Origin of the sequence: Aquimarina gracilis (assembly GCF_035285365.1) — a bacterium.
Taxonomy (GTDB): Bacteria; Bacteroidota; Bacteroidia; order Flavobacteriales; family Flavobacteriaceae; genus Aquimarina; species Aquimarina gracilis.
In genome coordinates, this window is record NZ_JAYKLX010000005.1 from 55,671 (window position 1) to 113,341 (window position 57,671).

50 protein-coding genes (2 of these 50 cut by a window edge) are annotated in these 57,671 nt (G+C 33.4%); 10 read left to right on the top strand and 40 right to left on the bottom strand.

From position 1 onward, the window contains the following. From U6A24_RS10900 to U6A24_RS10935, 8 genes are all read right to left on the bottom strand, one after another. Positions 1 to 244, bottom strand: the 5' portion of a protein-coding gene (locus tag U6A24_RS10900) for a lipocalin family protein (RefSeq protein WP_324180002.1). The gene continues 170 nt to the left of window position 1, outside the view; only the first 244 of its 414 coding nucleotides appear in the window; the start codon lies at positions 242 to 244; the stop codon falls past the left edge of the window. Positions 245 to 794: 550 nt separating this feature from the next. After that, complete coding sequence (locus tag U6A24_RS10905) at positions 795 to 929, bottom strand: hypothetical protein (protein ID WP_324180003.1); 135 nt, start codon at positions 927 to 929, stop codon at positions 795 to 797. A 67-nt stretch (positions 930 to 996) separates the two neighbouring features. Beyond that, positions 997 to 1,152, bottom strand: coding sequence for a hypothetical protein (locus tag U6A24_RS10910; protein WP_324180004.1), 156 nt, complete (start codon positions 1,150 to 1,152; stop codon positions 997 to 999). Between the two features lie 68 nt (positions 1,153 to 1,220). Further along, positions 1,221 to 1,577 (bottom strand): hypothetical protein, encoded by a 357-nt coding sequence (locus U6A24_RS10915; RefSeq protein WP_324180005.1) that lies wholly within the window; start codon positions 1,575 to 1,577, stop codon positions 1,221 to 1,223. Between the two features lie 973 nt (positions 1,578 to 2,550). Then, complete coding sequence (locus U6A24_RS10920; RefSeq protein WP_324180006.1) at positions 2,551 to 3,342, bottom strand: patatin-like phospholipase family protein; 792 nt, start codon at positions 3,340 to 3,342, stop codon at positions 2,551 to 2,553. Between the two features lie 12 nt (positions 3,343 to 3,354). Beyond that, complete coding sequence (locus U6A24_RS10925; protein WP_324180007.1) at positions 3,355 to 3,852, bottom strand: Dps family protein; 498 nt, start codon at positions 3,850 to 3,852, stop codon at positions 3,355 to 3,357. 19 nt (positions 3,853 to 3,871) lie between these two features. Beyond that, positions 3,872 to 4,186: a LapA family protein gene (locus tag U6A24_RS10930; RefSeq protein WP_324180008.1), complete on the bottom strand. Its 315-nt coding sequence runs from the start codon at positions 4,184 to 4,186 to the stop codon at positions 3,872 to 3,874. Between the two features lie 211 nt (positions 4,187 to 4,397). Next, positions 4,398 to 4,853 (bottom strand): hypothetical protein, encoded by a 456-nt coding sequence (locus tag U6A24_RS10935; protein WP_324180009.1) that lies wholly within the window; start codon positions 4,851 to 4,853, stop codon positions 4,398 to 4,400. A 303-nt stretch (positions 4,854 to 5,156) separates the two neighbouring features. On the opposite strand from U6A24_RS10935, the gene U6A24_RS10940 reads away from it, so the two are divergent. Further along, complete coding sequence (locus tag U6A24_RS10940) at positions 5,157 to 5,588, top strand: DUF3124 domain-containing protein (RefSeq protein WP_324180010.1); 432 nt, start codon at positions 5,157 to 5,159, stop codon at positions 5,586 to 5,588. Then, positions 5,588 to 6,904, top strand: coding sequence for a TrkH family potassium uptake protein (locus U6A24_RS10945; RefSeq protein WP_324180011.1), 1,317 nt, complete (start codon positions 5,588 to 5,590; stop codon positions 6,902 to 6,904). The genes U6A24_RS10940 and U6A24_RS10945 overlap by 1 nt, the downstream gene beginning before the upstream one ends. A 3-nt stretch (positions 6,905 to 6,907) precedes the next feature. On the opposite strand, the gene U6A24_RS10950 is transcribed toward U6A24_RS10945, so the two are convergent. Then, positions 6,908 to 8,212, bottom strand: a complete 1,305-nt coding sequence (locus U6A24_RS10950) for a cryptochrome/photolyase family protein (protein WP_324180012.1) — start codon at positions 8,210 to 8,212, stop codon at positions 6,908 to 6,910. A gap of 178 nt (positions 8,213 to 8,390) precedes the next feature. Here U6A24_RS10950 and U6A24_RS10955 point away from each other — a divergent pair, with 178 nt between their 5' ends. Then, the gene (locus U6A24_RS10955) at positions 8,391 to 8,606 is read left to right on the top strand and encodes a hypothetical protein (protein ID WP_324180013.1); all 216 of its coding nucleotides are present in this window, start codon (positions 8,391 to 8,393) and stop codon (positions 8,604 to 8,606) included. Between the two features lie 33 nt (positions 8,607 to 8,639). On the opposite strand, the gene U6A24_RS10960 is transcribed toward U6A24_RS10955, so the two are convergent. From U6A24_RS10960 to U6A24_RS10980, 5 genes are all read right to left on the bottom strand, one after another. Next, a complete protein-coding gene (locus tag U6A24_RS10960) occupies positions 8,640 to 9,920 on the bottom strand; it encodes an FAD-dependent oxidoreductase (protein WP_324180014.1) in 1,281 nt (426 codons plus the stop codon). Between the two features lie 24 nt (positions 9,921 to 9,944). Continuing rightward, positions 9,945 to 10,196 (bottom strand): hypothetical protein, encoded by a 252-nt coding sequence (locus tag U6A24_RS10965; protein WP_324180015.1) that lies wholly within the window; start codon positions 10,194 to 10,196, stop codon positions 9,945 to 9,947. Positions 10,197 to 10,337: 141 nt separating this feature from the next. Further along, a complete protein-coding gene (locus U6A24_RS10970; protein ID WP_324180016.1) occupies positions 10,338 to 10,823 on the bottom strand; it encodes a BLUF domain-containing protein in 486 nt (161 codons plus the stop codon). A 94-nt stretch (positions 10,824 to 10,917) separates the two neighbouring features. Continuing rightward, positions 10,918 to 11,475 (bottom strand): mechanosensitive ion channel domain-containing protein, encoded by a 558-nt coding sequence (locus tag U6A24_RS10975; RefSeq protein WP_324180017.1) that lies wholly within the window; start codon positions 11,473 to 11,475, stop codon positions 10,918 to 10,920. Between the two features lie 34 nt (positions 11,476 to 11,509). Next, positions 11,510 to 12,349 (bottom strand): universal stress protein, encoded by an 840-nt coding sequence (locus tag U6A24_RS10980; protein WP_324180018.1) that lies wholly within the window; start codon positions 12,347 to 12,349, stop codon positions 11,510 to 11,512. Positions 12,350 to 12,618: 269 nt separating this feature from the next. Between U6A24_RS10980 and U6A24_RS10985 the strand changes: the two genes are divergently transcribed. Further along, positions 12,619 to 13,785 carry a cation:proton antiporter gene (locus U6A24_RS10985; RefSeq protein ID WP_324180019.1) on the top strand — a complete coding sequence of 389 codons (1,167 nt, stop codon included), beginning with the start codon at positions 12,619 to 12,621 and terminating at the stop codon, positions 13,783 to 13,785. A 92-nt stretch (positions 13,786 to 13,877) separates the two neighbouring features. Beyond that, positions 13,878 to 14,612 carry a polyphosphate kinase 2 gene (ppk2, locus tag U6A24_RS10990; RefSeq protein WP_324180020.1) on the top strand — a complete coding sequence of 245 codons (735 nt, stop codon included), beginning with the start codon at positions 13,878 to 13,880 and terminating at the stop codon, positions 14,610 to 14,612. A gap of 49 nt (positions 14,613 to 14,661) precedes the next feature. Here ppk2 and corA read toward each other — a convergent pair whose 3' ends face one another. Next, complete coding sequence (gene corA / locus U6A24_RS10995) at positions 14,662 to 15,729, bottom strand: magnesium/cobalt transporter CorA (protein ID WP_324180021.1); 1,068 nt, start codon at positions 15,727 to 15,729, stop codon at positions 14,662 to 14,664. A gap of 273 nt (positions 15,730 to 16,002) precedes the next feature. Between corA and U6A24_RS11000 the strand changes: the two genes are divergently transcribed. The 3 genes from U6A24_RS11000 to U6A24_RS11010 all read left to right on the top strand — a co-directional run bounded on the left by U6A24_RS11000 (position 16,003) and on the right by U6A24_RS11010 (position 19,011). Then, positions 16,003 to 16,776: a carbonic anhydrase family protein gene (locus U6A24_RS11000; RefSeq protein WP_324180022.1), complete on the top strand. Its 774-nt coding sequence runs from the start codon at positions 16,003 to 16,005 to the stop codon at positions 16,774 to 16,776. A 251-nt stretch (positions 16,777 to 17,027) separates the two neighbouring features. Further along, entirely contained in the window at positions 17,028 to 18,389 is a 1,362-nt protein-coding gene (locus U6A24_RS11005; protein WP_324180023.1) for an acyl-CoA dehydrogenase family protein, read from the top strand. A 235-nt stretch (positions 18,390 to 18,624) separates the two neighbouring features. Next, positions 18,625 to 19,011, top strand: coding sequence for a hypothetical protein (locus tag U6A24_RS11010; protein ID WP_324180024.1), 387 nt, complete (start codon positions 18,625 to 18,627; stop codon positions 19,009 to 19,011). A 65-nt stretch (positions 19,012 to 19,076) separates the two neighbouring features. Here the strand turns inward: U6A24_RS11010 and U6A24_RS11015 are convergent, their stop codons facing one another. Then, a complete protein-coding gene (locus U6A24_RS11015) occupies positions 19,077 to 20,330 on the bottom strand; it encodes a tyrosine-type recombinase/integrase (RefSeq protein WP_324180025.1) in 1,254 nt (417 codons plus the stop codon). An 815-nt stretch (positions 20,331 to 21,145) separates the two neighbouring features. Between U6A24_RS11015 and U6A24_RS11025 the strand changes: the two genes are divergently transcribed. After that, positions 21,146 to 21,544 carry a type II toxin-antitoxin system HicB family antitoxin gene (locus U6A24_RS11025; protein ID WP_324180026.1) on the top strand — a complete coding sequence of 133 codons (399 nt, stop codon included), beginning with the start codon at positions 21,146 to 21,148 and terminating at the stop codon, positions 21,542 to 21,544. 127 nt (positions 21,545 to 21,671) lie between these two features. Here the strand turns inward: U6A24_RS11025 and U6A24_RS11030 are convergent, their stop codons facing one another. From U6A24_RS11030 to U6A24_RS11120, 19 genes are all read right to left on the bottom strand, one after another. Next, complete coding sequence (locus tag U6A24_RS11030) at positions 21,672 to 21,983, bottom strand: hypothetical protein (protein ID WP_324180027.1); 312 nt, start codon at positions 21,981 to 21,983, stop codon at positions 21,672 to 21,674. Positions 21,984 to 22,172: 189 nt separating this feature from the next. Then, positions 22,173 to 22,682, bottom strand: a complete 510-nt coding sequence (locus tag U6A24_RS11035) for a hypothetical protein (RefSeq protein ID WP_324180028.1) — start codon at positions 22,680 to 22,682, stop codon at positions 22,173 to 22,175. Positions 22,683 to 22,830: 148 nt separating this feature from the next. Next, a complete protein-coding gene (locus U6A24_RS11040; RefSeq protein WP_324180029.1) occupies positions 22,831 to 23,268 on the bottom strand; it encodes a recombination protein NinG in 438 nt (145 codons plus the stop codon). Between the two features lie 890 nt (positions 23,269 to 24,158). Then, positions 24,159 to 25,493, bottom strand: a complete 1,335-nt coding sequence (locus tag U6A24_RS11045; RefSeq protein WP_324180030.1) for a cytochrome P450 — start codon at positions 25,491 to 25,493, stop codon at positions 24,159 to 24,161. Positions 25,494 to 25,673: 180 nt separating this feature from the next. Beyond that, entirely contained in the window at positions 25,674 to 26,915 is a 1,242-nt protein-coding gene (locus U6A24_RS11050; protein WP_324180031.1) for a terpene synthase family protein, read from the bottom strand. Between the two features lie 86 nt (positions 26,916 to 27,001). Further along, positions 27,002 to 27,799: a DUF6261 family protein gene (locus tag U6A24_RS11055; RefSeq protein ID WP_324180032.1), complete on the bottom strand. Its 798-nt coding sequence runs from the start codon at positions 27,797 to 27,799 to the stop codon at positions 27,002 to 27,004. Between the two features lie 426 nt (positions 27,800 to 28,225). Continuing rightward, a complete protein-coding gene (locus tag U6A24_RS11060) occupies positions 28,226 to 28,387 on the bottom strand; it encodes a hypothetical protein (protein WP_324180033.1) in 162 nt (53 codons plus the stop codon). Between the two features lie 238 nt (positions 28,388 to 28,625). Then, positions 28,626 to 29,048 carry a response regulator gene (locus tag U6A24_RS11065; RefSeq protein ID WP_324180034.1) on the bottom strand — a complete coding sequence of 141 codons (423 nt, stop codon included), beginning with the start codon at positions 29,046 to 29,048 and terminating at the stop codon, positions 28,626 to 28,628. 752 nt (positions 29,049 to 29,800) lie between these two features. Beyond that, entirely contained in the window at positions 29,801 to 30,685 is an 885-nt protein-coding gene (locus U6A24_RS11070; RefSeq protein WP_324180035.1) for a glycoside hydrolase family 17 protein, read from the bottom strand. Positions 30,686 to 30,849: 164 nt separating this feature from the next. Continuing rightward, positions 30,850 to 31,485: a hypothetical protein gene (locus tag U6A24_RS11075; RefSeq protein WP_324180036.1), complete on the bottom strand. Its 636-nt coding sequence runs from the start codon at positions 31,483 to 31,485 to the stop codon at positions 30,850 to 30,852. Between the two features lie 46 nt (positions 31,486 to 31,531). Continuing rightward, positions 31,532 to 32,962 (bottom strand): MFS transporter, encoded by a 1,431-nt coding sequence (locus U6A24_RS11080; RefSeq protein ID WP_324180037.1) that lies wholly within the window; start codon positions 32,960 to 32,962, stop codon positions 31,532 to 31,534. A 10-nt stretch (positions 32,963 to 32,972) separates the two neighbouring features. After that, positions 32,973 to 34,454: a glycoside hydrolase family 30 protein gene (locus tag U6A24_RS11085; RefSeq protein ID WP_324180038.1), complete on the bottom strand. Its 1,482-nt coding sequence runs from the start codon at positions 34,452 to 34,454 to the stop codon at positions 32,973 to 32,975. Positions 34,455 to 34,458: 4 nt separating this feature from the next. Continuing rightward, positions 34,459 to 35,745 (bottom strand): glycosyl hydrolase family 17 protein, encoded by a 1,287-nt coding sequence (locus U6A24_RS11090; RefSeq protein ID WP_324180039.1) that lies wholly within the window; start codon positions 35,743 to 35,745, stop codon positions 34,459 to 34,461. Between the two features lie 6 nt (positions 35,746 to 35,751). Continuing rightward, complete coding sequence (locus tag U6A24_RS11095) at positions 35,752 to 39,195, bottom strand: hypothetical protein (RefSeq protein WP_324180040.1); 3,444 nt, start codon at positions 39,193 to 39,195, stop codon at positions 35,752 to 35,754. Between the two features lie 136 nt (positions 39,196 to 39,331). After that, entirely contained in the window at positions 39,332 to 41,611 is a 2,280-nt protein-coding gene (locus tag U6A24_RS11100) for a PKD domain-containing protein (RefSeq protein ID WP_324180041.1), read from the bottom strand. A gap of 17 nt (positions 41,612 to 41,628) precedes the next feature. Then, positions 41,629 to 42,486, bottom strand: a complete 858-nt coding sequence (locus tag U6A24_RS11105) for a glycoside hydrolase family 16 protein (RefSeq protein WP_324180042.1) — start codon at positions 42,484 to 42,486, stop codon at positions 41,629 to 41,631. A 12-nt stretch (positions 42,487 to 42,498) separates the two neighbouring features. Next, positions 42,499 to 43,971, bottom strand: coding sequence for a glycosyl hydrolase family 16 (locus U6A24_RS11110; protein ID WP_324180043.1), 1,473 nt, complete (start codon positions 43,969 to 43,971; stop codon positions 42,499 to 42,501). Between the two features lie 10 nt (positions 43,972 to 43,981). Then, positions 43,982 to 47,167 carry a glycoside hydrolase family 2 TIM barrel-domain containing protein gene (locus U6A24_RS11115; protein ID WP_324180044.1) on the bottom strand — a complete coding sequence of 1,062 codons (3,186 nt, stop codon included), beginning with the start codon at positions 47,165 to 47,167 and terminating at the stop codon, positions 43,982 to 43,984. A 354-nt stretch (positions 47,168 to 47,521) separates the two neighbouring features. Beyond that, positions 47,522 to 50,335: a triple tyrosine motif-containing protein gene (locus U6A24_RS11120; protein WP_324180045.1), complete on the bottom strand. Its 2,814-nt coding sequence runs from the start codon at positions 50,333 to 50,335 to the stop codon at positions 47,522 to 47,524. Between the two features lie 258 nt (positions 50,336 to 50,593). Between U6A24_RS11120 and U6A24_RS11125 the strand changes: the two genes are divergently transcribed. Continuing rightward, entirely contained in the window at positions 50,594 to 52,009 is a 1,416-nt protein-coding gene (locus U6A24_RS11125; RefSeq protein ID WP_324180046.1) for a S41 family peptidase, read from the top strand. Between the two features lie 328 nt (positions 52,010 to 52,337). On the opposite strand, the gene U6A24_RS11130 is transcribed toward U6A24_RS11125, so the two are convergent. The 5 genes from U6A24_RS11130 to U6A24_RS11150 form a co-directional block, all read right to left on the bottom strand. Beyond that, positions 52,338 to 53,006, bottom strand: a complete 669-nt coding sequence (locus U6A24_RS11130) for a response regulator (RefSeq protein ID WP_324180047.1) — start codon at positions 53,004 to 53,006, stop codon at positions 52,338 to 52,340. Positions 53,007 to 53,022: 16 nt separating this feature from the next. After that, the gene (locus U6A24_RS11135) at positions 53,023 to 55,005 is read right to left on the bottom strand and encodes a sensor histidine kinase (RefSeq protein WP_324180048.1); all 1,983 of its coding nucleotides are present in this window, start codon (positions 55,003 to 55,005) and stop codon (positions 53,023 to 53,025) included. A 781-nt stretch (positions 55,006 to 55,786) separates the two neighbouring features. Beyond that, positions 55,787 to 56,158, bottom strand: coding sequence for a hypothetical protein (locus U6A24_RS11140; RefSeq protein WP_324180049.1), 372 nt, complete (start codon positions 56,156 to 56,158; stop codon positions 55,787 to 55,789). Between the two features lie 439 nt (positions 56,159 to 56,597). Next, on the bottom strand, positions 56,598 to 57,314 hold the full coding sequence (locus tag U6A24_RS11145; RefSeq protein WP_324180050.1) for a hypothetical protein: 717 nt from the start codon (positions 57,312 to 57,314) through the stop codon (positions 56,598 to 56,600). 2 nt (positions 57,315 to 57,316) lie between these two features. Further along, a protein-coding gene (locus U6A24_RS11150) for a hypothetical protein (protein ID WP_324180051.1) crosses the window boundary here: on the bottom strand, positions 57,317 to 57,671 show its end. The gene runs 380 nt beyond the window's last position; the window shows 355 of its 735 coding nt (coding positions 381–735); the start codon falls outside the window, past its right edge — the gene reads right to left on this strand; its stop codon occupies positions 57,317 to 57,319.

Here is a 57,671-nt window from a genome sequence, read left to right on the forward strand (position 1 = left end):
CGCAAGATCGATTTTTCTTTAATTCCATTTTAAAGCGAAATCTTCTTGTTGGTATTAAAGAATTATCTTTACAAGACTTGTAAATGATAGCTGAAGTCTTTTGTACAGTTTGCTTTTCGAATGATTCAATCCAACAACCAACAAAATCCGAATCAGAAGATTGTACTGTATAGGATGAGTATATAAATGCTAGAATTAATGAAATACCAAGTAGTATAATTTTATCGGCTTGCTCCTTCTTCATCTTTTTTTATTTTAAATTTACATGAAGTTTAGACAGAAAAGGTGCTTTTATAAAAGATATATTAACTCAAATCATTATAAAATCATACAAATACTAGAAAAGTAGTAGAATTAAGAAGGAAACTTTGCGAAAAATTATTTCTTCTCGAATTAGAAATATTTTTATTATTGATTAGGTATAAAAAAAGCCCTTAAACAGGGCTTTTTTTTGAGTTTTAAGTAATAGTAATATTATTGTCTATCTACTCATTGCATACCAACTTGCAGAAGGAAGATTCCTAATTAATTTTAAGAGCTTCTGCATGTCAACTATTAAAATTCCGTAAAATAACTTTTTCATATCCCAAGATTTTAAATTAAACATTCATAATGAATTGATGATCAATTCAAAAAAAGCTTTTTGTTTGTTTATTTTGGTTATGAAATGCTGTCTTTTCAGTTTTAACTTAAAATAATATTTTAAATCTCAATTGTCAATTGATTTAACTGGGTTTAACAAGATTTAAAACTATTTTTAACAAGAATAAACTTTGTGAAGTTTTAATAGTATTTTAGGCTTCAAGGATACAGTTTGCGCAATCCTTTACTTCTCCATAATATGTATTTCTATATTTATGTAGCGTTTCGATTGGTAGTCTAAACATATATTTTTTAATATAAGTTACTTTTGAGATTAGTCTTCCCATTTTTGGGCTGTATCTATTCTCTATTTTGGTCTTTCTTTTAACTTGGATAAAGTACATCGATTGGTTTTTATAATGCGGTATTTGTAGTAATCATTTCCCAGTAGGACATTTGGGAGAACTCTTTACATTTTCGTTGATTAGTCTTAAGTTTCCAATAATTTATTTCTTTTCTTAATTCTTTTGACTTTTTGGAATCTGAACTTATTCCATTTTTATATGACATATATAATATTTTCTGAATTAAATTTTCTGAATTAAATTTTGTTTTCAAAATCGATAAAAATGACTCTTTTATATAGCATGTATTACCGCGTTAATATTGTGCCGTTTTACTAATCTTTCAGTAAACGCTCGATGACCTCTAGGTGCTAAAAGATGAAGTTTTCCTCTTTTCATCCCAGCCATGAAGCTCAAGACTTTCCATTTCACAACTAATCTTCTTGCATTATCTTCTTTTAGAGCTATATCCGAAAAATGTTTGGCACCACCATATGTTGTAAACGAAACGTCAGCTTTGATTTTTTCATCAGTCGATTTGCTAACAAATGCTTTCGGATCTTCATGTCCTTCTGCAATAGATTTTATTGAAATGGTTGGTCGTTTTTCGACCCAGGATAGGGCTTTTTTTAAGTATTTACTTTCTTTCATAAATTGAGTTTATTTTTAATTCAAAGGTCTATTCGCATGTTTAAACAGCGAAAGATCTTTTTGGTTTCATATTATTCTTTACCTTTTTTCGAATACTTCTTAAGTATGCCTTACTTCCAAAGAATTTTTTTCGCAGTCCGGGTCTTTGTATATTATGTTTTAATTTCATTTTCTGTATTTTTTTATAAATTAATAAGCCATTATCACGAACATAGCTAGTCCATAAACAATTATAGATCCTGCTATCATAAGCAATAAAGATTTTATTAACTTCTTCTTAAATTTAATTTTTGGTTTCATCTGATTATTGTTTTGTTTAGATATTTCTCTACCTAAAGATGGCGTATCTACTCGCAGCTGGTAACTCTTTCAAAAACTTGAAAAGAGGATTAAAAAGAATCTTGTAATATCTGTAATAAGTTTCCATAAATAAAAATTTTAAATAGTGATTTTGAATTCTATAGTAAAGCTGTAATCAACGCGATCATAAAAACAAATACAGAAGTAAGGGTTAACACGATCAAGGACTTACCTTTATTATTTTTCAAAACATTTCTTTTAATTAATAATTGATTTTTAAATATCTCACAATAAAATCACAACACCATTACTGTCCTCAGACTTCGAAAATTCAAGATCCTATCTGTAAATAGAGTAAAGACTTTATATAAGAGTTAATATGTGGATCAATAACTAAAACTAAATGCTGGATTGCATTAGAAAAGATTAAACGCTTTTTGAGAAATATTGATCTTAAAAAACATACATCTGTAATATAAATGCTAAGTAAAAATTGTCAAGCTCTTTAACGGGGTTTAACCGTTTTTGAAGGTTTTTAACATAAGAAATGTTAAAGTTTAATATGATAAGTTAATAAAATTAACACTTGATTTTACTGAAATTTAGTACTCTCGCATTCCTTCATAAGATGGTTGGTATTATATTTTTCTTATTATTAATCTTATAGTTTTAGTTATACGTTGATGTCCAAACTTCTGGTATAATTATAACCGATATCAAATAATTTTTGGGCACTTGTTACATCTAATATATCAAAGTCGCACAGCTCAGGAGGTTCTATATAAACATCTAATTTTTTAATACTCAAGTTCATATTTGCGTTCACACTAAGTTGGAAGGTACGCCCCGCAATTTCTATCAAATTATTTAGTTTCTTTATTTCTTCAACAGGGCTTATATTTATTCCTATAATCTGCTTACATAAATTCTTAATTGGAGTAATTGGCATATTATCTAGTAAGCCTCCATCAACATATTGATTTCCATTGATCTCAACAGGAGAAAACATTACAGGTATAGAAGCAGAGGCCTTTATTGCTTGTGACAGTGATCCTGAATTTATATATCCGGGCTCACCTGTGTTAAGATTAGAAACCCCAACAAATAATGGCGTTTTAAGTTCTTCGAATTCACTAAAAGGTAAATGAGATAATAGGTTATTCTCTAATTTATCCAAGCTTAATAATCCCGTTTTAGGAATGTGAATCGATGTGTAATCGAAAAATTTATAATCCAGCATTAATCGCATAATATCGACTGGAGTCATTCCTGAAGCTAAAAATGCCCCAGCAATGGCTCCTGCACTGACTCCTGAGATAATATCAGGATAAATGTCTTTTTCCTGCAAAGCCTGTACCACTCCTAAGTGAGCAAATCCCCTTGCACCTCCTCCACTCAAAACAAGTCCGAACTTGTATTTTTTTCGAGTTATTGATTTTAATAATTTTTCAAAAGCTTGCTTCAATTATGTTTTGTTTTATGACTTAGACCATGCCGTAAACATCCAATGTCTTTTTTCTAATCTTCTCATAAATTGAGTAATAATTTCTTCCGTAACAGTATCCCCTGACTCCAGAGCAGCGTTTAGCACGTCAAGCAGTGAGTCGTGTAAGATCCTGAAATCATTTAGCACCTCGTGAACCATTTCTAATGGAGAAACTTCTTTTTCCTGCTCTTTTATATCTGCCATGTTAAGATGCTTTTGCAAAGTAGACTTTGGTTTTAGCCCAAAAACTCTAATTCGCTCAGCAATGATGTCTGTTTGTTCCTTTACTTCGTTATATTCAAGTTCAAATTGCTCATGTAATTCAAAAAAATCACCGCCCTCTACATTCCAATGGAAAGTTCTTAATTTATGGTAGTGAACAATGTAATTGGCCAATAACTTATTTAGCACAACAACAATTTCTGCTGTCTCCAAATAAGAGAATCCTAATTTTTTATAAGCTTTTTGTTTTTTTAATGTGTTATCCATAATTCTTCTATGTTTTATTTTATTTCTCTATCTGTCCTTCAGATAATATACTTTTAGACTCTGGTTCGGTTAATTTTTCATTCTCCTTTACTAGTGTTTTCACCTTTCTCTGAGATTGATCTCTTAATTTCTTAAGGTGATAAATAGTGGGTACTATTGCAACTACTGTTATTAATATAGCAATAGAAAATGTTGTGAATAGTATCATCGACAGAGAAGCTTGTGCCTCCCAAACGAACAGTTGAATCTCTACTACCTGAGAATTTTGCAGAGTAAAAACGGTTATAGCGATCAAAAATATCGCAGATATAGCAAGTGTGATTAATTTTTTCATAGTACTGTAATTTTAGAACTATTTTAAGGTTATAGAATCATTAAAATGAATCTTAGAAGTTCGTTTCGTTCAAGTAACAATAGATTTTTTGAATAGATTAACTCATAAAAAAGTTTTTGTAACTCCTTTACTAATTGAGATCTTTTTAATGTGGGATACTAAAACTGAAGGTAGTATAGTTCAATTATTCTGTAAACGTATAAATCAGTTTTTAAGCCTTATCTTCTTTAAAAATTAGGTTTTTGTATTCTGTAAGGGACATGTCCCCTTTTAAAAAGACTCTATCATTTTTCTCAAAAAGTTCTATACTTCTATTCAATATAGTTTTAGTATTTATGATATTGAAGCCAATGGCTTGAATATATTTGAGCACTAATTCATATTCTGCTCGATCCAACTTATTATCTGCATAAATCATTTTAAAAAAATCAAAAATAAATTCTAGTCTTTTATTGTAGGATTCTATCTGTTCTATGGTAAATGCATCAGGATTATCAAGTACCATTAAACGCTCATCTTTAGTGATACCAAGTTTATCTCCCAGTTTCTCCAGTAATTCATATTCTTCTTTGTTGAATTCATCATCGATAAATGCTAAATTCACCAGGCTGGCAAATTGAGTAAGATTCTGTTTTCGTTCTTTTGAGTTATTATTCGTTTTTTTCATATGCTGCAGACAATTCTAGAAAAATATTTAAGTCCTTTTATTAAGATTAATTACATTGAACTTCCCTAATGGAAAAACAGTTATTTCAAGTTAGTCATAAAATTCTTAATTTAAAAAAGGCTCCACCTATTTTCCTAAAGTTTTCATATAGTTCTTGTGTTCAAAAAAAATAAATGTAAATTCAATTCACGTAACCAACACGATGTTATGAATTATCTAAATAAAATTTTCGCATTCCTTTTGCTTTTTGGCCTAATTTCCTGCACCAGACAAAACCCAAATAAAGAATTAAAGCAAGGAATTTTGAAGGAAAATAAAATTCCATCAAGTGATGATGGTTTTAATTATCCAACTAAGAAAGAAATTTATGTTCCTATTTATTCAGATATTTACAATAAAACGAAAGACTTTAGATTTCAGCTTACTGCTACCCTAAGTATTCGAAATACTAGCCCAAAAGATTCTCTTTTTATTAAAAATGTAGATTATTATAACACTGATGGAAACTTTGTACGAGGATATATTAAACAACCTATATATTTAAAACCCTTGGAATCTATTGAATATGTAATTGAAGAGGAAGATACAGCTGGTGGTAGTGGAGCCAACTTTTTGATAACTTGGGGTGCTAACAAACCTCTAGTGCCAGTTTTTCAGGGAGTCATGGTTGGTGTGTCAGGTCAACAAGGATTTGCATTCACAACAGATGGAGTTATAATATCGGAAACTGAATAATGAGTTTGTTTTCTACTATTTCTTCCAGATATAATCGTTTCAAACTAAAGAATTCACCTCAAACCAATCTGGTTTATGGTTTTTTGGTTTATGTACTTGTTGGCTGGAGTATATTATTACTTCCTTTTCTTCAAAAAACTTATATACCTGTTGTTGATAATCTTTTTATCGCAACATCTGCTATTTCTACAACAGGCTTAGTTACCGTAAGTATTTATGATAGTTATAACTTCTTTGGGCAGTTCATTATTATGATATTGTTCCAGATAGGTGGTATAGGATACATGACATTTACAACATTCTATCTATTATCAACAACAAAACGAATAACACATTGGCACAAAAAAATTATCCAAACTGAGTTTGATGTTCCAAAAGAACTGAAAATAAAAGACTTTCTTCGTTCAGTTATTATCTACACTATAGTAATGGAGGTTTTAGGAGCTATATGTTTCTTTATAGCATTTAAAAGAGAAGGCATTCAAACTTTCGAAGCACTTTGGAGTAGCATCTTTCACAGTGTCTCTGCATTCTGTACCGCTGGTTTTGGCCTGAATAATAATAGTTTTATGGATTTCACAGGAAACTCATTTATCAACATTATTATTTCGGTGCTAGCTATCTGTGGATCTCTTGGATTCATTGTTGTTACAGATATTTGGTACCGTTTATCAAAAAGAACAAAGGAAATTTCGTTTACAACAAAGATGGTATCCGTGGGATTTTTAATTCTCTTAGCATTTGGTATGATCACTACTTACTTTTTTGAACCACTGGTACAAGAATTACAAGGCCAAGAAAAATTATGGGCTTCTTTTTTTCAGGCAATGACATCAATGACTACTGTTGGATTTAATACTATTGACACGGGTGGCTTATCATTACCTATATTGTTGATGGTAATTTTCTTGATGTATATTGGTGCATCTCCTGCTGGAACTGCAGGTGGAATGAAAATTACTACCCTTACAGCCATGCTCGCCATTATAAAAAGTAGGTTGTATGGTGAAAAAGAAATAACCTTTCTAAAACGAAAAATTCCCTTTGAAAGGTTATATGTAGCTACCTCTACGTTTATATTCTACACGATGATCATCTTTTTTACGTGTTTTTTACTTTCTTTTACTGAAACTGCAGACTTTAAAAATATCTTATTTGAAGTTGCCTCTGCCCTTGGGACAGTAGGATTAAGTGTAGGCTTGACTGGAGAACTTACTACTTTTGGTAAACTAGTTTTTATTGTAATTATGTTTGTAGGCCGATTAGGAGTTATCACTTTTGGTTATGCTTTACTCGCCCGAAAATTGAAGGATTAAAATTCAGCTTACGGCTTCTTTATAAACTTTTAAACAGCGTTCTCGTGCTTCTTTATGATCTACCATTTTCTCAGGGTAATGATCAGTATCATATTCTTCAATCCATTGTTTGATATACTCTTTGTTTTTATCGAATTTTTTTATTTGAGTTGTTGGATTAAAAATTCTAAAATATGGTGCCGCATCAACCCCAGAACCTGCTGCCCATTGCCAATTACCAACATTACTGGCCATTTCATAATCCAGTAATTTTTCAGCAAAATAGGCTTCTCCCCAGCGCCAATCAATCAATAAATGTTTACATAAAAAACTAGCCACCAGCATTCTAACCCGGTTGTGCATATATCCTGTTTTATTCAGTTGCCGCATTCCGGCATCGACTAGGGGAAATCCCGTTTTTCCTCTTTTCCATTTCTCAAACTCTTCTTCATTATTTCGCCATTCAATACGATCATATTTTGATCTAAATGCCTTGTCTTTAGTTTCAGGAAAGTGCCATAAAATTTGCATAAAAAACTCTCTCCAAATTAACTCCGATAAAAAAGTATCATTCTTTTCTGCGATTGCTTTTTTAATCATTTTCCTTACACTTGCAGTACCAAATCGTAAATGAGGGCCTAGTCTAGAGGTTCCTTCTTTAAATGGAAAATTTCGAGTATTTTCATAATTCTGAATTAATGAAGGAGTTACATCATATTCAGGAACTTGTATCGCTGATTTTTTAAAACCTATATCACTTAAAGAAAGGTTGGGTAGGCGAGTATTTTTGATAAGATTATCTAAATATTGACTTGTGTAATGAATTTTAAGTTCTGATGATTCAAAAACTTCTTCCCATTTGTTTTTATAGGGTGTATAAACCACATAAGGATTACCATCGGCCTTTACTACTTCATCTTTTTCAAAAATTACCTGATCTTTAAAATCATAAAAATCGATATTCCTTTCATCTAAGAGCCTTTTTATTTCTTTATCTCGTTGCACCGCATATGGTTCATAATCACGATTGGTGTATACTGATTGTACATTGAAATCTTCAATTAATTCTTTGAAAACGGTCTTAGGACTATCATAATAGATTGCAATTGAACTGTTTCGTTTATCCTGAAGTTCTTTTCGCATTCGTTGAAGTGTATCAAAAATAAAGGTTACGCGGGCATCATCTTCTGGCAATTCGTCAAGAATATCCTTGTCAAATATAAAAATTGGTAATACCGGGTGATCAGATTTTAAAGCTTCTAAAAAACCTATATTATCGTCTAACCTTAAATCTCTTCGAAACCAAAAAACAGTAACTTTTTGACTCATTAGTTTTTAATTAAAATCCCCAAAGGCACAGCTAGAAGCTCCGGAAACCATAAGCTGACTTCCCATAATTAACTCATTTATTTATTGATTATAGTCATTCTCTGGGGATTTTACTAATATCTAATAAAAGAATTGGTTATATTATCTTTTTTGAACTTTTTTTTAACTATATTAAACTATGGTTAAGACAATACATAAAAAGCTTCCAGAAATTGCATTCGCATATTCTGTAGCATGGTTGATCGCTATTATACTAATCTATGTATTGGAAATTACAAATATCTTCGACTACGTTTTTTCTATTGGTTTTGGTATTTATCTAATTCTTCAAGTAATTATTTATAGTCGATATATTAAAATGCAGGAAAAGAGAGTTTTTGGACTGAAGAATTGATACTAACAAAGGTTACTACTTTTAAATTAATCCTTACTTAAATTCAGAAGTAAACTCTTCTACCACCAAACCGTTTTCTAAAGTGTCAATAACACCCAATGCTGCTCTTTCACCAGAAATCATAGCCGCATTTAGTGATCCATTCAATTGTTGGTCTCCTGCAATAAATATCGAGGGAGTTAATTTGGTTTCAGAAGGTAATACTTCATATTGTATGTTGGATAGGTCGGGAAGGGCTCTATTAATTTTGTAACGTTTCATAAAACGATCAACCTCAATATTGCAATATTTTTTTAGTTCGATTTTAACTTTTTTAATCAGAGCAATCTCATCTAAATCATGTTCTTTCACAATAGTAACCGATAACAACTCATTTTTTGGTTTTAGACTGGTTTGAAGAACAGTATGATAACAAATATTATTAATTATAGAATCTTGATCTGCAACTAAACCAATTAAAGGTTTTTTGATAACTCTAGATTTTACTTCAAAATATAGGGTATCGCAACTTTTCCAATCCACTTGCTGATTTTTTAGATTAGGAACAACAGTACTGGGCTCGGTAGCAACTATGGTAAAATGACTTACTAAATCTTTGCCGTTTCCTAAGATAATTTTGCCTTCCTCAACTTTTTTTACCGAAGTGTTAAATAAAAAAGTAGTGTTATCTAACTTTGCTACTAGTTGATTTGTGATTTCGGCGATACCCGATTTGGGAATAGCCGCACTCCCCTCCCCGAACATTTTGTAGACGAATTTAAACATTCGAGAGGAAGTCTGAAGATCAGGTTCCAAGAAAATTCCACTGAAAAAAGGTCTAAAGAATTGTTCTATGATTTCGTTGGAAAAACCAAACTCTTGAAGGAATGAATGTGTAGATTCTTCCTCTTCGTCGAAAATTGCTTTTATTGTTGTCTTTTTTAAAATCTTATTTAGTTTTAAAATCTTCAATTTATCTGATATACTACCTACGTTTGCCACAAGTGTTGGAAAAAGTAAGGACAGATTTCTTAATGGATCTCCGATTATTTTTTGTTCGCCATCACAAAAAATAACAGCTCCAGGCAAAAACCTCTGCAGGAATAGCTTTTCCAAATTCAAATACTTCTGAGCAGCCGGATAAGCAGTAAGCAACACCTGAAATCCATGATCCATTTGATAGTTTTCTATAAAATCGGTTTTTACCCTTCCGCCAGGACTATTAGAAGATTCAATGATTATGGGGTGATAACCCGATTGTTCTAAAACATTTGCAGCAATTAATCCACTTATACCTGCTCCGACAATATAGATTTTGTAATCAGATTTTCTCATCTTTTATATTATGAATTTCGAATATCAATTCATTCTCAGATTAAAAGCTAATATTTGCCTTACTTGTCTTTTATATTTATTTGGGCAATTTTTAAGTATTCGACGTTTAATAGTGTTACTTATTTCACCTGGCTTTATCCATTCCATGAGGCCATAATTGAAAATACTTTCATCATACGTATGCCGTATTGTACTGTTGTTGTAAAAAGTATAATTATCTTCGAGACGGTCTATGCCTAAACTAACAGTACATATTTCTCTTGCATCTCTTTCCATATCAATTTTGTTTAACTTATTTTCTTTTTTGTCAAACAAATTTAAAATAAAATTTATAGAATCTAAAGGCAGAAAACTTAATACATCATATTTAAACAATTGTTTAACAGATTTTTGTACAATACGAATTGCCACAGAAATTCAAGAGAACATATCTCTTACCGAGCCCCAGAAAATTTGTGAAGCATATGTTTTTTTATCGACAAGCAGGACCAGGTTCAAAATGTTACTAGAGAAAAAGTTTTCTTCTAGATGTGATGACGTATTGCTTTTTGGCAGATAATACATCATATTCCATTGTGTGAATTGTCTTTCCCAAACAAAACCTTTTGCTAACACAGACACTTTTGTGTGCATAGAATCCTTCTTGATTTTTTGATATAAGCGTTTAACATTATTTTCCTCTCCTTCCAAAATTCCAACAAATTTTCTTTTGTAAAATACGAGAGATCCGGAAATTCCATGTTTTTCATTATACTTTATTGAATGATTATTTAGTGAAGTCATCCTTTCTCTTTTTGGGCATTTGGGTACTTGTGAAGAATATACGAGCTCAAACATAATGCGCTGTTGAAGATTTGCTCCAATGTCCTCAAAACAAAATAAACAAAAAATGACAAAAATCATAAGATCGGGAAATTCCTATAAAATTAATTTGAGAGATTTGTTAAAAGAAAATTACACAATAACGAGTGCTGATCGAATAAATAGATTATCCACTCTAAGCCGATATTTCCTTGTTATTTGTATCTGGATTTATGAAACCTAAGTCTCCTGGAGCTTCGTCTTCCTTCAAAATTTGAATTCCTTTTTGGAGCACATAAGAATTGGGTAAGGTAATATCTTGGCCATTATCCGTAATCATGAAAAAATAGAATCCTGTAATATCCTTTACCCTTCCTGTTAAGTTAAAATCTTTCTCTAAAATACGTATTCTGTGCCCAATACGAACCGGATGGCTAAAAAACAAGATAACGCTAGCCGTAAGATTAGATAAAATAGACCATTGTGCAAAAAAACCCACACCCAACACTGCCAAGACAGAGGAGATAAATACTGTAAATTGTTTTAAATCGACACCCCAAATAATGGCAAGTATTGATATTACAAAGATGTAAATAACAAGATAGCTGAGATTAAGAATAATTTTCCTACGATTCACTTCAATAGATCGAATAAAACCAAATCTTCTGATAGCTCTTTTGGTTAAGAATATTATCGCAAACATAATAACTAATAAGATCGCCGTATGTAGAATTTCTGTTTGATAAGTAAGCATGAAAAAATGTTTGTATTAATGTCTTTTCTATTGATTAGTACAGTTCGGGAAGTATTAATAAAGGGATTGGACTACTAAAGCTTATTTTATCAACAACATCTTCCTCTAAAAGTTTTTGAAAAAGACTAAACTTATGATGTATCAAAGCGATCATATCACAATCAGTTTGTTGAGCAAAATCTTTTAAAGCTTTTGTTTCGGTGGACTCAATATCAATTTTATAAAAAATGTGATCAATATCTTCAAGTATTTTTTTTAGTTTTTCGCGGTTATTCTTTTGTTTATCATTCATTGCATCATCGATCATTACGCGAGCTACATTAAGTTTAGCATTTTGGTTTTTTAAAATATCGATTAAAGTTCGGAGTTCCTCTTGATAAAAAGTACGCTTGAAATTGGTTGAAAAAGCTATCATTTTTGGCTTTCTTACTTGATAATTTTGTGGCACGACAATAATAGGACATTTATCCACTCCATTAATTACTCGTACTGCATTACTCCCTAAGAAAACTTCTCTCGCCCCCTTTGCCCCCTTAGTTGCCATTACTACGAAATCAATACTTCCTGATGCCACCATACTGTTAATTATGGGTGCTATTTTTCCTGATTTGGAGACCATTTTGAATGTATGCAAACCGTTGTTATTAGCTTCTACCACAGAATCAAAGATTTTTTTTAACTCTATTTCAGATTCATCATCCATGACATTCAAAATGGCTTCATTACGTTCTTCGCTCAGCATATTCGAAGCCTGACTTACATAAACATTTAGCAGGATAAAAGTACATTGAGAGGCTTCAAACAATTTTGTAGCATATCCTAATGCATTCATTGCATTATCAGAAAAATCAATTGGAATTAATATATTTTTCATCGGTTATCTATTGTATTTGAAATTTACAAAATAAATAATCATACTAGTACGGGTTTTAACATAACTATATAAAGTGTTTTCTCAAAAAGATTCTTAAGAGCAATATTCGATACCACAATAAATATCTACATCAAGATTTTTTAATATAATTCAAAAACGGCAATCAAAAAACTTAGACAATCAAAGTTCAGTTTTTTAGTATTCCGGAGTTTTTTCAATGGATATCCATTTTTTTGAACTAACTTTAATTCTATAAACCTAGCCCAAAAATGTTTCTATTTTCTTCCTTAGATCCCGTCATAATCCTAATTGCGGTTTTAGCAATTCTTGTCATTGTAGTAAGTGTCATTCTTAAAAAATTTAATCAGACTTATATCATCGGATATATTCTTGTTGGAATTATTTTAGGAGAGTATGGGATAAATGTTGTACAGGATAAAGAATCGATTCATCTCTTAGGAGAACTAGGAGTTATATTACTACTATTCTTTATCGGTATGGAAATCAATCTTATCGATTTTCTTAAACAATGGAAATTAGCCGTTTTGGGTACGTTGTCTCAAATTGGCCTAAGTGTTGGTTTGGTATTACTTATCGGCCACTATTACGATTGGAGTTTTGCTCGTTCAGTTGTGCTTGGGTTTGTTATAGCATTAAGCAGTTCTGCGGTTGTAATAAAATTACTTCAGGATAAAAAACTAATAGAAACTAAAGTTGGTAAAAACGTACTAAGCATTTTACTAGCCCAAGATGTTGCTTTAGTTCCTTTATTAATTATTATATCACAGCTAGGCGGAAAAACAGCATCCTTCGAAAATATTTTACTTATGACTACCGGAGCTGTAATAATAGTGTTCACGCTGATCTATATTTATATAAAAAAGACAATTACACTACCATTCTCTAAAAAAATTGAGAGAGATCATGAATTGCAAGTATTCATGGCTGTTTTCCTTTGTTTTGGAGGTGCGCTGGTAACCTTGATCTTTGGGTTATCGGCAGCATTAGGCGCCTTTGCAGGAGGGATCATAATGAATGCTGCTAAAGAAACAGACTGGATTCATGATACGCTTCATTCTTTTCGAATATTGTTTGTGTCCTTCTTCTTTATTAGCGTTGGATTACAGATTGATATCCCTTTCATATACCAGAATTTCTGGTCTATTTTAATTGCCATTCTTGTTGTTTATATAACTAATCATCTTTTAAATTCTATTATATTAAAAGCTTTTTCTTGTAATTGGAAGGAAGCACTTTTGGGTGGTGCATTATTGGCACAAATAGGAGAGCTCAGTTTCTTATTAAGTTCTACCGCTTATGGTTTGAACATAATTGAGGATTTTGGTTATAATTTCACCATTAGTCTCATCTCGTTAACTTTAATAATAAGTCCATTTTGGATTGGATTGACAGAAAAGTTCACGCAACAAAAGTGATCTAGTTCCAAAAAAGTTCTTCAGAAAGAAATAGCATTTAATATAGGGGATTCAAGATTTAAAGGACAAGACTTAAATATAATTTTATATAAATGAAACTCTTAAATTCAGAAACAGATCCAGAATACATCAACTTACAAACAGAAATGGTATGGTTGCAACAGCATATTAAAGAAAGTAATCAGAAAGTCATGGTTTTGTTTGAAGGTAGAGATACTGCCGGGAAAGGAGGTGCAATAATGAGATTTATTAGATTTTTAAATCCTAGGCTGTTCAAAGTAGTTGCGCTATCAAAACCAACAGAAAAAGAAGCTGGACAATGGTATTTTCAAAGATATATAGAACATCTTCCCGGACCCGGTGAAATGGTATTTTTTGACCGTAGTTGGTACAATCGCGCTGTTGTAGAACCTGTAATGGGTTTTTGTACAAAGGAACAACACGAATTGTTTAATCAACAGGTAATACAGTTAGAAAACATGTTAATTGATGATGGGCTTCATTTATTTAAATTTTGGTTTTCAATAAATATTGATGAACAAAAGAAACGGCTTGAAGAACGGGTACATAACCCATTAAAGCAATGGAAATTGAGTGGTGTAGATGCCCAGGCGCAAGCTAAATGGCAGGATTTTACGTTGCACAAAGAAAAGATGTTTAAAATTACATCTACTCAAAAATCACCTTGGATAGTTATTAATGGAAATGACAGAGAGATTGCACGTAGAGAAGCTATGCGGTATATCCTAAATCATCTTGATTATGAGAAAAAGGGAAATACTTCAGAACGGTTAATACCTGATAATTCTATTATCAAAAAGGTGTAAAAACTAGAATTAATTTAATGTCCGCGTTGTATTGAGATTTATTTGAGAATTACAACCATTTTCTGCGTTTAAAATATATTATCAAACCTATAAAAATAATCACTAGGGCGCCCCAAAATATATAATACCCGTATTTATATTTAAGTTCAGGAATATATTCAAAATTCATCCCATAAATTCCCGCTAGAAATGTCAGAGGAATAAAAATAGTAGCAATAATTGTAAGCACTTTCATCACCTCATTCATTTTATTGCTAATTGTAGTCATGTACATGTCCATTAATCCCCATATCATGTCACGGTAAATTTCTACATTTTCTGATACCTGGATGATATGATCATATAAATCCCTTAGATAAAATTGCGTCTTTTTAGTTATTAGTTTGTGCTCATTTTTCTCCAAGCGATTTACAACTTCACGCAGCGGAAAAACTGCTCTTCTTATCTTTAAAATTTCTCGTTTTAAATTTTGAATATCATAGGTTATATTGTCATTGGGTTTTTCCTCGAATAGCTCATCTTCAATCTCTTCAATTTTATCACCCATTGCTTCAATCATATTAAAATAATTATCGACTACAGCATCCATTAAAGCATAGAGTAAATAATCGGCTCCCATAGATCGAAGTCTACCTTTGTTGTTTCTTATACGGTTTCGTATAGAATCAAAAACATCGCCATCTGACTCTTGAAAAGATATCACAAAACCATCTCCCAAAACAAAACTTATATGCTCAATGGCAAGTTGTTCATCTCCATCAAAATACAGCATCTTCAATACCACAAATAGATAGTTTTCATATTCATCTATTTTAGGCCGTTGCTGTGTATTTGCAATGTCTTCTAAGATTAACGGATGTAAACTACAGTAGCCACCTATTTTTTCAATAGCTTCCGTATGACTGAGGCCATTTATATTTATCCATGTTATCGGCTTTGAATCTATAAAAGCATACGCGTCTTCTATGTTTTCTAATTCCTTTTCTTCAAAAAAACTTTTGTCATAATCAAAAACTTCAATGTACAAATCGCTAGTGGCTTTTTCACCAACATATACCACAGAACCTGGAGCTAAACCTAAAGTTTTTTTTACAGATGAATGCGTTGTTTCTTCCATATTACATAATTGTTATCCACAAAATATTATAATTATTTATCTCTTCAAAGAATAAAAACTAATAAGAAATTATTCTAATTAGAAAAAAGGCGCTCTTAGGGTCAAAAACAGAAATTTGCCGTAGGTAATTATTATTGATAATAAGACAATCCAAAAAACAATAGTAAAACTCCTTTTTTATAATAGCTTTACTATTAAATATTTGTTAATCTAGACTTACCTTTAAGCTTTTGCTATATATTTGTTTAATGTTTAATCAAAAAATTTAAACAAATGAGAAAAGTGAAATTAAATTTAATCATTATTGGAATTCTAACACTTACAGTTGCTTGCCAGGAAAAAAACAAAAATGGCACTAATGAAGGAACAGCTATTGAAAAACAGCCCCAAGTAACTGAAAAAGCTGTCAAAAGTATTTTAACCGCAGAGGAGCAAGCAGATATGACTCCCGAAGAAATAATTGGCAGACTTAAAAAAGGGAATGAAAATTTCATGAATAATAATCTCACTCGTCGAGACCATTCGGCTCAACGCAGAAAAGCTATGATAGGACAGTTCCCCAAAGCAATAGTACTTTCTTGTGTGGATAGCCGAGTACCTGTAGAAGATGTTTTTGATTTGGGAATCGGAGATATTTTTGTTGCCCGTGTAGCCGGTAACATTGAAAATAAGGATATTGTAGGCTCTATGGAATTTGCAACAGCCGTTGCAGGATCAAAGGTGGTAATTGTCATGGGACATACAGCTTGTGGAGCAGTAAAATCTACTATCGATAATGTAGATGCCCGTTCCATGAATATGAACTCCCTAGCCGACTTGATGGATGAAATACGTCCAGCCGTCAGGGAAACCAAAACAAATGGTGAAATCAGTTCTAAAAATGAAACGTTTACCAACGATGTTATTACAAATAATACAATGAGAACAGTTCAAAATATTAGGGAAGCATCGCCTACAATGGCCATGATGGAAGATGAAGGAAAGATAAATATTATCTCTGCCGTTTACGATATGGAAAGTGGGAAGGTAACTTTCAACAAGGACTAAGACTATATAAACTTAAAAACCTTTTTACAGTTCTTGTAAAGAGGTTCTAAGTTTTATGAAAAGAAATTCTTTTTTTACTTAAAAAAATACGTAATCCAAGTTTCAGTTAATATACAAAGTCTTTCAACTGTTAACAAAAAAGGTTCTTTTATCTTCTGATTAAAAATTATGAAAATCTTATCATCCTTTAAAAGCAAAATTGAATAGCGAAACCCTATTTTTAATAACCCTTTTAACCTAATTTTTAGTATATGCAACTATTTAAAAATATGAAACAAATTATCCACTTAATGAAAGAAGTGGATTTCAAAGAACTAGGGCAAATTTCTGAAAAAATTGATCTTCCTAAAATCATGAAATCTGTAGGTGAACTTAATGATACGCAATTGAACGGTCTCATGAAAATGCTCACTGAGAAAGCAAAAAAAGGACAACGCAAGTTACCACCTATCGATGGAGATTTCTATGACTATGATTTAAAGCTTACCCAGGAAGAAAGAGCAATACAGTTAAAGGTCAGAAATTTTATGGAAGATGAAATAGAGCCTATAGCTAACGAATATTGGAATAAAGCCCAGTTCCCAATGGATATCATCCCAAAACTTGCCAAACTAAATATTTGCGGTGTTGCCTACGATGGCTACGGATGTCCTGGGCTTCCGTTTATCATGGAAGGAATTATTGCAGAGGAGATGGCCCGTGTTGATGTTTCTATCTCCACTTTTTTTGGTGTACATAGTGGCTTGGCAATGGGCTCCATCTATCTTTGTGGAAGCGAAGAACAAAAGCAAGAATGGTTACCCAAAATGCAGAGATTAGAAGCCATCGGTGCCTTTGGACTTACAGAGCCAAATGTGGGCAGCGGAGCCGCCGGGGGACTCGAAACTACCTGTCAAAAAGAAGGTGATCATTGGATACTCAATGGGCAGAAAAAATGGATAGGGAATGCTACATTTTCTGACGTAACTGTAATATGGGCAAGAGATCTGGAATCTAATCAGGTTAAAGGGTTTTTGGTACGAAAAGGAACTCCTGGTTTTAAAGCCGAAAAAATGGAAAACAAAATGGCTCTTCGTACAGTACAAAATGCATTGATCACACTATCAGATTGTAGGGTTCATGAACAAGATCGGCTACAAAAGGCCAATTCCTTTAAAGATACTGCGAAGGTATTAAGAATGACCCGAGCTGGAGTAGCATGGCAGGCAGTAGGTTGTGCAAGGGGGGCCTATGAAAGTGCATTGAAATACACTAAGAAAAGAGAACAGTTTGGAAAACCTATTGCTAAATTCCAACTTATTCAAGATCATTTAGTAGAAATGCTGGCCAACCTAACAGCTATGAAGGCTATGGTGTATCGTTTGTCTGAATTGCAGGATCACGGTTTGTTAACTGATGAACATGCATCCTTGGCTAAGGTTTTCTGTACCATGCGTACTAGGGATGTTGTAAGCAGAGCTAGAGAAGTTATGGGAGGTAATGGTATCCTTCTGGAATATGATGTAGCGAGATTCGTTGCTGATGCCGAAGCCATTTATTCTTATGAAGGTACTAAAGAAATCAACTCATTAATAGTAGGAAGGGCGATCACTGGTTATAGTGCTTTTGTATAATTTATATAACTTTAAAGGATAATACAACAGAAACAACACAACATACATCTCCAACGTGCTGGTTATTGATAGTGGAGGTGCAGGATTAATGGCTGCCATTGAAGCCAAAATGGTCCGTGTAGAAGTCATTATGATAGGGTAAACATCAAAAAGAAGATGTTTACACCCCTTCGTTCTATTTACAAAACAGTTTATTTTAAAATTTCATAAGTTTGTGAGCTTTAAAAAAATGTAGATGAAGAAGTTATATGTTTTGGATTTTTGTAGAGTTGAAATTCATGACGATTATATGTTGAGCGAAATCAATGAAGGAACGGTAATCCAACCAAAACATGCAGATGTCGTAGTTGTCTTGGTCGAAAAACATTTCAAAAACAAACCATGGGTATACATATCAAATCGAATTCATTCCTATTCTGTGAATCCAACAGTTTATCTTGAAGCTAATAAAATGTCAAATTTGTCTGGCGTAGCAATAATTTCAGACAAAGACCAACAAAAGAATCAAACTAAACTTGAGAAAATTTTCTTCGATAAAAAATTAATGTGTTTTGATAAGCTTCAGAATGCTTTGGAATGGAAAAATAGCATTTTAGCTTTATACAACCACCAATCACTGTAACCTTTAAGTTTAATAATATTCTTCTATTTCAGATCCGAACTTAAAAACTAAACCTATTATATTTCCTAGGACACTATTATTTCATTTGCTTCATCAAGAACTGAATTGTCAAAACTCTTAAGGTAAATTTCGGTGGTTTTGAGAGAATGATGTCCTAAACCTTCACTTATCACTTCTGTTGGTATCCCCATACTTTTGGCAATTGTTGCCCATGAATGTCTAATATAATATGATGTTAGTGGCTCATTTATTCCTGCATCCTTTGCAATGATTTTGCAAAGTTTATTAACCAACCTTCGATCAGAGCGATACTTTTTAAAACCCAAAACAGAACCGTCATAGCCAATCGGGAAAATAAAATCTTCAGATTCCTTACCATCTATATAGTAGTCTAAAATAGAACGTAACTCATTAGTTATTTTTACGGATAATTGATCACCGGTTTTACTGCGCCCATAAAAAATCCTATCTTCTCTTATGTTCTTTACTTTCAATTTTGCTAAATCAATGAGGTTCATCCCCCTGCAATTGAACATACTTAAAAGATAATTCTTCGTATGGAAAAGATTACTTCCCGTAGGATAATTCAATTCACGAATAACAACAAAGTTTTCTTTTGGCAAAGCCTTCTTTTTAGTTCGTCTTGAGGTAGGAATCTTATAGAACTGAAATGGATTTTTCACTGGTTCATATCTATCTTCTTTAATAGCACTATTATATATTGCCCGAATTGCTCTTAAATAAGAACTTATACAGTTATTTGAGTTACCTTTTGCTTTTTGCTCCAATTCAAATTCCTTTAAAAAAGTCACAGTAAGTTCGAAAAATTTAATAGCCTCCCCATTATTGAATTTGGTCACGGCCCAAACAGAATCTCTATACCATTTTGCAGTGCCCGGCTTTTCTTCCTTTAATTTACGTTTAATAAGTACTTCACTCCATTCATTTATGGTAATGGTATTGGACAGGTTCCTTTTCAAATCAGAGTCTAAAGAATTATCCCACATCTTTTTAATATTCTCCACAAGAACATCTACGGTAATGTTATTTATGGTATCCCCCAATTGATTTATAATCGATTTGGCAGTATGTAATTTGTCGTATAATTTTATATTTATTTCATCACAATTCAAATATTTGTTAGCAACTGCAGACTTTTTCAAAGTCATATTAGAATCGTCCCAACCAGAATCTGATGTATATGCATCCATACGAATTATCCTAGGTTTTTGATGAAAGATACGAAGTACAATTGGGTAAAGTCCATCAGAATTTTTGGACTTTTCTCGAGTATCTAAAGTGAGTCTTGCACGTGCCATATACTAAAGATTTGTTATTAAAGTTAACCAATTTTACGCACACTTTACGCACACTTTTTTTTGATATCAATTGATTTTATTTGATATCAGAATTTATTAAAACACTCAAAAACAGATACTTATAATTTTTAATGGTACTGAATTTGGTCCAATTTATAGCCTTCTAAGCAGACGGTCACAGGTTCGAATCCTGTCGCGATCACATTTTAACAAATAACCTCTTGAAAATCAAGAGGTTATTTTTTTAGTGGTAAATATAGCGGTAAGTAACTAATGTTTTAAAATATTTGAAATCGGATTTATAACAAATGTAATCCGTTCAATTATTTGTGGTAAGAACCAAAATCCAACAAGCAAATATTACCTAAATGGATTTGCTCAAATCTTTTTACTTCTGTATTCATATGTCTATTCCTCAAATATTTTTTCGGTGAATTTTTCATTACTGGTCTTACTACTATGACAGCCTTGGAGAAATATCTGTGTGATATAGATGCTGAACCTCCCAAAGACTACTCAAAACTGTTAAAATAGTCAAATACTCATTAAAATATTTTGTAAATGATAGTAATTTTACTGTCTTTGACTTGTCAAACAGTAATAATACGTTCTATGAAATACAATGAATTTTTAAGGCTAGCCAAGAAAAAGGGCTGGCGACTGCTTCGGCAGGGAAAAGGAAGCCATGAAATTTGAGAAAAAGAAAACAAAAAAATTTCTATTCCGAATCATGGTTCTAAAGAAATGCCTAAAGGCTTAGAAAGAAGTTTAAAAAAACAAATGGTGCTTTAATTAGCCCCATAAAAAGTACTACTATGAAAACAATTAAAATAATAATCGAGAAAAGCTCGGACTCATTTGGCGCATACGCAGAAAACGTAGAGGGTATTTACGGTGCTGGTGATACTGTTAGAGAGTGTAAGCAATCTATTTTAGATGCCATTGAAACCGTAAAAACTTTTGATGATGATAACATTCCAGAAGCTTTAAAAGGAGATTACGAAATAGTTTATAATTTCGATTTAGAAAGTCTTTTAAACTACTATAAAGGGATAATGCCTTTTTCTGCTTTAGAACGCATTACGGGGATAAATCAACGTCAATTACAACACTATAGTACTGGCCATAGAAAGCCAAGAATAGAACAAAGAAAGAAAATAGAAACTGCCTTACATAAGTTTGGCAACGAACTATTATCGGTAGAACTTGTATAAGTTACTGTTTGACGACAACGCCGATATTAGTCCCTCTTTATGAGGGGTTTTTATTTTTGAGTATCGTCGAAATAGGATTGATAACTGTCTGAACTCTTGCCAATAATTGTTTTGTATCGATTTCATATCACAGCTCCTTTTTCTTTATTTCCGTATCAATTTCAACTTGCTCAACCTCTTCGCGTTTTTGTTTTACTTCAAGCCTGTTTATTTGATGCCCTTTCCAGGCATCTGAAATTTTCTTTGCAACAATCACAACTCCGTAAACAATACCAAGAGCAACTATAATTTTTGAAGGAATGGCATGTAAAATTCTTGTGAAAAAATCTTGATTGGTAAACTCTTGCTCGATGATTGTAGCAGAGGAAACAAAAAAGGAGTAACCAAAAGCATATTTCAAGATTGTACTTTTAGATATGTAAGCTATTATGGCCGTCATAAGAATAGTTTTAGTAAATTGATAATATCCACTCTAAAAAAAGTAGCTAAAAGAATCTATTTCAACTCATTTTAATCCTCCTCAAATTTGAATTGTTTACCAAAGTGCTAATATCCTCTTATTAGCAGTGTATTAATCGATTTTCGCCTTGATAATCCAGTAGTTTCCTGTCTTTTAAGTCTTATGTGTCTATCGTATTAATTTTTGAGCACACCAATAAGACCCATCAAACACGAACATCCAACAGTCTCCGTCTGCTACTTCAACACTGCTGCCCTGATTATGCAACATGAGATTTACACCGTTACCATAAACTCTAACAAGACCATTTATTCTTTTCACATAGATTATTCGACCTGGATGTCTGTTTGAAGTTGGTAAATAAAGTTGGAGAAGTTCAGTATTGTAACAAGAGATATAATCTTCGGATCCTGATACTGTATGGCTTGTGGTAGTTTGTGTTATAACCTTTACGTTATAGAAGAATCCATTTGCCTTTAACCCTATGAAATATCCTCCATAAGCAGGAGCTGGATCACTTGCAGCATTGTGAGCCCTTCCAAAAACTCCAACAAGCGCATTATTATTGCTATATGCGCTCTTGTTTAACTTTCCCAAGCCTAAGCCTACAAGCGCTCCTTTTACTTCAATACCAGTACTTGCAGATAAGGCTTGAATTCCTGCAAAATTTGCAAACACACCTTCGCTATCTACATAAGCAGTTCCCGAGTTTTGGAAGGAATCTCCTGTATGACTAGCTATAGCAAATCCTCTTCTGATATACTTCTTGGATTTTTGTCCAGAAGGATTATTTCCTCAATCGGTAATTCTATGTGTTTTATACCTTTCATGCTACTTCCTTCCATTTTCCTTTGTATTTCTCAATAACTTCTATCAGATGGATTCTATCCCACTTAAACCGATTGCTTTTACTCATATCAGCAATCCTGTCTAATTCCTCAACTCTTTCAATCCCTATTTTTTTGATAAGATTCTTCCGGTATTGAAGTAAGTTTGCACCATTGTAGTAGTTGTCAGACAATCCTTGAAGATGTACATTATCCTCATTGAATTTTAACTCTGGAAATTTACCTCCGCTATAGAAATGTCCAGCTTGAGCCTTTTTTGATGGTACGCGTAAGGGTTGACCGCTAGAGATACAGCGACCAAAACCATTAGAATCGGTATCACGATATCTAATGAATTTGTTAAAATGTGTCGTAGCTATTTCACGCAGTTGTGCTACAGACTTATCCCTATACTTTTGTATGGTCTTTACATCCAAAATGAATTTAGCGGATTAGGAATCGTCAATAGCTTTTGAAGCTATGCCCAAAGAAGGGACTTGAATCTCTATTGCCTATGAAGTATAGGTCTTGGAATCGATAAGCAAATATAGCTAAAATTCCCTAAATGAGAATTGAAAAGACCATATGCTTATCCTGAAAAATCAGTTCCAATCTATATTTACCTATTTCACCTAGGACTATGCGCAAGGAAGATATTCATACTGGACTCTAAAATAATAGTCTTGGAAAATATAATCGGCCAATGACTTTTGATTTAAGATTGGCCGCCCGTTCCAGTCAGGGAAATTTTCATAACGGCGGGGACTTTATATGTCAAGCCCCCGTCGTCTGAACTTGATGTATGAAAAAACCAATCTTGAAAATGAAAAAGCCCCTCAAGGGTCCGATTCCCATGAAGACCAATCACATTTAAGAAGATTGCTTACGGCAAATCTCAATTTTTAACATGATCTTATGCCATAAAAAGTGTTAGAGTCAGTAAAATTAGGGACCAAAAATATAATTACTGGGAAGTAAGGTTGTTTCCTAAATTGACCCCGTGGCAGAAGGGGCGTTATTGCACCATGGAGGCCCAGTGACCACATAGGTGTGAAAAACGACAAAGTCCTTGGGAGGCCCTGTAAATAGGCATTTAAAAATCCACAGATTTCTCTTTTTAACATTTTTCGTTGTTTTCAGAATATCTTTGTTTATAGGGCCTGCGAAACAAGTTGGCCAAATATGCAGCTATGCGGTCACTAACCCAATATCAGAAAATCAAAGCTCTATTAAAAATTGTAATCATTAGGTTAAATAGGCATCTTTTTAAAGTAGGTTAATTTTTTTTGGAATAGGGGGAGAGTTAAAAAGTATTCTCCATTGAGCACTAATGTTGCTTTGTTATGGGTTTTATAACACGGATATCAGTTTTTGGCCTATAGGAAAGGGTTACTTCGTATTCGATTTCTGTATTAGAAGGAACTTCTATTTCAAAATTCGATTTTAGCATATGATACAAAATAACTTGCATCTCCATAAGTGCAAGATTCATTCCAATACACATTCTGGGACCTCTTCCAAATGGTAAATAAGCATATTTATGAGGAAGTTCTTGATTAAAACGATCTGGGTCAAAAACATTCGGATTTTTCCAAAATTTTTTGTGACGATGAATCAATTGTGAAACTATTAGAATTGTATCTCCTTTCTTAATAGGATAACCATTCATTTTCTCATTTTTAATCGCTTCCCTACCTTGCATAAAGGCAGGAGACCATAACCGTAAGCTTTCATTGATTACGTTATTAACATATTGAAGCTGATCGACGTGTTCAACTTTAATAGGGCCGCCTTTGGTGACACGATTATATTCTTCGACCACTTTTTTTCTAATAGCGTCATCTTTATATACATTTACTATCAATGAAAACAGGGCTGTTGCAGTAGTTTCATATCCCGCTGACATAACAGTCACGAACTCATTATAAATCTGTTTTTTGGGGATCTCTCCACTTCTTTCGAGGAGGATAAACATGGTCATCAAATCATTTCCCGTAAGGTTTTCTTCCTTTTCTTTGCTTCTTATGACCTCAATTAGAAATTTTTTGAGTTTCGTAACTGATTTATTGAATTTTTGATTTTTTGCCGTTGGAAACCATAAAGGTGGCTGTATAGGGGATTTGACACGCCCCATTATTGTAACCATGCCATAAAAAAGATTTTCTTTAATGATACCAGCACCACCTTCTACATTCTCTCCCAGTAAACATTTCGAGGTGATATCCAGCACAAGATCGCCCATCTCGGAACGAAGCCATAGCTCGGGCTTTGATGGCCAATCCTTGAACATCTTTTTTGCATGATTATCAATTATTGTAAAATAGGAGCGAACCATTTCTTTATGAAAATAGGGTTGCATCAAACGGCGCTCTTTCTTCCATTGTTCGCCTTCTAAAGCAAAAAGACCATCACCTATTACTTTTATAATCAGTTTGACAAGAGAAAACTGTTTATAATTACGATGGTTTGTTTGTAATACATGTTGTATATAGTCTGGATGATTGATTGCTATAAATCTTTTATGCGCTACTCTGAATTGAAAAATATCACCATAGGTTTCTGCACATTTTTTCAAAAACCTATCTGGATCTTTGGAGAAAGATTTCATGTTACCAAATAACCAGCTATCGGGCTTGACTTCGGGAATCTTTTTGGGTGTCATATCATTATAAATTATTAAATTTTTCAAATGTTATCTCCTATAGTAAGTATTTCTAGAAGCAGGTTCAATAATCTGTGGAAGTGAACTGGAGTTGCCAAAAAATATTCCAATCTCCTTTACACAAGTTTATTTCGGTCTTTATTGCCGCCAAAAGCACTTAGTTCATACCCTTGATAGATGTTATTCTTTTACCAAGTATTTCTTACAAAGCTCCAAATTATAGCGAGGAGAAAGAATATGAAATGTTGTAGAGCTATAGCATACAAAGAATAGAACTTCAATATATAGATCATATATTTTTTTATCCAATTCCGAGGAGATGGACATATTTTCTAGCAACTTTATAAGTTTCGAGAAAGAATCTTGTGCAATATTAATGGACATATCAATTCCGGCATACAATTGTTCCTCTTTAGACTTATCTGGATATTCTTGCTTACCGAGAAATATGACCGGATTAGCTACTAGATGTTTTGAATCGCTAAGAATAGAAAATATATCATTTATCAAACAACAATATTCCGCTGCAAACCGCACTGAAGATTTTGTCATCTCCGACTTTAGAAAATCGGTTATCCGTGAGTGGTCACCAATACTACGTTCTTGACCAAGAATATGCATATGATTTACAATGACCCATTGAAACCCTGATGAAAGAACCCGGGTATTCATATATTCCTCAAGAACAGGTGAATCATTTGAATGTGTATAATTTTCTATTTCATTACGGAAGTATACGATTTGTCGGCGATATTCATCAAATACGATTTTAAGAGTTTCGGATGTAAGTACCTTATATCCTTCTATATAACAAAGATCAAATAGAATGCAAAATTCATAAAATAATTTTTGGATCTGTTTGTTTTCCGTAAAATGGGAAACATCCGGAGGTGTTCTAACTTCGTGTACATTTTTACCTTCAATTCCATCAAAATGATCTAAAACTTGATCCACAGTTCCAAGAATTGATTTCCCATTAACGTACAATTTACGCACATCATCAAATAACATATCAAGGAGCCATATCGATGCTGTTGCCAGCACCAAATATGTCTGTGCTTTTGAAAACACGCCAATACGTTTCTGATTACTGCCATCTTGAGGTTTAATACCATGGGGATAGGTATAGAAACAGTACAATAGACCAAGGTCAGTAGCTTTTTGGGAAAATATACCTAGGTTATATTGTTTCAACAAATTATGGACATATTCAGTTCTTTGTTTGTGATACTCGCAATTTGATTTTGGGGAAAGTTCTGACTTCTTGCCAATGTCAATCCAATTTGATAACCAATCGTCACATAGATACATAGCTTTAAGGACTTCTTTCCATTGGTCATCCTCATATGTTATATGAGGGCCGAACACTTCGTGAAAGTGATCAAATAATGCTTGATATCCAAGATATGTATTTGCATCCATAATAGTAGAGGTTATAAGAGTTTTTTTTTGCGGTTTCCCGCAAAATTACAAGTCCTACATATTCTAAACCATGGACAATTTCCTATTTAACAAGGATGATGGCATTTTTTTGATAATTTTAAGAAAGGCCCTAAAGAATCATTCAATGCTTGATTCACTTCTTTTTTATCGTTGAGTCTGCGCTCTACCGATAGATTATATTGCTCGGTAAGCGCATTAAGATTACCAATGTAGGTTTTAAATGGCCCGAATCCTTTTGTTTTGGCATGAATAAAGATCCAATCTAATACTTCTCTTAAAGACATGGTGGTTTGTTTTCGTAACTCGGTAATACTTAAATCAGATTGGTTTTGTTGTTGTTCTTTTATACGATCTTTAAAAATAGTATCAAATTTTTGATGTGCGGTTTTCATTTCATTAAAATGCTTACGCTGATTCAAATTGTCTATAGCATCACATAACGGTGTATTTGTTTCTATTTCTTCGATAATTTCATCCAAGACACCCCCTTGTTGATTATAAGCCATATCATAGATGTCTTTGCCGTGTTTTGTAAATACTTTATAGACCAAAGTAGCTTGATTGCGATCATGATCATCACCAGAAAAATCTGCGATAAGTTTAATACTGCGTTGTAGAAGTTTGATACCATTATCCCGAAGCCCATCTAATTGTGCAAGTTCTGGAGTAAGGATACTTCCTCTGTTCTTTTTGTAAATCGTTTTAAAAGCTTCATAATCTGTCATAAGTTGGTCTACATAAGTGCTAAGCTCCATGGCATCGAGATCTTGTTCTTGGCTAAGTTCTATGAAAGTACGGGTGTACTTTGAAAATTCTCCGTTCTTAAAACTTTTTAATTGTGGAATGACTAATACATTGTTCATAAGTTATATTTATTTAAATTATTTAGAATGATTCTACACCTGGGAAAAACGCCCCGGAAAACCCGGGAACATTTTCCTGCCTCGGAAAAACGTGCCGGGTTTTCCGGCAGCATATTCCCCACTCGGAAAGTTGTGCCGGGTTTTCCGGCAACACATTCTGATGGGATAATAAGCTGCCGGAGTTTCAAGCTTGTTTTTCCTTAAAAATTATCCAATGATAGGTGCTGCGAGTTTCATTTTTCGTTACTGGGAAGAAAAAAATGTTTTTTTTTAACTTTTTATTGATGTAAGGCATATTACGGAACTATGAATAGTGGTCTATGAGTGCTATAAAGTAGAGAAAGAGGGAATTATCTCACTTTTGACCCCTGCTGCGCAAAGTCTCCTGACTTTGAGTGATTATTATGTTTTCTAAACTGTTTACTTTCATCTTGGATCGTTCCCCGAAGTCAGGAAAATTTGCAGAGCGGGTGGGTGTTTTCCTGATTCTATATTATTTAAAATCTCTTCAGACATGTATAGATTTACATATATTTCTCTTATTGATATATTCGAACTTATTCTTAATTCTCTTACTATTTTAATCATGTTTTATTTAATAAAACATCAAAAAAAAATGCCCGTTTAGAATAAAAATAAAATGGGATAACAGCTATTTGATGTTGGGAAGAATATAATTTTCAACGATAAACTCATTTCCTCTTGGTCGCTCGGATTACAAATCTGCCTATCGCGATCACAAGAAGCCTTACAAAATGTAAGGCTTTTTTGTTTCTATAAATTCATTTCTTAAAGTTTATTTCCTTTTGTCAATTTTCCTTTTAAATCAATCTAATATTGACTCACACTTGTTTAACAACGTTTTTTCCCGAAACTTTGTTACTATATTTATTACCATGTCTTTCGTTAACATTTTCTCTATGCATCCCCTTACATTAGGGATAGTGGTTATTAGTTCCTTTTGATCTGTAGATAATTTGGCACCAAGCATTAATATGATCATAGTATTATCGAATCTTGCATCCAGGTTTTGAAATTCTTCTAAAAATTCCCAACCATTCATTATCGGCATATTTATGTCGAGAAGAATTACATCTGGAATAAATGAAGAATTTAATCTCTCCAAGGCATCTTCTCCATTTTTTGCAATCTGTATCTCTTCATACTCTGCCGTCTTTTTTATCATTATTTCATTAAAAAAATTGGTAGAAGGACTATCATCTACAAGTAAGAACTTTAATCTTTTCATAAGTTGAGGGCTTATAATTTTGACAATTGAAAATATGCTTACTTCTTCTTTTTAAAGCATACACGGCGAGATTAGTACCCTAACCTCGTCGTGTATACTAATGAAAACAATAAAAATTAGAAGGAAATACACATAGCTACACTTTAAATGGAAACCGTGCAATACCCCAAAGCACGGTTTCCGAATTATAACTATAGAGTTATAGTACAGCTAAATCAAATAGATTTTTATTAATTAGTAAAAGGGAGAATTCAAAATTGATTATCTATGAATCGCATGACTGCTTGCAGCCGGAAGTTGTTTAAGAAATCTTTTAAGGGCCCCTACATTAATTGAAATAATACCGTAAAAAATTTTCATACGCTTTAGTTTTAGGTTGGATATTTATATGTTAATATTTATATACTCTGACACAATTTTATCTACAAGTTGTACTTGTTAAAGAATGTGTTATTTGAACGTAACAAACTTATCCTTAAAAATCTTTAAATCAACAAAATAGACCTCAACAAAAAATCATACATCAGTTAAAAATGTTCTTTTTTGACCTTGGATAGCTCGGTAAGACTAGAATTTAAGGCAGGTTGATAAAAAAAATAAATTTTCATAAAAAACACCTAAAAGCTATGCTGTATAGGTAATGTTGAGGTTTACGTATCTTTTGTATAGGGATCTCTGGGTATACAGAAGTATAAAAAGTAGTTATTGTTTTAGAATTTAATCATTTTTAACTTTAATCGTCACATTTAGTTTCATTCATATTTGAATACCTCATCTTTATCCCAAATACCCCAATAAGCGCCCACATCGCCTTCTGCACCTACTTTCCAGGACTCATCGAATGATGAAAAATAAAATAGTTCTATACCATCTTCTTCTACCCATTTTTGAGTATTTATAAAATGTTTAATTGCATTTTCATAGGAGGGAAAAGCGCCTTCAAGATTGGTTCCCTGACTTGGCCAACCAGTTTCCGAAATGATGACTTTTTTTCCTTTTCCGGCACGAAGTGCTCTATGATACATATCTTTCATATACAATAGTGAATAATCCAGATCGCAGCCTTCCCAAAAAGGATAGCAGTTTGCCAAAATAATATCACATGCTTCACTAATCCTAGGGTGATCTACGAACTCATAATATGCGTCAACATAACCCACTGGTATATCCTTTATTTTTGATTTGGCATCATTAATGAAATCTAACAATTGTTCTTCGGTTAAATCACCCCTATATAGTACCTCATTACCAACCGCTGCAATATCTACACAACCCTCTTCACACAACTTGATAAGATTGGTAACCTCTTTTTGGTTAATCTCATTATCATCTCCAAGCCATGCTCCCACCAACGTTTTTATACCATATTCTTTGGCGATCTTTGGTATCAATTCATTTCCTTCGGTCGTAGAAAATGAACGTACCCATTTCGTATAAGGTGCAATAATCTCCATACGGCGTCTTATTTGTGCTTCAGACAATTGATCTCCTGGTTGCTGCCCTTCTTCATAAGGGCTAAAACATAATCCATGCATACCTTTAGTTAAAAACTTGCTAAATAAAGCTTGCAAATCTTCCAGGCTTTTCCCTTCATAATCTATGGATGCTAATGCTAAAAACTTCTCTGAACGTGACATAAAATAAGTATTTTAATCATTAAATTGTTACTTTTCTACTTTCTAACTCTCATCTAATTTCATTTGCACGATTTTCATCAATATCCTAATTTTTCCTTCGAATAAGGTATAGCATAAATTTTGCTTCTTAATAGCTTCGACTTCGATCTTATCATAGTTACGCACTAAAAAACTCCTCTACAGTTTTTCCTGGTATAAATCACGAGGCGTTCTACTTCTTTGGCCCCTGCAGGTATTTCTTCTAATTTTAATCCAGGGTAGTCGTCAGCTTCTTTCCATTTTGCTATGGTAGAACTAAACAATGATGATGTGATTGAATCTGCTTCATAAACAATTAAATCATAGGCTTCACCTTTATCTCCACCGAATCGCGTAACCACCTGCCATTCCCCATCTCTTTTATAGGAAGTATTTGTATGATCAGATTGTGGATAATATCTATCATCTGTAGGCCTAATGATAACCCAAATATCCCTTTTATGGGATTTGGGATAAACTCCCATTGTTAAAATACGACAATCTACCGAGTCTTTATCTATTGGAGAAACTACTTTCACTGCATCAATAGGTCCGTCTATCTTCAATTTTTTTCCTATCGAAACTTGTTCCATTTGGGTATTATAATTGACAAATTCAGACGAATAACTGCCATAGATCATCATTAGAACACCAATAACACCAAAAGGTATTCCTATTTTGATATTGAGAATCCTTTTGCCAGACTTTCTTTTTTTACTACCAAGTATTGCTATTAGTATAAGTAAAACTCCTATTGTTATGATTATTATTTTTGTTGACATCTTACTATTTTTTTACTTCTATAATCTACTTAACATTCCGACAAAACTATAATACGCCTCTTCTTTCTTCTAATTGGGCTTTAATTTCCTTTGCTCTTTCTTCAGACAGGCTGTATTTCCACATAACCCAAATGGCCAAAGCTGCCGTTACGGCGGGAATAATTATATCTGCTATTCTTAATTTTGTCAACGTCTCGACCGTCTGTGTGGCGGCATTACCGTCAAATCCTATTAACTTTAACACAAGGCCTCCTAAAACCAGTGCCAATCCTTGTCCAAGTTTTACCACCCACCAATACAATGCTCCAAAAGTACCCTCTTTCCTTGGCATTCCATTAACCAATTCATCCAAATCACACACGTCGGCTGTCATGCTCATCATCAGAGTAAACAAACTTCCTAAACCAAATGACATTAATGGTATAGGAATAAAAGAAAGCCAAACATTATCGGGGGTAAAAGCCCACCACTTGATAAGATAACCAACGATAGAAAGAGCCGTTGAAATGATAAATGCTTTCTTTTTTCCCCATTTTGTAGCCATTGCAGATACAATTGGAATTACTAAAAATGCTGAGACCAAAGCTCCGATAGAGCTAAACCATGCTGGCCAGGTAGCAGTAGCTTCATAGCTTCCATTAAATATGTAAAAAACGAAAATAAAAAAACTAAAAGAGGCTACTATTTGATATCCATTAAAAACTAAAAAAGTGGCACCACATAATTTCATAAAGGGCTTATTCTTTACAGCGTCTCCAATACTTCTGAATAAATCTTTCAGGTTGCTAAATATAGTCTTGAAGGTTAATTTTTTTCTATTCGCCATATGAGAAGCGTCCATACCCCTACAAAAGATTGCCGGTAAAAACCCAAGTAGTAAGCAAGCAATTCCAACATAAATTGCCATTGTTCTTACGCCTTTTGCTTGATTACTAAAAATATCTGGGTCAGCAATAATTACCCAAAACCAAGGTACAATTACCCAAGCTAATAGACCAACAGTTTGTGAAAATGCCATTAAACGTGTTCTTTCGTTATAATCGGAAGTCATTTCATAACCTAATCCAACCAGGGGTGTAGCGAACATGGTATTTCCAATAAGAAAAACCATAGACATTATTAAGAAGTACCAAAAATTATAGTTTGAGGAATTGTTTTCATCCAATTGCCAAAGCAACACAAATGTAATGGCACTTACAATGCCCCCAATAAAAATGTATGGCCTTCTTCTACCCCATTTAGAACTTGTGTTATCAGAAACAAAACCCATAATTGGATCGGTAACTGCGTCAAAAAATCGAGGTAACCCACCTAAAAGTCCTGCTAAAAATGGATCCATTCCAAACGCAGTAAGTAAGAAGAACATGAAGAAACCTAAGGCTCCCGGATATAGGTTTAAAACCAAATGACCTGCACCAAAGGCGGCTTTTTGACCTACTGGGACTTTATCTTTTGCGGCTGTTTTAATAGTTGACATAGTTTTAATTTTAGTTAGCAATGACTATCGTCTGAATAGCCTGCGCATTAATAGAAATATCCTTTGATTTTTCACCTAGGGCCAATGAAAACTGTTTTGCTTCTTTTGTAGCATTAAATACAACCACAGCGATAGAACCATCTGGGTTTTTTGCTGCGGCAACCATTAGATCCTGATCTGAATTTTCTATATTGATCACTTTCGCTTCTGGGCGAATATATTTACTAAAATGTGCCATGGTATAATACAAAGGTGTGAAGTATACCTCATCCTTATCCGGGTCAACAATTACGGGAGCCACGCACCAATTCTTGAACCAGTTGGGACCTCCTTGTCTGTCTAAAACCATATTCCAATCTACCCAGCCATCTACCCAATTGTTTAAGCAGCCTATGATGTCCCTGGCATAACGATATACCGGCACATATTTAGGATGTAAGTGTTTCTGGTTTTCAGGAGCCCAGTCCCAACCCCAATCGGTGGCTTCTTTGGACCAATACCAGGCATCATCTTTCCATTTGGGTACTTCGGCATCGACGCACGCTTCGGTTTGAATTAAGTATTTATCGGGTGCTTTGTTATGGGCATATTGCAATGCTTCTGGAAAAATCTCATAGGTACTCTCATACCAATGTATTGCTGTTCCGTGATAGTATTTAGAAGATGCTTCATCTTTGTACATGACATCTACCCATTCTTTTAAACCTTCTCTATTTTGATCATATCCTAATATGATTTTATCTCCCTTACCGTCTTCTTCTAATCTCGGCCCTAAATGATTTTGAACAAAATCTGTCATTTCCTCTGGTGTAAAATGCATACTTTCCCAATTATCCCCATTTCCATGTGGTTCATTTTCGACAGTAAAACCCCAAATATCTATTCCCTGAGCTTTATATGCATCTATATATTTTGAAAAAAACAGCGCCCAGGCACCATAATACTCAGGTAGCAGTTTTCCGCCGACCCAGTGTTTGTTATCCTTCATCCAAGGTGGTGCTGTCCACGGGGATGCAAAAATTTTAAAGCCGTCTTCTGAAGTAGCCATAGCTTCTTTAATCATCGGAATTAAATCATCTATATCCTCTTTTACTGAAAAATCTTTGAGTTCTTTATCTTCATTAGGAGCGTAAGAATATTGGCTTAGTGAGAAATCACAAGAATTCATATGTGTTCTTGTGAGTGAATAATTCGCCCCTTCTCTCCCAAAATATGCTTTAATGATTATATTGCGATTTTTCTTACCTACCTTATTCAGTAAATATGCAGAAGACTCTGTAAAAGCCCCTCCAAAACCTGTAATGGTTTGATAGATTTTTTCGGGATGTAACGTAATACTAGCTTTTGCTTCGGAAGTTGAAAACTCTGTAACTTTTGTCAACTTATTACCGTTTGCAGAAGTTTCATAAACGGCTACTTCAAGACTTTGTTCATTGGTACACGCAATCATGATAAAAACAACTAATAGTATTATGTAAATCTTTTTTCTCATCTTTTCAAAAGTCAGTGGCCATTTCTTCTTTAATAGCTGGTAATTCTACATCTTTCATCATTTCGCTTTTATTGCCATTGTACGTTTTGGTAATGGGATTACTCCCTCTGGTTAACCCTTTAAACGCACCTTTATCTACCATATCCCAAAGTGCATATTTTGCCTTACCATCTACGGTAATTAACCCAAAGTGATTTTCTGAACCTTTTTGATTATGAGCATCTTTCCATGGTTCGTCAAAAGCTTCAAAATAAAAGCATGATATCCCTTCTTTATTGGTCCATTCTCTCATGTATTGGTGATACAATGCTTCTTTATACTCGTCTGTAGCTTTGGATCCATTTGGCCCGTAATGTCCATTGGACACAGTAGCCCAACCTGTTTCCCCTATATGAATCGGTTTTTTAATACCTAAGCTCTCGACATAACTTGAAACTGCTTTGTATTGTTTTTGAGCAAACTTTAAAGCTCTTTGCATGGCGGCTTCTAATTTTTCTTCTGAAGAGAGGTCTTTTTCTTCTTCATCTATCCCCCAAAACTCGGGGTTATAATGCGTATTATGGTATGGATACGTGTGCATGGACACATAATCCACGGCTTTGATCAAGTCTTCTAAATCCTTGACATGATAACTTTCTTCGCCTCCGCCCCAGGATGCAAAATCATCTGAAGAAGTGATCCATAAGTCTTTAGAAAGTTTACCCTCGCTCTTCAAGTTCTGTAAATAGTTCACCCATTTTAATATCACGTTTGGTTGTATATAATAGCTAGTTGCCCATCGTATCATAGCTTCATTACCTACAGCAATTATTTTTACAATGTCTGGATATTGGTTAGCCAATGCCACTGCTCGATGTATCTCACCTTCATTTTGTTCACTTTCTACAGTATGATCCGGTTCTTTATCTGTCCATGCATTCTTGCAATCAATCCAGGCGCCAAGCATTACATACATTTCAAAAGTTTCGTCTTCTGCTTTTAACTGACGTATAGCTTTTAATAGATTAGAAGCTTGAGCCAATTGAACATTATAGGTTCTTAAGACTTTAATATTCATAGCTTGAAGAATTTTCATATCTTCTTTTAGTTGCGCTACAGTAGGCTGATATTCTCGCGACGACTTGCGATAACCGCCGTAGGATATCGCCACATAATTCGGGTTTCCTAAAATTTCTTTTGCAGTAATGCTTTTTTGGGGACGCATAGCTTGTTCAGTTTTTTTTTCTTGATTGCAAGACAGCATAAGTACTGTAAACAATACTGGTAGTACTATGTGATGTCTAAGTGTCATTTATTTTTATTTTAGAATGATTTTCTCAATGTTTACTTTTATACTTTCTATTTCACCAGTTCTTTCAAACAGTTTTTGACTAATAGAAGTCTCTAAATTTAAACCTGCATGTGAAGTTATTGTACCATCATGATAGGTTATTTCTACGCTATTTTCTCCTGACAAGGAATACACCACAGGTACTTGGCAATACGTAAAGGCCAATTCGTGTCTATATAATTGCAGTCGTTTTTTATTTTGATGTACATCAACGTATTGGAATATTTTAGGGGTTTTCAAGAACTCTCCTATTCTTAACAAAGATGGGTAGAATTGTAATTTTCCATTATTGACCGCCACACCTAATTCTCCTAAACGACTTAGAATATCTTCTTTTACTTGTCCAGTCATTCCTGGTTGTTGTGCTCCTTTTCCTAATGGTGTATGGGAATAAGGATCTGTGGGGAAAGCTCCATAAAGTTCTGGAGATTTGTGCACCCCAATACCTTCATTAATTTCATAATAGTGTTCTAACAATCTCCCCACTACCCCTGCCGACTCTTTATCATCTATAGCTTTTAAACAGCATTCTTGTACTGCCAACAATAGTTTTGAAACCATATGCCAATATATAGAACCTAATCCTTCATAACCATAAAATGTTCCTGAACGCCCCGTAAATCCTTTATGATTAAATACTTTTTCGAAGGTCTCTAATACCAAGCCTTTATATTTTTCAACTAGGGTATGATATCCTTTCCTTGTTAGGTTTTCTAATGCTTCTTTTAGGCTCTTGGCATTATTGAAATTCCCATTAAAATGATAATTTCCGTTTATGTCTTTTTCGATAATCTGTGTATTGTTATCGGCAAGTAGTTGTGTTAATAATGGTGAATTTTCTACGTACTCTTTTGGTATACTATTCTTTTCGGTGAATTTTGGTAGTTCTTTATTTGGATATAGTAAATAACTGTATTGATCTGACCTAAATAAAACACTGTTCTTCATAGCATCAAGCAGGCTCAAACTTTCTCTTGATGATAAATGCCCTGAACTCAAAACGGCTACTTGGCCCTCTAGCATTTCATCTAAATATGTAATAGAAATTTCGTTTTCATTTTCTATCGTCATTAAATTGTATGCATGATACATATTATCATCTCGCTTATTAGCATCAATAGAATGATTTAAATATTTTAACGTTACATCAATAAAAACCTTTACCCCTGAAAGTTTAAGTGTTTCTTTTTTACCAGATAAAGCATCACTATATACTTTGGTTCTATAATTACTTCCCGCAATTCCTAATCCATCAAGAATTTTTCTTCTTTCTTCGTTTGTCATCCGACGAGATAAAAATTCTACATGGTTTTTAAGAACGTTATTTACATTTTTGTAAAATTCTACTAGCTCTATAGAGACCTCAATATCCTTATCCGCTATATTTTCAAGAACAATGTCAAAGAACTTAAAGAAACGTCTTAAGTAATACAGTGTAACCATAGAAACTCCATTACCCACCAGGGCATTGTTGGCATCATTCCATTCTGGGCGCTGTGTATTCAACCAAATGCCCGCTTCAGGAATAAAATTTGACAACTTGGCCAAAGTTATCGCCAAAATCTTTTCAATAAAATTAACCTTATGAATATTATAGTTTTGGTCTCTTAGCAATGCCCCATCAGCACCTAATTCATCACGTTCTTTTCGTATTTTTTTATCAAGATCGTAGTCAAATTCTATAGTGTCTTTTGGATTCTTCAGTAGATCTTCATAAGGCTTAATCTTATACGGCACATTAGCATAAACAAACATATTCTTGTTAAGGAAACCTTGTAGTCTATTTGGGTAATGATCTTGAATAAATTCTAAAAACTTTAGCAAGTAAATAATCTGATGATCACCCCAATACCCGATATAAGACCATGGGTCGTGTTCCTCTATAACTTCCCAATCTATGCCTCCCTTTGTAATTCTATAAGGATTATAACCATCAAAAGTACTAGCATTCAGAAATTTGTAGATCATACTTTCTACAAACTCTGGATAAGAATGCGCTAAAGCTTCCCAATTCTGAAAAATATCTCTCCAGTTTCCTTCATAATCTAAAATCTTGGACCCGTCGATTTCACTTTGGGTATTTATTGAAAACTTATTCCATGGGCGGCTAGGATCGCCATGACGCCTACTAAACTTAAGTGGCATATACTCTAAGGCGAGTCTCCTAAAATTTTTGTCTTCGTTCTGATATGCTATTTCTCGTAATTCTAAAAGGGTAAAGGTTTCGGGAAAATTCTCCAATAATTCTTCATTCTTGCGATATACCCCCTTATTTGCCAATGCCAGATAATTAATAAAATCCCATTTTTCAATTGTATAATTAGCATCGAAAATACCGCCTCGCATGATATTAAACAGGGTATTTGAATAGTGTCTTGCATTTCGTCTTTTATCGGCGGTTAACTGAAAACCATCTGAAGCAGAAACAAGATTTATCAACCGTTGCGTTCCCAATTCTATATCATGATTAACCTTCTTTTGTAAATTATTGTCGTTTTTAAGTATTTCCGAAATTTCTGCTACCTGAGAAGGTCCTTGATTAACATTAGCAACCATAATCCAGTCTTTGCTTTCAGTTGCTTGCAGGGTAATATTATTATTTACAAAGTATGCTCCTTTTTCGGCTTTTACATCAATTTCCTGATCGACATTACCCCCACTTCTATACGTATCCAACTGTAATGAAGACAGAAGATACTTTGGATTTTCCAGTCCCTTGGACCAAACTGTATTTGCTTTTAAAGCTTCGCTTGGCTCTGCTCGATCTACAATAATCGAACTAAGTGCATATATCCCCAATCCACTACTTTCTATAAGCTCGCTTCTTTTGTATGCATCTACCAGGTTACTTCGTATTGCCTGTAAATCTGTATTAACACCATAGGGCATAATATTTTGTAGCCCATCTACTATTTCAATATGTAAAGACTCATTGGAATTGTTTATTAATGTGCTTTTTTTAACAAAACCATACGTATTACTAGAATTCCACATATAGGTATATGTCAAACCTAGATCATGATGTATTTCTTCAAATAAAATCTTGTTTCCATAGGCATTTTTATAAATATTTCTGGAAAATTGGTATGTTCCTGAATAACGTTCAGAAAATGGCTCCCATAGGAGTAGTTGATCGTCTTTTTTTATTCTAAAAATGGTTTTGCTACCTGTAGTATCATACGATTCAGTAATCTTATCATCTGTATAATATGGAAAAATTGCATTATCTGAATCTTTTCTGCCAGCAGATAACCCTCCATTACTAGATATGAACATCCAATGATTAGAATCACTAACAATACTCATAAAAAAAGGGCGCATAACATCACAATTAGAAATCTTGTAAAACGTTTCATTATTAATCGTAACGTGATGGAGTTTTACTTCTTTATCTCCTACTCTTCCTGACATGAATACAGAGTCTTTTACCATTTTTATGTACTTCGATTTAAAAGTTGTTTATTAAATCTTTTTGTTTTTTTTAATTTAAGGAGACGGGGTACTTTACATCCCGCCCCTTACATTATCCTCTTAAGAATATTCCGTATTAGTTTGGTGTAATATTGAAATCATCCAAATAGAAAGTAACATCTGCCGGCGTGGTACCGGGATCAACATTACCTGGTTTTACCACTAACATGGTGTATACTGTCTCGTCTGAGGTATTGGGAAATCCATTAACTGACAAGTCAAAGGACATTTCTACCCAATCATTTGCTGTTGCAAGCGTTTGTGTATATGGTGCAGGATTACCAATAGAACCATCATTAGGAATTGCTACAATCTCTAAACGTATTTCTTGGTTAGGCTGGGTCGAATAAATCTTGAAGGTAAGCGTAGAATTATTAGTAAAACTTCCCGTATTGAAAATATTTTGAAAACCTCCAAAACCATCTGCACCCGTTAACTTTATAAATTGATACACCTTAGCAGATGTGTTAATTGTACCTGAGACTGGATTATCTACAATTTCCCTTGATTGATTGGCGCCAAAAGAAACATCAAATCCTTGACAATCTTCAAAATCTACGGGAAAAGAGGTCACATCTGCAGTTGGTCCTCCTACACAACCACCCCCAGATCCACCAGAACTGTATAGCATAAAATCATCAATGTAATAAGTTTCTTCAGTATTGGTATTCAATTCAAAGAACAATATGATCTTATCATATTTTCCGCTTTCACCACTGGCAAAATCAAAAGTTAATTCTTCCCAACCACTTGCTACACTTGTAACTGCTCCTACTTCTATATTAACAGCTGCATTTGTCTTATCTTCAAGCTTTACTAAAACATTTGTTCCGACATTAGGAGACCATACTTTTAATTTAAACCCAGCATTTGCATTAAAATCAAATTTGGCATCAAAATCAATTTGATTATTAGCAAATAATGCCGCTCCCGATCTATCTATTTGACCGACTTTACATGATTTGTTTACATCGTTATCAAAATCTGGATTATCTACCCACGAGAAACCTGCGTCAAACGAAGCTATGCTAGCTGTTGGATCAGTCTGAAAGGTTAAATTAAAATCTGATGCGCTTAGAGATTGGCTGGTTTCTAGTGTACATGGGTCGGCAACCACACCTGCAACCTGCTCAATATCATCTATATAAAAAGTTCCTACCGCTGTACCCGGACCATCTACAAAAATTACCATATCGTTATATGATCCTGCCGAGTTAAGTGTAAACGTTAATTCTTCCCAACCAGAACCTCCATGGTTTTGTACATTTTCTACAGGGGCCTCGGTACCATCTTCAAATTTTAATAAGATCGGAAGTGCTTGATCTGAATACAGTTTCATTTTCACGCCTTTGTCCATTGAAAAATCAATAGCGGTATCCAGATTAAAGAAAGCATTTTCCCAGTTTGCTCCAATATTTGTGATTTGCCCAACTTTTGTTGGTTCGCTATTTATACCTGATAACTCTGGATTATCTATAACGGCAAATGACACATTGCCTACAATCTTTGTAGCATAATCAATTCCGTTACAATCAAAATCAATTGGAATTTCTAATAAAGTCTCTGTACAAGGAATATCGGCAGTATCAATTTGTGAAATATCATCTATATAAAATGTACCTGCTGTAGTACCTGAACCATCAACAAACATTGTGAATCTTGAAAATGACGCTGATGAATCAAATGTAAAGTAAATTTCTTCCCAACCAGTTCCTCCGTGACTTGCAATTGTTTCTACATCGGCCCCGGTTCCCTCTTCTAATTTAAGTAAAACATCTATTGGCGTATCCGACCAAAAAATAACTTTTACAGATTTTTGTTCTACCAGATCCAAAGGATCTCCTAGGCCAAAGAAAAAACCTTCGAATGATGCTCCGCTGTTCGTTATTTGACCTACATTAGATGTACTTGGATTTGCTCCCGTTGGGTCGGGATTTTCTACAATTGTAAACATTGCTCCATTAAATGTGTTTACGTTATAATTTACATTAACATCGTCAAAATTAACAGGAAAGGTGATTGGAAGAGGAATATTTATAGCTATTTCATCTTCAAAAGTCCCATCTGCACCCGCTACATTTTTTGCCGTTAACACCACAGTGTAACTACCTGTTTGATATGTTTTGGTCGGATTAGTTTCGGTAGAAGTTGATCCGTCACCAAAATCCCATTCGTAACTATCGGCATTTTCTGAAAGGTTTATAAAAGATACTGTCCCCGTATCTTCATTTATGGTTTGAGCAAAACTTGCAACAACTTGGGGTAAATTCGTATCATCATCATCTTCACAACCCAAAAAGGCAACGGTTATAACTAGAAGCCAGATTATATTAGTTTTTTTAATCAATTGTTTCATGAGTCTTATTAATTAAATTAGTTTGTTTGTGTGATATTATATACGCGTACATAGTCTACAACCATGGTTTGAGGAAAAACAGTTTCTTCATTAGGTGCTCCTGGTAAATTACCCCCAACAGCCAGATTTAGAATAATGTAGAACGGCCTATCGTTAAATACCCATTTACCCTCTCCATTAGTTTCTTCATCCACATCTTCAGGAGTGATCTGGTAATACAACACGTCATCTATGTAGTAATTGATATAGTTAGGCCCCCATTCTATACCATATATATGAAACCCTGTATCCACCCTGTCATTTTCCAAGGTATACGTCTTTGATATAGATTCTTCACGGGAGTATCCGGGTCCATGGACCGTACCAAATATTTCGGTTGGTGCATCACCAGTATTCTCCATAATATCTATCTCACCTATCTGCGGCCAAATACTCCCATCACTATCATCTCCTAACAGCCAAAAGGCTGGCCACATACCTTGACCAAAAGGTAGACGTATACGCGCTTCAAAACGACCATAACGTTGCTGGATTTTTCCCTTGGTTTGTAATCTTGCAGAGGTATATCGTGCCCCATTAAAATCCTCTTCCCGAGCGGTGATTAGTAAAAATCCATTTTCTACAGTCACATTTTCGGTTCGATCTGTATAGAATTGTAGTTCATTATTTCCCCATCCAGGAATACCCTGTTCTGAGCCATCACCGATGTCAAAATTCCAAAAAGAAGTATCAATCTGGCCATCAACATCAAAATTATCTTCTGCCACCAGATTATTAAAGGTGGCCACTGTTTGAGTATCATCGGTCCCACAACCTATAATAAAAAGGCAGGAAATAAACAGAAATCCAATTATTGTATTTAAATTCTTATTCATTTTTTATTTTTTTTATTCTCTGTAGAAGTATATGTTATCGATTATAAAAGAACTACCATTTGATACAAAAGCTACTCTTGCTATGTTATTTAAATTAGGAGAACCAGGGAAGACTGCCGTTGCTTCTGTAAAGTCATTTATAGGTATGTCTATTCCTACCCAAGTGCCTTCTAATAGTTCTGGGCTAGGTATAGTAAACCCACCTCCGGTGTCATCTCCACCACCGTCAGCATTATCTGGTCCAAAGTCAATTAACTGAACGGTTAACGCGGGATTTTCAGAACTGCTCAATTGTACATCTACGTGAAGGTGTGTCATCGTAGATATATCTTCTGTTCCATCCCAGCCAAGTCCCACAAAAGTTAAATTGTCGTAAGTCACAATTTGATCCCCATTGAAGCTTTGGGTTTGGATTTGTACATTATTATCATTAAATGCGGCAAAATTCAAGTTATTAACACTGGTATAGGCATCGCTAAATATGGATACAACATCTGCAGAATCTCTTGTCGGAGGTGTTTCTGCACCCACAAAACTACCCTGTACTTCTAAACTTAAGGACCCTTGCGCTAAAACACCATCAAGTTGTGCTGTAATCGTTGTTGTACCTTCACCTACAGCTTCGATAAATCCAAGTTCATTAACAATGGCAACATTCGTATTGGAAGATGAAAAATCAAAATATTTAGGTGTTGGCATTACCGTAACGTTGTCACCGGTTCCTATATTAAAAGTTGCACTTAATGCATCAATTTCTTTTGTTGAGCCAACAAACAGTTGTTCTGATAAATCTTCTCCAGAAAAAATAGCAGGCCTTAATTGGGCTATTGTGCCTAAATTCTCAAATCGTAATTCGTCCATCCAAAAAGTATAACCGATATTATCGTCAAAAGAAGTTCCAATAGCGGGGTCATCATTTTGTAATACATCGTATGAACCAGCAGAGAACACAAACATCCCTTTTTCCTGTATTAATTTCGAAGGGTCTGGTATTGGTATAATGTATTTCCGCCAGTCTGTAGATAGCCGAATACTTGGCCCATTTACTGCAAATCTATTCTCTTCAAAATCGGTTCCAAAACCTACTAGTCCAACAGTTGCGGTGATAGAGCCACGAGCCCAAAAGGTCAAAGCATCGTAACCCGTCAGGTCTCTTCCCTCTCCTCTATCTAAAAATATACCCCCAACAAAACTTCCGTTTACATCTCCTGGTGCCGGTACGTCAATTCTGATAGATGAGTTTCCTTGAAAAGCTACATTATCGTCTGTGCCAAATCCTTCTGGGTTGGCACCAAGTGCAGGGTCAAATGACTTAAAAAATTCATCCGTAAGACCTACAGGACTGTCTGTAAAAATTTCGGCAGTGTTAGGAAAAGTAGCAAAAACTGCTTCGTCAGAAAGATCTCTCTCACAGCTGGATAGCATTATTAAAACTAATGTTAGAGAGAATATGGTTTTTATGTCGATATGTTTTCTATTCTTCATTTTCATTGTTTTACTTTCCTATGTTAATGTGTATATATGTTCTTATCTCCCACTCGGTACCATCATCAAATCCGACAGGGCTTAATACAGGATCTGGTGGAAATGTATTGGGCGGTACTGCAATTGGTGAATAACGAGGAGAAAACTCATTTAATGAACGCCAAGTACCACGAATCCCGATTCTAGTGCTGGGCAAAATAAACCAGTCTGGTTTACCTATAGATGCTGAGACATCTAACATTAATTGCACCGGATATGTTAGGTTAAAATCTCGATGATAATCATATGGACCCCAATCATTTATTTGAAAGGTATGCTGAAACTTCCACTTTTTGTAGATCACCCGGATATCTCCTCCCATTCTATCAATATCTCGAGGATCGCTACCATTTGCCTGACCATTACCTGCAAATAATTTAGCCACCAAAGCTAAATTCGGGCTTATCTTAGATACAATACGTGAATTCGCTTCCCATAAATCTCTTGCTGGCACAGAATTGGGAAACGCAAATATGGTACGATCTGCTAAAAAACCAATATGCGCATCCATGGTTGTTGGAAGGTGCCAATACACAAATCCCAAATTGAATGCAAGTTTTGCATCTTCAGATCTATCATTATCCCATTGATAAAACCATGATCCAGGCGTTGGATCATAGGTCAACAATAATTCTCCGGCTGTTGTTTTTCTGTTCGCTCTTACAACAAAAGGATCTGCTAGTATGTTTCTTAATCTTCCTGTCCCACCAACATCATTTGGCATCGCATCTACTAACGGCTCCTGCCATAAAAAGTTTGGTGCTATTTGAAGATTCCCTATAGTATATGTAAAACCTGTTAGAAAACTATTTTGGTTTCCGCTACCATTATCTTTTAGTTTCCATCCGGCAAATGATTGTGTTTGATCAACTCCTCCATTGGCGACCAAACCTGTGATACCACCTAGAGCATACCAATTAAACTTCCCTTTTGAATATGTAACTCTGGCTTTAGCCCCCCAATTATCTTCGCTATTTATCTTATCTTCATATACTACATAGTTTCCAGGTTCACCTCTCACGTCCTGGTATGAAATACCGTTTAGTGGACTACCTGCCCATATCCCTCCGAGTGTTACTCCCAATGGTCCAAAATCTTTTTCTACCACCAAGGTAGCTCTCTCTGTTGGCCAAGGTGGAATTACACCGCTTCTTACCTGATTTGCATCTAAAACACGACTTCCGGTTTCATCTAATGTAATATCCGTCTCAAAATCTCTATGGTAAATACCTGTAATATCGAATTTCTTTATCTTGGTACTATACTTTAGTAAAGCTGTAGGATTGGCTCCCCACCATATTTGGGGGCCAAATGCAGCTTTCAAACCGTTTAGACTGCCCTTTCCATTAAGCTCCATACCTAAAATCTCACCATTGTAGATATCTAAATTTGGTCCATAGTTAGCTTCTGGATACAACCCAAAAAAATCACCCTCATAACCCCAATGGTAATGCCCAGTTCTATAGAATCCCTTTATATCGGCGATTTTAGTGTTCCATTCGTATTCTGCGTTATAAACCCGTAACCTATTAAAATCTGCTATTTCAACATCCAAATCATTACCTCCTTCTACTCCTTGAACAACAACCGGTCTACCTACACTTTCATAAAACAACTCATTAATGGGATTCTCGGCAACATTGCCCAGGATATTAAAATTAACATTGGCACGCATACTTGGTGAAGGTTTTCCTTCTACACCAATGTAATAGGATTGCATGTGATCAAAACCTAATTGATTTGGAAATACATTTGCGTTCGGATCTTCATTTTCTGGAGTTGTGATTAATTTGCCTCCGGTATTAAAGGTTGTGAATTCTGCTCTCAGCTGACTCAATCTTATTTTCCCACCTCTTTCCGCTTTTAAAGCTGCTTTATCTCCTCGTGCCCTTAACATGGCATCCATAATTTGAATGTTATCAAAATAATTATCCATAAAATCGAGAGTCATTCCTTCTTCATATGGATTAAGGTGATGCGCTTCTTTTAAAGCATAGTATGCTGCACGTGGATATAACTCATAGAGTCCTCTTTCATTCGTTGGTCCCTTGGCACAAATACCAAACCACTCTTCATTCATATTATTATCGCTTTCTTTTACCTGATCCCTGTTATATCCACCATTGGACCAAGAAGCGGCATTATCATGAACATCTAAGTTTTCAGTTTGTTTATACTTCCACCAACCATCACTAAACTGAAAGGTGAAACCACCAATGGAGTTTCCGGCTTTTCCAAGACCGGCTGCATTTTCATAAATTTCTCTCCAGTTTCCTAAATTGTAGTATGCCTGGGAATACTGATCTTCTTGATTATCTCTAGCATTAAATGCGTCCCCACCAAATTCTGCAAAAAGAATTGGTAAGCCTAATTCATCTTTAACTCTTTGAAAAGCATCACCAAAAGAAATACCCCTATACATATTGGTACCGTAAATATCAATATCGGTACATTCTTCTTTTACAATATCGGCATACAACAAATCCCCATTACAAATGGCCACAGGGTGCGATTGATCAATTGCTTTTACTTCTTTTGCAGCATCATTAAATGCTTTGTATAAGGCGCGAGCTGCGAGTTTAATACCTGAGCTGGTATCATTAATTGGAATATCTTCAGTTTCTGCTCCGGTCCATGATAAATGGTAATTATTTTCGTTACCAATCATATATAATAATAAACCTGGTGTATTTTTATACGTATTGGCCATATCTCTGGCCTCTTGCATTAAAACTTCCTTTGTATCCGGATCTGCATAATCAGTTTGCGGTACCCAAGCACCATTAATGGTAAGTCCATAGGCCCCAAAAGTAATGTTGAGCATAGTATAAATACCATAGTTTTCATAGATATATTTAACCCACTTGGGTTTAAGATTATAAGTACGAATGGCATTAACACCCATATTCTTTAATAAGGACATTTCGCCATCTATTGCCGATTTGATTATATCATCGGACTTTGCCCATATTCCAGGATCGGTGATTGTAGTGCCAATGGGAACATAATCCCAATTCACACCATTGACCATGAAATCTTTTCCGTTGACTACTAATTTTACTTCATCATTATCATAAACGACTGATACTTGATCAGTCTGTGCGCTCCCAATTATAGTGAACAAGAAAAGTATTAGTTTAAGAAAATTAGTTTTCATAGAGTTTATTGACTTTAAGAATGACTGTAAAAATTGTGAAGAGACTTCTTTTGTTGTATTCGCCCCAAATACTTTCTGACATGATTTTCGAAATATTAAATTAAGAGATTGATTGTGCTTTTGTTAAAAATTTTCCCGACAGGATAAACTTATCTCAAAAAGATGCGAGATCCATAAAAAACACCTCAACAAAAAACATACACAGCAACAAAAACATGTTTTTATTGAATTATCAACACTAACAACCCTTTTATTTAAAGGATTTAACAAAACGCGTTAGACAAGCGTTAAAAAAACTCAAGGCATTTCTTTGTATAGGTAATGTTGAGGCACTAATCCTCTTTGTATAGGTGTTTACAACTCCAGAATGTAGTTTACCAGGTTTTCTTCGTGTTGTAGATTTAGTTTTTTGCGAAGCCTGTACCTTTTAATTTCAACACTTCGAGCTGATATATTGAATAGTGGTGCTATTTCTTTTGAAGATAAATTAAGGCGTAAATATGCACAAAGCTTCAGATCATTTGGAGACAAATCGGGATGTGTTTTCTTAAGCTTCTTTAAAAACTTTCTGTCCACATTGTTAAAAGCTTCTTTAAAGAATTCCCAATTATCGTTGTGGTCCAGATTTTTATCAATTATATGAATTACAGGTCTGATAGTGGCTTGATCTGAAACCTTGGCCAAGTGATTTTTAATTTGCGTTAACAGTTCATTCTTTTTTGCAATATCTATGGTCGAAGCGGCCAATTCTTTACTTTTATCTTTAAATTCTTGCTTTAATTGCTCATTTTTAATTCGAATAATTTCTTTTTCATTTTGAACTTTGGCCAACTCTATTTCTCTTCGATTCTTTTCAACAAGTTCTTCTTGTTTTCTATTATAATATCGTTTGTACATGAAATGCATAAAAAACGAAAACAAAATAATGATTAATGCATAAATGGCTAGCATCAAATTGGTAAGATACCATGGCTTTGCAATCTTGAACGAATAGCTTGCAGTATTACCCGAAATTTTATTTCCCATTTTGGCTCTAACATTGAACGTATATTCGCCAAAAGGTAAGTTCTCGAAAAGTGCAATTGGATTATCAGACCAATTGCTCCAATCATCATAAATTCCTAATAATTGAAATTGATATTGGGGTTTTATAAATTTACTATATTCGGGAGTATAAAAAGATATTTTCAGGTTATTTTCTGAGCTTTTAAAATCCCCATCCAAATCTTTATTTATGCGTACTATTCTTTCTTTATTACTTTTAGTACTACCATTAACAACGTTACCTATATAAACCTGGAAATCTTTACTATGTAAACCTTCAATATTAATTGTTAAATATCCAGAAGTTGTTCCAATTAAATAAGCTCCTTGATTATTAAGCCTTGTAACATTCTCATAACCAAGAATATCATTCCTAACCTCTTTTGTAAGGGGTATCTTTTTTATTTTTGGAGTGGTCGTTAACTCACCCCTAGAAACATAGTTTATATTAGATTTTGTAAAAACCCATAGATCATTACTTTTTTGATCCAGTATTAGTTTTCCCGAAACGTACTCATCTTGTGTATAAATGCTACTCAGGAGGCTATCTCTTACAAATTTTTTATCTCCCTTATCGTATTTAAAAATACCATTTTTATATGCATACAATATTTCTCCGTTGTATTTTACAATCCCAGAATTTGCACCTTTAATTATAGAATCGATAAAAACATTTTTTACTTTGGTAAAAGCACTATCTACATTGACTTTGTAAATACCATTGTATTCATGGTTCACAAAAATTTCATTTTCCAAATTTTCAAAATAACGAGAAGAATTATTAAATCCTTCAATTTTATTTTTTACTTGCCAAGTATTATTTATATTTTCCAAAATATAAATGCCGTCATAATTTGCTTGAATCAAAAGGTTAGGTTTATCTTTAAATCTATCTATGACCCAAGTACCTTGAATATTTGATATTTTTCTCGATTGATTGCCATCGATAGTGAATGTTCCTGAGTTATGACCGCAAAATAACTTATCATTAATTACTTTGAGGCACCACACTTGCCCTTCGGTACCTTTGACGAACTCAAAACTATCACTACTTTTAAAGTTTTTGTAAAACAGACCTTGATTTGTACCCAAATAAAGATTGCCATCACTAATCGCTGAGGCGTATACACTACCTAACACACCCTTGTTATCATTATATATCTTTATAGGAGAATTCACATTGATGTAATCGATTCCATTATCAAGGCCGAGCCAAATATTGTTATCTACATCTTCAAAAAGTGATAAAACAGTATTATTTGATAAACCTTTGTTTTGATCGATCGTGTAAATTAGCTTTCCATGTTCGTTGAGATGAATTAAGCCATGAGATATTGTTCCTAATGCAAAACTATTGTCCTTCAGTCTAATGCCATCATATATGCTAACTGCCGCCAATAATTTATTTGAAATAATATTTGTTTTAACCAAAGAATTATCCTTGGAAACATAAAAACCGTTATCTCTGGTCAGAATTAATAACTCATTTCCACTTTTGAAAATATTAATTACTTCGTTATTCTTAATGACATCATCATCAAAAACTAAAAAATCTTGCCCATATTTAATCTTAAAAATACCTTGGTTTATTCTTTGAAAATAAACACTTTGACCAATCTTAAACATTTTGGTTATAGTATTGTTTGATTCTATGATGTTCACAGATTGATCTTTGATACTGTATATGTAGATTCGTTTCAAAGATTGAAAAATTACCAAATCATCTATGTCGATAATATTCCAAAATTCTTCATCTTCTAATAATTTGACATCGATTTGCCGGGACAACGAAGTATAGTATAAAGCTCCAACTTCATTTTTTTTCCAATAGCCAAACTCTCGAAAACTACCCGAATAGATACGATCTTCAACAACATGGACAGACCTCATAATGGTTTCATTTGGAGACGAGTAAAGCTTCCAACTAGCACCGTTAAACTCTAATAATCCTTTGTTGTTTGCAATATAAATTAACTTATCTGATGATTGAGAAATAGCCCAATTCTGATTTTCTGCTTTGTAATCCCGAGGTGAATAATTTTGAATAGGAGGAAGTTCTTGTGCTCCTGTAATGCCACAGAAAATGAAAGCAAATAAAAATGATATTATTTTGTTAAATCCCAATTAAGAAAAGAAATGTATTACTATTACAACAATACAAGTTATTAATTCAAATATAGATTTGCAAACAACTATCGATAATTCAATGCTCACAATTACAAGTATATACTGGTAGATGTAAAATTGACTCTATACTAATATCGATATTTATCTAACCCATTTTTATCCCACTTCGCTAGATTTTTACCCCAATACGTCGAAAACTACTTTTCAGTTATATGCGTATGAACCTACATTTACCCAAAATAAAAACTGAAAATTATGCGATTTGTTATATTAGCATTCCTTTGTGGGCTTACTTCTTTATATGCTCAAGAAAAATTATCTAAAAAGCAACTTGAAAAAGATTTAGATATTTTAAAAATTAATCTTCAAACGTACCATACAGGTTTGTATACCTACACTCCCCGAGAGGAGTTAAATAATTGGTTTGAAGCTACTAAACAAAAGTTAACAGATTCTATGACATCTTATGAGTTCTTCAGAAAATTAGGAAAACTAAATTCAATAATAAAAAATGGACATACTTTTGTGCATATAAACCCTGCACAGAGAGAAAAAGATCTAAAAATGCCTGCTTTTTCTATATTTAAATGCAAAAATTCATTTTATATAAAAGAGTCATCTTTAAAGGAATACAAAAACCTAGTTGGTAAAAAAATAACATCAATAAATGGTGATGACATGGCACACGTATTCAGTAAGCTATTACAGTATATGACCAGAGATGGAAATAACATGACAATGCCCAAAGAACAATTATTACACTCTTTTTCGTTTATGTACGCGCTAATATATGGCTCCAAAGACAGCACCGCTATAACTATTAAAGATGAATTAAAAACTATTGACATTAAAATACCGAATGTTACTGCCAGCATTCTAGAATCTAAAGCCGAAAAATTGTATGAAACCGGAAAAATAGAATTTAGAACCAAAGATTCTATTGCTTTTTTAAGTATTCCTACCTTTAATGCAATCCCTTTAAAAAGAGACCAGTATAAATCAAAGCTTAAAAATGCCTTTAAAAGAATCCAGAATAAAGGGATAGAACATCTGGTTATTGATATAAGAGATAATGGAGGAGGAAATACCCCTATGGTAGAAGAGTTAATCTCGTATGTATACAACAAAGAGTTTCAATTTTATGAGGGGATATATCAATTGCATAACAAGTGGAATAAAGATATAATCCCAGAAATAAGTGACTATCCTGCTATGCGAATGGGATGGACATATTTAAAAAAGGAAAAAAATGGTCTTTACAAGACCACTGCGGGAGATGGGTTAAATGTAGTTAAACCGAAAAAAACAGTTTATAATGGTAAACTTTATGTGCTACTAAATGGAAATAGCTTATCTGCGGCGGGAGAATTCGCATCTTTTATCAAGCAATATCGTAATGCAATTTTTATTGGAGAAGAATCTGGCGGAAATAAAGTTCAAAACACGAGTGGAGATTGGTTAAAAATTGCCTTACCAAACTCAAAATTAGTTATAGCAATACCTTACATTCTCTGGAAAATGAATGTCAATTTCAAAAATGATGGACATGGGATAAAACCTAATTATTTAATAACGAATACAATCACCGATGAGTTGAACAATTATGATCGTGCGATGGACTTCACTATAAATCATATAAGAAAATCTACAATTAGTAAAAAAACAGAATAGCTCATCACCTTACAGGCGTACACCACATCTCCTAACTTTGAAATTTTGACATAAAATTAACATTTTTTTACGGGAAACCGTCAATAATTAAAAGCTTATTATTATATTGTGGGTTATAAAAGTAAGGAAATTCTTTCCTAAACGATTTATTATTCGGATATATAACTAAATAACCCAAAAAAACAAGTTTTGTCTTTTTGAGTTATTTGCTTGAAAAAACATTCGACTTAATGGTTGATTTATAAATCAATTGTTATTCAGACCCTGCTTTTGTTGGCTCGCCAAAGTTTTACAATTGCGGGGTTGTTTTTTGCTGCTATTTATTACATCATAAAAGACCTAGGTCTTTGGTCATAGCGATAAGGTGAATTGCATTTTTTGCTTTAAAATTATACTTCAGCTTGTTTAATCTTTTTTCTATAGAGCTTATACTATTAGGTGCAATTTGATTTTTCTTAAAATAGGCACCTATTTGTTCTTGTGTAAGTCCATCAGATAAATGTTTAAGTAACAAAAGATCATAATCTTTGAGCTCAAAAATGTTATTCTTATTCATAGCGTTTGATAACAATGGAGAAACAAAAGTTTTTCCATGGTATATATCATTTACCGACTGTACCAATTCATTGAGCCCATACCTCCCTTTGCATACGTATCCGTCGATACATAATTCATCAAAAAAAGACTTCACTTTTGCCGGTCTGTCTTCCATAGAATAGATAATTACCTTAATTTCGGGCTGTACGGTGCGTATAGCTTTTATAAGTTGTATTCCCGAAACGATATCACGTTCTCTATGACTATCTTTGAACGAAAGGTCGGTTATTAATAAATCAAAAGGACTTCGATCCCTGCGGGCTCTCCTAAATTTTAAGTAGGCATCATCACAATATTGCGCCTGTTTTATTTCTTTGATCCCAGTTCGTTCATGCAAAATATTCGAGATTCCATGATTGATACTCCCCAGGTCCTCTGCAACTAAAACTTTCTTGAACATAAGCTCATACTTTTAATTAATTTGGAAAATTTATCTTGGCTTTAAAGCCTTTTCCTTCTTCAGATTCAAAGATAAATGATCCTCCAATAGTTTTTATACGGTTTTCCGCATTTTGGAGTCCGCTACTATAAATTATATCATTTTTAATAACTCCAATACCATTATCTGCATAGCTTATTTCAATATTTTTTGCATTCTTCTTGAATGTAACTGCAACTAAAGAAGCCTGACTATGTTTTTTCATATTTACCATCAACTCTTGTATGATGCGATGAATAATGATCTTTTTTTCTGGGGTTATTGCGCTCCAATTTATATCGTCGATATCTTTAATAATAATCTTGGTATGATCAGATCCATAACTACTAAGCATCCCACTAAGTTCTTGGGTATAGTTTTTCCCCAACTTAAAACTACTATTCTCTCTAGAAATGTCCCGGGTACGGCCATAAATATCTTCGAGCTTATCTAATACTTCTTGATCGTTGCGATTATTTTGTACTTGGGTCATGACATGATACACATCGTTGGCCAGTTCATCATGAAGCTTCTTGGAAATTCGAGTTTCTGCATTAAATACATCGCGTATACGTTGTCTTTTATGCCTTTGTTGTAATAGATAAAATATAAAACCTCCTGCAAGAACTAATACAAGCGTAGCAAGAAGATAGATAATGTTTTCACGTTCCTCTTTTGCCTTTTCTATAGCCAACTTTGCATTTGCAGCCTCAAGTTTAAGATTTTCATTCGTCAGATTTTCATTTTCATATTTGGTAACCGCATAGATCTCGCGGTTGCTTTGGTTTATTTCATTGAGTTTAAGATAGGTTTCATTAAAAACCTTTGCTTCTTCGGTGACATCATCTTTTAATTGGAATATGTAGCCCAAGGCTTCTATGATCGAAGTTAAACTATGCCAAATCTTTGCATTTTTATATGACTCTTCCGCATGATACAAAGCTTTAACTCTATCTTTATTCAAATAATACTTTGTTAAATAAAGGTTTATGGTTACTAAACCTTCAATATCATTTATTGATTCACGAATTTTTAATGAAGAGTAAAGTGTTTCTTCGACATTCTCATCTTGATTATTTTTAAGCCATTTAACAAAACCCAAATTCCCCAGAACTCTTGAATATTCGGTTTTGTTATTTTTCACAATTGGGTTAGAGACTAGTGTGTCTAAAATCGAGAGGGCCTTATTGTAATCTCCTTCATTTGCTGATATTAGGGCTTTTGTGTTTTCAAAAATCAAAATATTTCTCGAGCCAATTAAACTATAAGACAAACTATCTTTGGCAAGATTTATAGCAAGTAAGTTATATCTTTTAGCCTCTTTAAATCTTTTTTGATGTCTATTGGAAACGGAAATTATGTGATACAGACCTGCAAGGTTTCTTATATCACTAGAATTTTCTAAATACTTAACACCTTCAATTGCCGTAGTTCTGCTCCCAAAGTAATCTCCTAAAAAAGTCTGAATATTTGCCATTTGTAATAAACTTTTACCCGCAACTATACTGTCATTAATATCTCTTGATAATTTAAATGTTTTATTATAGTATTGAAAAGCATCAGTTAATTCACTATTTCCTTTATGGTATATTCCTAGCTTTGTTAGAGATTTAATGATATAAAGAGTGTCTTTGTTCTTATATGCTATATCATACAATCGATTTGTATAATATATAGCACTGTCATATTCTTTAATTTTACCTAGAAGAAGTGTTTTTCGCATTAAACCCAAATAGAATAGAGAATCATTTTTATATGAAAAAACGTTTTTTAAATACTTATTTATATAGTTCAATCGACTACTTATGCCTATAGAATCCTTTCCGCTTAGAACATAATATTGAGAAATACTATCCATCTCCTTTGCAGTAGTAGGAGTTTCGGTTTTAAGGGTTTGACCAAAAACCGAAGAAATAGTAATAAAATAGAAAATACCCCCAATAATTAATGTATGTGGGGAAATGACGCGCCAAAGTTTCATTTTCCAAAATTAATAAATTAAATCTGGTCTATGTCTCTAGAATATAGTGATACTTTCTAAAGTCTTAAAAATGATTGAATTTGGACTAAGATATCATCATAAAAAACCTAAGATAGACCTCTGGATTATTCACAAAAGATTCCGTAGTTACATAATGCTCTACTTCTTCTAGGTTTACTTGTGACATTCTGGTATAGTAATTTTATACAAGTTAACCCCTTGCTACTGTAAGTTTATGACTTAAATCCACATAATACCTACTAAGATAATTCTAATAAAATCCAAAAATAGCTCTAAAAAAATCTTCTCCTTGTAAGATAAAGGAACTAAACAAGTAAAAACAAAAAAGTATCGACAATATTATTGTAATTCTTTTAATACGCTGCGATGAGAACTCTTTTTCCCTAAATCTAGTAAGTAAAACTGACAGTATTATGATGGCTATTATCGCTCCATAAAATAATAATACTCTTACTAAAACCGGTATACTTTCAGGAATCTTAATTTGATTACTAATTAGAACGTTTAATATGGTAAGAGAAATTAACACTACCCAAATTAATAATCGTAATATTTTGATACTTGTCATATAGTGCATATATATTATTGATAGTTAGGATTATAAAAATCTTAACTATCAATTAAAATTAAAGTTAAACTAATTCTCCATTATCTAATCTTGCTTTTCCCTCTGCCTCTCCGCTAGTTTGAACCTTAAATCCATATGTTTAAATAAGTTTTAAGTTAAGGCAAAGACTAACAGTAGTGTATGTATGATGATTTATTCTTTTTTATTTGAATTTATATTAAAAGAAGGAGGGCTTTCCAAACTAAATGTTACTTCACTAATTTTTTGTTCATGCCTTAAATATGCTTGAATATAAAAACCCTCTTTTTTCCATATAATAAACAAAGGTTTGTCCTCAAAAGTACCTTCTGCTAAATCGAAAGTAACCTTTCTTGCTGTTTGAAGGATTTTGTCATTTTTATCTTTTAAATTACTTTCACTAACAAGTTGCTGGTTTCTAATCACTTGAATACTGTTTGGTTTCCCATATTCTTCAATAAACAAATCATAAAACTTGCGATCTATGGTTTTAGGAAAATGTATCGAAATTGATTGGACGACTTCTTTTTCATTCTTTTGTATCATTATTATATGATAGTTCACATTGAAAAAAGACTTTTTAATATGCTCATCAGAGATATAATAAAAAGTCTTTCCATGAAGCTTATTTTCAAAATCATTTCCTATTATTTTTCGAAAACAGAAACTGGTTTTCCTAAAAGTTGCTGGAATTTCATGTTATTTACCGAATAATCGTTTAGATTAAAAAATGAAATTAGAATCAAACAAATAAAACATTTCCTCTGCAAGGGTAAGTTTGTGACTTGTGTCCACATGATACCTGTTCAAGCTATCCTAACAAAATCCCATTATTATCTTCTAAAACTATATGATCACTACTATGTTTTCAAACAACACCATTCGCCACGAAAACCAATATTCAACTTTACTTTGATGGCTCCTTTAACGTACAAGCACTAGCTGGTAAATACCTTTTTAAATATGTTGTCTTATAAAGTTTGTTTTAATGATGATTTGGAACAAACACTTCTTTTTTACTCTTAATTTCTTTTATTTCGTGTAATTTCACAAAACCTTCCCTCCCAGAGACACCATATACTAACAAATAGTCCCCATGAATTTCTTTAATAGGCCAAAACCACAACCTATTTTTACCCAAATAATTTACTATACAATAAGTATCATCAATTTTTTCCAACATGTAACTATTATCTCCTGAAGTACTTGAAATATTACTAATTTGATTTTCTTTATTCCGTATAAAACTAATTGTCGCATTGTTTGATGATGTTTCTACTTCTTTATAAAAAGATATATATTTCTTCTTTAGCACCTCTTCGATAGGATAATTTATTTGTGTAGGTAACAACTTTATGTAATCAATTTTGGTGGTTTTCTTTATTTCATTTTCATTAATTTCTTCTTTCTTTTCGAAGTAGTAAGTCAAACTAATACTATCTCTAAGGTTATATTTGTGGATATACCTTTCTATTCCTTTAATGAGAACATTATTAATCGTATCTATTTTTAAAGCAGTAGAATCAATAAATTCATTGAAACTATATGTTATCTCTTCTTTATCGGTGATTTCAATGACCATGCAACCAGGAATTGAAAATCTATTGTTATCAAGAACTAGAGCCCATTTCCCTTTCAAATTTTGAGAAAAGACCGTAAAACAGAGAAAAAGTAATGGTAATAACACAGTTTTTTTAGTCATAGTTATTGTTTGAATTTAATACATTCATCAATTCTATATTCGAGATTGCCTATAATTTCTTTTGGTTTATAATAATTTAATGGCATCATATTATGAAAAAAAGCCATCCCAATAGGCATATCAATTGTTTGATTAAAGTTAACTGTAAGCCCTTTTAATCTTAAAAAAACGAGAGCTGTAGACAAAAAATTAGCTCGTTCAAAATGCTCCCTAACTAAGTTTTCAGTTAAAATAAACAACTCTTTGTAATATCCTTTTACAGGTGAAATTACTAATTTGTCAAGACCTAAGGTTACAAATTCTTTAAGATACTTTTCTTCTCTTTCTATTCTCATATTGTCCTTTAAATATGCAATC

Bases quoted from the DNA above. Each gene is read 5' to 3' on its own strand.
- U6A24_RS10905 (WP_324180003.1), bottom strand. From the start codon at position 929: ATGGGAAGACTAATCTCAAAAGTAACTTATATTAAAAAATATATGTTT.
- U6A24_RS10910 (WP_324180004.1), bottom strand. From the start codon at position 1,152: ATGTCATATAAAAATGGAATAAGTTCAGATTCCAAAAAGTCAAAAGAA.
- U6A24_RS10915 (WP_324180005.1), bottom strand. From the start codon at position 1,577: ATGAAAGAAAGTAAATACTTAAAAAAAGCCCTATCCTGGGTCGAAAAA.
- U6A24_RS10925 (WP_324180007.1), bottom strand. From the start codon at position 3,852: ATGGATAACACATTAAAAAAACAAAAAGCTTATAAAAAATTAGGATTC.
- U6A24_RS10930 (WP_324180008.1), bottom strand. From the start codon at position 4,186: ATGAAAAAATTAATCACACTTGCTATATCTGCGATATTTTTGATCGCT.
- U6A24_RS10935 (WP_324180009.1), bottom strand. From the start codon at position 4,853: ATGAAAAAAACGAATAATAACTCAAAAGAACGAAAACAGAATCTTACT.
- U6A24_RS10945 (WP_324180011.1), top strand. From the start codon at position 5,588: ATGAGTTTGTTTTCTACTATTTCTTCCAGATATAATCGTTTCAAACTA.
- U6A24_RS10950 (WP_324180012.1), bottom strand. From the start codon at position 8,212: ATGAGTCAAAAAGTTACTGTTTTTTGGTTTCGAAGAGATTTAAGGTTA.
- U6A24_RS10955 (WP_324180013.1), top strand. From the start codon at position 8,391: ATGGTTAAGACAATACATAAAAAGCTTCCAGAAATTGCATTCGCATAT.
- U6A24_RS10960 (WP_324180014.1), bottom strand. From the start codon at position 9,920: ATGAGAAAATCTGATTACAAAATCTATATTGTCGGAGCAGGTATAAGT.
- U6A24_RS10965 (WP_324180015.1), bottom strand. From the start codon at position 10,196: ATGGAAAGAGATGCAAGAGAAATATGTACTGTTAGTTTAGGCATAGAC.
- U6A24_RS10970 (WP_324180016.1), bottom strand. From the start codon at position 10,823: ATGATTTTTGTCATTTTTTGTTTATTTTGTTTTGAGGACATTGGAGCA.
- U6A24_RS10975 (WP_324180017.1), bottom strand. From the start codon at position 11,475: ATGCTTACTTATCAAACAGAAATTCTACATACGGCGATCTTATTAGTT.
- U6A24_RS10980 (WP_324180018.1), bottom strand. From the start codon at position 12,349: ATGAAAAATATATTAATTCCAATTGATTTTTCTGATAATGCAATGAAT.
- U6A24_RS10985 (WP_324180019.1), top strand. From the start codon at position 12,619: ATGTTTCTATTTTCTTCCTTAGATCCCGTCATAATCCTAATTGCGGTT.
- ppk2 (WP_324180020.1), top strand. From the start codon at position 13,878: ATGAAACTCTTAAATTCAGAAACAGATCCAGAATACATCAACTTACAA.
- corA (WP_324180021.1), bottom strand. From the start codon at position 15,729: ATGGAAGAAACAACGCATTCATCTGTAAAAAAAACTTTAGGTTTAGCT.
- U6A24_RS11000 (WP_324180022.1), top strand. From the start codon at position 16,003: ATGAGAAAAGTGAAATTAAATTTAATCATTATTGGAATTCTAACACTT.
- U6A24_RS11005 (WP_324180023.1), top strand. From the start codon at position 17,028: ATGCAACTATTTAAAAATATGAAACAAATTATCCACTTAATGAAAGAA.
- U6A24_RS11010 (WP_324180024.1), top strand. From the start codon at position 18,625: ATGAAGAAGTTATATGTTTTGGATTTTTGTAGAGTTGAAATTCATGAC.
- U6A24_RS11015 (WP_324180025.1), bottom strand. From the start codon at position 20,330: ATGGCACGTGCAAGACTCACTTTAGATACTCGAGAAAAGTCCAAAAAT.
- U6A24_RS11025 (WP_324180026.1), top strand. From the start codon at position 21,146: ATGAAAACAATTAAAATAATAATCGAGAAAAGCTCGGACTCATTTGGC.
- U6A24_RS11030 (WP_324180027.1), bottom strand. From the start codon at position 21,983: ATGACGGCCATAATAGCTTACATATCTAAAAGTACAATCTTGAAATAT.
- U6A24_RS11045 (WP_324180030.1), bottom strand. From the start codon at position 25,493: ATGACACCCAAAAAGATTCCCGAAGTCAAGCCCGATAGCTGGTTATTT.
- U6A24_RS11050 (WP_324180031.1), bottom strand. From the start codon at position 26,915: ATGGATGCAAATACATATCTTGGATATCAAGCATTATTTGATCACTTT.
- U6A24_RS11055 (WP_324180032.1), bottom strand. From the start codon at position 27,799: ATGAACAATGTATTAGTCATTCCACAATTAAAAAGTTTTAAGAACGGA.
- U6A24_RS11060 (WP_324180033.1), bottom strand. From the start codon at position 28,387: ATGATTAAAATAGTAAGAGAATTAAGAATAAGTTCGAATATATCAATA.
- U6A24_RS11065 (WP_324180034.1), bottom strand. From the start codon at position 29,048: ATGAAAAGATTAAAGTTCTTACTTGTAGATGATAGTCCTTCTACCAAT.
- U6A24_RS11070 (WP_324180035.1), bottom strand. From the start codon at position 30,685: ATGTCACGTTCAGAGAAGTTTTTAGCATTAGCATCCATAGATTATGAA.
- U6A24_RS11075 (WP_324180036.1), bottom strand. From the start codon at position 31,485: ATGTCAACAAAAATAATAATCATAACAATAGGAGTTTTACTTATACTA.
- U6A24_RS11080 (WP_324180037.1), bottom strand. From the start codon at position 32,962: ATGTCAACTATTAAAACAGCCGCAAAAGATAAAGTCCCAGTAGGTCAA.
- U6A24_RS11085 (WP_324180038.1), bottom strand. From the start codon at position 34,454: ATGAGAAAAAAGATTTACATAATACTATTAGTTGTTTTTATCATGATT.
- U6A24_RS11090 (WP_324180039.1), bottom strand. From the start codon at position 35,745: ATGACACTTAGACATCACATAGTACTACCAGTATTGTTTACAGTACTT.
- U6A24_RS11095 (WP_324180040.1), bottom strand. From the start codon at position 39,195: ATGTCAGGAAGAGTAGGAGATAAAGAAGTAAAACTCCATCACGTTACG.
- U6A24_RS11100 (WP_324180041.1), bottom strand. From the start codon at position 41,611: ATGAAACAATTGATTAAAAAAACTAATATAATCTGGCTTCTAGTTATA.
- U6A24_RS11105 (WP_324180042.1), bottom strand. From the start codon at position 42,486: ATGAATAAGAATTTAAATACAATAATTGGATTTCTGTTTATTTCCTGC.
- U6A24_RS11110 (WP_324180043.1), bottom strand. From the start codon at position 43,971: ATGAAGAATAGAAAACATATCGACATAAAAACCATATTCTCTCTAACA.
- U6A24_RS11115 (WP_324180044.1), bottom strand. From the start codon at position 47,167: ATGAAAACTAATTTTCTTAAACTAATACTTTTCTTGTTCACTATAATT.
- U6A24_RS11125 (WP_324180046.1), top strand. From the start codon at position 50,594: ATGCGATTTGTTATATTAGCATTCCTTTGTGGGCTTACTTCTTTATAT.
- U6A24_RS11130 (WP_324180047.1), bottom strand. From the start codon at position 53,006: ATGTTCAAGAAAGTTTTAGTTGCAGAGGACCTGGGGAGTATCAATCAT.
- U6A24_RS11135 (WP_324180048.1), bottom strand. From the start codon at position 55,005: ATGAAACTTTGGCGCGTCATTTCCCCACATACATTAATTATTGGGGGT.
- U6A24_RS11140 (WP_324180049.1), bottom strand. From the start codon at position 56,158: ATGATACAAAAGAATGAAAAAGAAGTCGTCCAATCAATTTCGATACAT.
- U6A24_RS11145 (WP_324180050.1), bottom strand. From the start codon at position 57,314: ATGACTAAAAAAACTGTGTTATTACCATTACTTTTTCTCTGTTTTACG.